Below are 57107 nucleotides of genomic sequence, written 5' to 3' on the forward strand. Positions count from 1 at the left end.
GGTACTTGCCCACTGCGTACGGAATACCGCCGGGGCTGGCTCCCTGGTGTACTATCTCGAAGTTGGCGGGCGAAGTCTTGGAGAAGAAGTCCTTCATCACAAATTCGGCCTGCGTGGCGCTGTAGCTTTGCCGGTCGCCGTCGATGCTGATTTCAACGGTAGGGCCGAAATACTGCGATAATTCACGGGAAGAGGAATTGCGTAGCGCATTGCTCACCGAGCTAAATGCGTCGCCCTGGGCCTGAGTTGCCGCTGCCGAAAATAGTAGCCACACAAATACGAAGGCCCGAAAAAGAATGCGTTTCATCTTAGAGTATAGATTGCTTCATGCAGCGAGCTAAAATTATGCCAACCATGCGTACGTAGCCGAAAGCCCCGAGGTTATTTTCAGCGCAGCCAGCCAAGATAAGAAAATGTGGTTGGTCCGGTGCTAGCCGCCTATCTTTGCAGCCATGAATAAGCAGGTACTGTTGGTGATTCTGGATGGCTGGGGACTAGCCAGAAACAAGGAAGTTTCAGCGGTTGACAAAGCGCAGACTCCTTTCGTTGATTCGTTGTTTCAGCGCTTTCCGCACAGCAAGCTCCAAGCTTCCGGCGAAGCAGTAGGCCTCCCCGACGGGCAAATGGGCAACTCCGAGGTAGGCCACATGAACATTGGGGCCGGCCGCGTGGTGTACCAAGAGTTGGTTCGCATCAACAAAGCCATCCGGGAACGGAAGCTAGGCTCTGTGCCAGCTCTGGAAAAAGCCTTCGAATACGCCCGCACCAGCGGCCGTAATGTGCATTTCATGGGCCTGCTTTCTGATGGCGGCGTGCATTCGCACATCGAGCACCTGAAAGCGCTGTGCACCCTAGCTCATGATGCCGACGTGCACAAAGTGTTCATTCATGCCTTCACCGATGGCCGCGACACCGACCCCAAGGGCGGCGTGGCGTACGTGAATGACTTAGAGCAGCACTTGCAGCGCGGCGCCAGCGGCAAAATTGCTTCCATTGTGGGCCGCTACTACGCCATGGACCGCGACAACCGCTGGGAACGGGTGAAAGTTGCGTATGACTTGCTGGTGAACGGCAAAGGCACGCCTTCGCAGAACCTCATCCAAAGCATGCAGGATTCCTACAAGGAGGGCGTGACGGATGAGTTCATGAAGCCCATTGTAAAAGTAGGCGCCGACGGTTTGCCGCTGGCTACCATTCAGGAGGGCGACGTGGTGCTGTGCTTCAACTTCCGCACCGACCGGGGCCGCGAAATCACGCAGGCCCTCACGCAGCAGGATTTCAACGCCTTCCAGATGCACCGGCTGAACCTGCACTACCTCACCATGACCAACTACGACGCCACGTTTGTGGGCGTCACCCCGATTTTCGAGAAAGACAACCTTGAAAATACCTTGGGTGCGGTGCTGGAAGCGAATCATAAAAAGCAGATTCGCATTGCCGAAACCGAGAAATATCCGCACGTAACGTTCTTCTTCTCGGGTGGCCGGGAGAAAGAGTTTGAGGGCGAAACCCGCCTGATGCGCCCGTCGCCGAAAGTAGCCACCTACGACCTGCAACCCGAAATGAGTGCCGCCGACCTGCGCGACGCCTTGGTACCGGAGCTGCAAGCCAAGTCGGCCGACTTTGTGGTGCTCAATTTCGCCAACCCCGACATGGTGGGCCACACCGGCGTGTTTGAGGCCGTAGTGAAAGCCGTGGAAACCGTGGATGCCTGCGCCAAAGCCGTAGTAGAAGCCGCCCTGGCCAGCAACTATGCCTGCATCATCATTGCCGACCACGGCAACGCCGAGTTCATGGTTAATCCGGATGGCTCGCCCAACACGGCACACACCACCAACCTGGTGCCCTGCATCTTGGCCGACAACGACTACCACGGTACCCTCACCGATGGCAAGCTCGGCGACATTGCCCCTACCGTACTGGCGCTGATGGGCCTGCCTCAACCCGCCGACATGACCGGCGTGAGCTTGCTGCAACCCGCCACTACCCCGAATGCGTAAGGGCTCCTGGCTGCTACCGGTGGCACTCCTACTTGCGGCCTGCGGCTCGGAAGATGCGTCGGTGCGCCCGGCGGCTAACCGCAAGCCCAACTACTTCGATGTAAAGGGCTTGCTGGACACGCAGATAGCAGAACTCAACCGCCGGCAGCCCGCAGTGGAAAAGCAAGTGCGACTACGCAACGGCAAGATAGAAACCACCCGCGTAGCTAAAACCGACTGGAACAAAGAGCTACAGGTTTTCTACCAGGCCGACATCAACAAGCCAGCTTTGCGCGGGGCGTATTCGGAAACAGATTCTGCCGCTGGCCAACCCGATGGCGTAAAGGTGTACAAGCTTGTGGCTCCTGACGCCAAAGCGCCGGTTGTTTCGTTGGCGGTGAATACACCTGGGGCCGTACCGAGCACCGCACAGGAGTTAACCGCCATTGTTCGGCAAGACAACGCCTTGTTCTACAGCGAAAAACGTTTGCGTCTGCGTACGCAAAGTGGTGCTCTAAAAGAATACGAAGTGCAGGGAGTTCAGAAGCTGATTATGTTCGATACGGTGTATTACACCGTCCGGACACGGGTGCTGGACTGAGACGACAATAGCTGTTTAGTCCCAATAGGGCTGCACGCGGGCTTGGCTGGGCTGCCCGGCCGTAAACGTGGCCGATATGGTATTGGCCCGCTCGGTGTCGCGGAGGCGGAGCTGGCCACAGGGCCCGCCACTTTGCCGCGCCGACTCATTAAGCGTGGCGCGCAGGCGCTGACCGTATGCTGGTTGGAAGTTGGTGATGACAGCTTGCCGAAGCAAATCCTTATCTGGAGTGCGGTAGAACTCGAAAGAGTTGCCTTGGTGGCTAACCATCAGAATGGTGTCCATCTGGTTGGCTTCGTGCAAGTTAGCAAAGGGCTTGCGGCTCAGCACTTTGGCCCCAGTACGCAGCAGCTCTTCCACTGTAGGTTCCGTCCCGAACGGCTGCCCGGCCAGCGTATCGTTGATGAGTGTGCAGGCAGCTTTAGGAGCTACGGGCTGAGGCGCGGCGGCCGGAGCCGGCTGCGGCTTAGCGGGCTTGGTTTGGGTGACAACGGGGGGCTGCCTGGCCTCGCAACTTGCTAAGCCTGATGCTCCGCATAGGTACAGTGCCAGCAGGAGCTTACGGGAAGATAACAAAGCCACTTCCATAGACCTAAAATATGAAGGTATGATCATCAGCCCTTCATACGGAAACCAAGAGCAGTTAGGCTTGGCAACCGGAAATTTATACCACCTAGCTAAAGAAATATTCCGGAGCCTATTCGGTGCCCATGAGCGTAGCCACCACCCAGCGGCGGCCACCGTCGTTGCGGTGCTCACCCAGGTAAATCCCCTGCCAGGTACCCAGCGCTAACTCGCCTTTGGTAATAGGCAAACTCACGGCGTGGCCCAGCATGGCGGCCTTTAAATGCGCAGGCATATCATCGGGGCCTTCCAAGGTGTGGCGGAAATACGGGGCGTTTTCGGGTACGGCCTGGTTGAAATAGCTCTCGAAATCGAGGCGCACGGTGGGGTCGGCGTTTTCGTTGACGCTCAGGCTGGCGGAAGTGTGCTGGATGAAAAAGTGCGCCGTGCCAATCCGAATCCGCTCTAGCTCCGGCAGCTCGGCCACCAGCAGGTCGGTAACGAGGTGGAAGCCCCGCCGCACGGCCGGCAGGCGCAAACGCTTCTGAAAGTATAGCATGGGCTTAAGGGTTTACCCGCTCATACGCACCCAAATCCGGCGCCGACGTGTTTCGCACTTTATATAGCAGGTCGCGCGGTACCTGGGCGTTGTAGAGGCCCTTGTTGCTGGCCGGGGAAAGCGTGTCGAGGCGGTAGTCGTACCGGTCGCCGAAGTTCTCGGGGGAGCGTTTGAACTTAGGGTTGACGTTGAGTTGGTTGCCGTTGTTGTTGAAACCGAGCTTACTACCGGCGTCGGTGGCGGCCTTGTAATCGTCGGTCCGCAGGATGCTGTTGCGGATAATCAGGTTGGGCCGGTACTGGTCGCCGTTCTTGAAAAACAACTCGTTGGCAATGGAGCCCCACACAATGGAATTGTTGATGGTGACGCGGGTAATGTTGGGCTGCGCTGCCTGCGCCGTAACGATTTCGTTGGTGAAGCTCAAAGCGGCCGACTTGCGCTGAAACTGCGGCGTGTAGTTGGCCACAGTGCAGTAGTTCAAATCATAGGTGCCGCCGTAGGCCGCTATAGCGTACTCGCCGCAGTTGGTAAACAGACAGTTACGCAAATCAAAGTCGCCGGAGAAACTCAGGACGCCGGCCCCATCAAACCCCTCTCCACCACTGGCGAAGGTGAGGGCCGCCCCGGAAATGTTGCGCAGAATGGTATGCTCGGCCGTGACCTTGGGGTGCGGACCATTGAGCGGGTTATAAATCAGTAAGCCAAAACCGGCATTCTTGATTTCGGTGAAGCGCACCACGTTGTTGGTACTGCTGCCGGCCGCAAACTGAATACCCCGCCACTGCCCCGGCGTATCGGCGTACGAGGCCTCCAGCCGGTCGCCCTGAAAGCGCACGAACGTGGCGGTATCGTTGGGTGTCAGCTCCGTGGCGGGATTAATGCCCTCGTTGATGCTGAGCCGCCCTTGCACCAGCATACCCGACCCCGCGTGCGAGTAGATGCGCGTGCCCGGCTGGATACGCAGCGTCACGCCAGGGTCCACGACCACAAAGCCGTAGATGACGTGGGGGCGGTTTTTCAGCCAGGTGGTATTGCGGGTGATATGCTCTTCAACGCCGTGGAAATAAGCGTTTTGCCCGTAGGCTACCAGCTTCACCTGCTGCTCGTTGCCATTGGTACGGAACCGCAATTCATCGTCTACCAGAAACGGCTTGTTCACGGTAGCACTCGGGCCCAGCACGGCTTTCACCAGAACCAACAGGCTGTCTTTCCCCCTGATTTCAAGGTTATTAGCGGCTTTCGTTTCGTCGCCGTTGATAATGAGCGAGTACGTGCCGGGGTTGTTGTCAGCCAGTTGAACCTGCTCTACCCGCACCGCGCGGTTGTTGCGGTTGTACACCCACAGGCGCTTGCTCACGGTACCCACCTGCGCGAAAACCGTGTCAAACAGCACGGTATCGGCTGAGAATTCCAGCTGGGCGCTACTATCGGTGGTGAGGATGTCTTCCTTCGGCTCGCAGCCCGGCAATAGGCACAGCAACGCCGAAAAAACCAGCAGCAACGGGAGTAGAAAGCGCATAATGACAATTAAACTGGTCTAACCAAATACCTCTACAATAGAACGGTCATGCTGAGCTTGTCGAAGCATCTCTACCGCGCTAGTATATGGTTTACTTTGGCGGCAGAGATGCTTCGACAAGCTCAGCATGACCATTTAATTGTCGTTATGATAAACGGATGTTGAGCTTCGTTATTACGATACGCCTTCCTTCAGACGCTCAGCGCTTTCGGCGAGGCGCAGCTGCTCCACAAAGTCGTCGATGTTGCCTTCCATCACGCTGGCCAGGTTGTACACCGTGAAGCCGATGCGGTGGTCGGTTACGCGGCCCTGGGGGTAGTTGTAGGTCCGGATTTTGTCGGACCGGTCGCCGCCGCCAATCATGCTCTTGCGAGCCGCACCTTCCACTTCGTTTTTCTTGGCCAGCTCAATTTCATAGAGGCGCGAGCGAAGCACTTGCAGGGCTTTGTCGAAATTTTTGAGCTGCGACTTCTGGTCCTGGCACTGCGCCACGAGGCCCGTAGGCAAGTGCGTGAGGCGCACCGCCGAGTACGTGGTGTTTACCGACTGCCCACCGGGACCCGACGACATGAACAGGTCCTTGCGCACGTCGTTCATGTCAATCTGCACGTCTAGTTCCTCGGCTTCCGGCATCACTACAATAGAAGCTACTGAGGTGTGAATACGGCCCTGGGTTTCGGTGGCCGGCACGCGCTGCACCCGGTGTACTCCCGACTCGAACTTGAGCTTGCCGTACACATCCTCGCCTTTCACGGCCAGGATAATTTCCTTGTAGCCGCCGGAAGTACCCTCGGTGGCGTCAATCAAGTCCATTTTCAGGCCGTGCCGCTCGGCGTAGCGCATGTACATCCGCTGCAGGTCGCCGGCGAAAATAGCGGCTTCGTCGCCGCCCGCGCCGGCCCGGATTTCCATAATGACGTCTTTCGAGTCGTTGGGGTCTTTGGGCAGCAGCAAATCTTTAATCAGCACTTCGAGGCGCTCCTGCTCGGGGTAGAGCGTTTCCAGCTCTTCCTTTGCCATTTGGCGGAAATCCTCGTCTTTCTCGTTGGCAATGACCTCTTTGGCGTTGTCTATGTTGGCCAGCACGTTCTGGTAGGCCTTGTACTCCACCACAATCTTGTTGAGGTCTTTATATTCTTTATTGAGCGTCTTGTAGCGTTTCATGTCGCTCATGGCGTCGGGCTGCGTGAGCTGCTCTGCCACGTCGTTGAACCGCTGTTGGATGGCCTCCAGTTTGTCTAGCATCTTGCCTTCAGAGAATTATAGTAGGAGTGCAAAGGTACTGAAAACAAACACGTCCTGTGCGTGGCGGGGTTCCGTGCACAAATGGTTTCAAGCCACTTACTAAGCCAGACTTGAGAAACTGTTTGAAAAAAGACAGGCGGATAAATAGCCGTACATTCCGATTATTCACTACTTTACGGCCAGAAGTACGCACGCATGACCTTTCCTTCGGTTCCATTATTCACTAATTCCGCTCCCACCGGCGTCTGTCTGACGACCGGCACTGGCATTATTACAGGTATTACAACCCGCTAGACGGGCTGCGCTACCTCTCTTTCTCTTGATGTTTCGCAGCCCGTCGCCGGCCGCTTCCTTACCCGAAGCCAAGCCGGAACCGACGGGTTTTTTTGTGTCCTTTCTTGTTCGTTTTTCGGTGTCCGTTTTTGGTTTTTCACTGCTTGTCGAAGACGAAAAGCTAAAAACGAACACCGAAAAACGAGATTCACATCTAAGCTTAAAAAATGCAGGTTCTGAAATTCGGTGGTTCGTCGGTGGCTACGGCGCCCAATCTCCAGCGCGTAGCCCGGCTCGTAGCAGCGGCTGCCCAGCAAGCGCCTACCGTGGTAATAGTATCAGCCCTCGGGGGCACTACTGATGCCCTGATTGAAGCGGGCCGGCTGGCCGCCACGGGTTCGGAAGACTACCGCACCACGCTTAAGCACCTGGAAGAGCGCCACCTGGAAGCGGTGCGGGGCCTGCTGCCTATTCCCGACCAAAGCGCGGTGCTGAGCTTGGTGAAAACCTATTGCAACGAGCTGGACAGCATCTGCGACGGGGTATTCTCGTTGGGTGAGCTGTCGAACCGGACGCTGGACCGGCTGGTGAGCTACGGGGAGATGCTGTCGTCGCGGCTGCTGGCGGCTTGTTTGAAAGCGCAGGGTACGGCGCACGTTTGGCAGGACAGCCGGCAACTAATCCGCACCAACTCCAACTACGGCTTTGCCGCCGTTGACACCGCCGTTACCAACCAGCAGATTCAGGAATTTGTAGCGGCGCAGCCCAGCGCGGTGTACGTGGTGCCCGGCTTTATCGGCAGTGATGCGCAGGGTGCTACCACCACCCTCGGCCGCGGCGGCTCCGACTACACAGCGGCCATCTTTGCGGGGGCCTTGGCAGCAACACAACTGGAAATCTGGACTGATGTGAGCGGCATGATGACGGCCGACCCGCGCCTCGTGACGCTGGCCCGCCCGATTCCGCGCATTTCCTACCAGGAAGCTATGGAACTGTCGCACTTCGGCGCGAAGGTGCTGTATCCGCCTACCATTCAGCCGGTCATGAGCCAGGGCATTCCGCTGTGGATCAAAAACACCTTCGCGCCGGAAGACGAAGGCACGCTGGTAGAAGTAAGCCCGCCCGCCAACCAGGACGTGGTACGGGGGCTGTCGAGTATCTCGCAGCTGGCCTTGCTGAACCTGGAAGGCAGCGGCATGGTGGGGATTCCGGGCTTCTCGCGGCGGCTGTTCGGGGCGCTGGCCCAGCAGCGCATCAACGTGATTCTCATCACCCAAAGCTCTTCGGAGCACTCCATCTGCGTGGCCGTGCGGGCTGCCGATGCGGCAGTGGCGCAAACGGTGGTCAACGAGGAATTCAGCACCGAAATAGCCGCCGGTAAAGTGGAGCCGCTGCGTTGCGAAACCGACTTGGCCATTGTGGCGCTGGTGGGCGAGCAAATGCGCAACCACCCCGGCATCAGCGGCCGGATGTTTGGGGCGCTGGGCCAGAACGGCGTGAATATCCGGGCCATTGCGCAGGGCTCGTCGGAGCGGAACATTTCGGCGGTTATCCGCACCGCCGATGTGCGCAAGGCCATCAACGTGCTGCACGAGGAGTTTTTCGAGGAGACTACCAAGCAAGTGAACCTGTTTGTGGCGGGCGTGGGCAATGTGGGCGGCAAGCTGCTCGAACAGCTAGCCCGCCAGCAACAATGGTTGCGCGAGAAGCTGCGCCTGAACCTACGAGTGGTGGGGCTGGCCAACAGCCGCCAGTTTGTGCTGGCCGAGGAAGGCAGCCTCGACCTGGGCAATTGGCAGGCGGCGCTGGAACAAGGCCAGCCGCTCGACCTCCAGGAAGTTGTGGCCCAGCTGCGCGCCCGCAACCTGCGCAACACAGTGTTCGTGGACGTAACGGCCAGCGCCGACGTGGCCACCATCTATGCGTCGTTGCTGGAGAAAAGCATGGCGGTAGTAGCTTGTAACAAGGTGGCCTGCTCGTCGGAATACGCGAATTATGCGCGGTTGAAATCCTTGATGCGCGAGTTCAACACCGAGTTCCTGTTTGAAACCAACGTGGGCGCTGGCCTGCCCGTTATCGGCTCGCTCAACGACCTGGTGCGCAGCGGCGACCAAGTGCACCGGATTGAAGCCGTATTGTCGGGCACGCTCAACTTCGTATTCAACCACTACGACGGCACCGTGCCGTTTGCCGAGGTGGTGCGCCAGGCTCAGGCCGAAGGCTACACCGAACCCGACCCGCGCCTCGACCTGAGCGGCACCGACGTAGCCCGTAAGATTCTGATTCTGGCCCGCGAAGCCGGTCAGGAAATGGAGCTGGCCGACATTCACAACGAGTCGTTCCTGCCGGCCTCCTGCCTGGAAGGCGACGTAGAGGCGTTTTACGGACAGCTGGCGGTGCACGAGGCCCACTTCCGCAGCCTGTACGATGCGGCGGCCACCCAAGGCAAGCGGCTGAAGTTTGTGGCGCGCTATGCTGATGGGCACGCCAGCGTGGGCCTGCAAAGCGTGGCACCGGGCCACGATTTTTACGTGCTGCAAGGCAAAGACAACGCCGTGCTCTTCTTCACCAACCGCTACCCCGAGCAGCCGCTGGTGGTGAAAGGTGCCGGCGCGGGTGCCGACGTGACGGCCTCCGGCGTTTTCGCCGACATCATCCGGGCCGCCCGGGCGTAGTGCCGCACGAAGCCTTCGCTTCTGCTGGCCTTTTACGGCATCATTATCTGTTCCGACACGCGAAGCAAAGGCTTCGCGCTACAGTTTTACCTTATGCCTGATTCCAATTTTCTGACGCTGTACTCGCCGGCTACCGTGGCCAACATGGTGTGCGGGTTCGATGTGCTGGGGTTTGCCCTGGAAGCGCCCTTCGATACTATGCACCTGCGCCTGACCGAGCAGCCCGGCGTAACCATCACCCACGAAGACGACTTCAACCTGCCCACCGAACCGGCGCGCAACGTGGCCGGGGCGGCGTTGCTGGCGCTGCTCCGCGCGGCTCCGGCGGGTACCGGCTTTGAGTTGCGCATCAATAAGGCTATTCTGCCGGGCAGCGGCATTGGCAGCAGCGCCGCTAGTGCCGCCGGGGCTGTGGTGGGTGCTAATCAGCTGCTGGGCAACATTTTCAGGAAGGAAGACCTGGTGCGCTTTGCCATGTTTGGCGAGGAAGTAGCCTCCGGTGCCCAACACGCCGACAACATTGCCCCGGCCATTTACGGCGGCGTTACGCTCATCCGCTCGGCCGAACCGCTGGACATCGTGCCTCTGCAAGCCCCACCGCTGCATGTTACGGTGGTGCACCCCCAGATTGAAGTACGCACCGCCGACGCCCGCCAGATTCTCAAGCAGCAAGTCCCGCTGAAAGCCGCCATTCGGCAGTGGGGCAACGTGGCGGGACTGGTGGCGGGGCTGTTGAAAGCAGACTACCAGCTGATTGGCCGCTCCCTGGAAGATGGTATTGTGGAGCCGGTGCGCAGCATCCTCATTCCGGGTTTTGCCGCCGTGAAGGCGCGCAGTCTGGAAGCGGGGGCTTTAGGGGGCGGTATTTCGGGCTCGGGGCCGTCCATTTTTATGCTCAGCGAAACCCAAGCCACCGCGCAAGCCGTGGCCAACGCCATGCGGGAAGTATACCAGCAGCTCGGCGTCGATTTTCACATCCACGTCAGCACCATCAACACCACTGGCGTCCGGTTTTCAGCCGCCAGCTGAACATTATTCAAGCAATGTAGAGACGCGACACTTCGCGTCTCGGCGTCCGCGCCGTCAGGCTTGGCAGGCTGACTAAACAACGTCAGCAACGATGAGACGCGAAGTGCCGCGTCTCTACACTTCACTCTCGTAGAACCCTCGCTTTATGCGCTACTACAGCCTCAACCAGCAAGCTCCTACCGTTGACTTCCGGGCCGCTACCATTGCCGGCCAGGCTCCTGATGGGGGCCTGTACTTTCCTGAGCACATTCCGCAATTCTCGCCTGAGCTACTCGCCAACCTGAAGAACATGACGCGGGCTGACCTGGCTTTCGAGGTAATTCAGCCCTACGTCGGCGACGCTATTCCGGCAGACGTGCTGCGGCGTATTTGCGCCGAAACCGTTGATTTCGAGTTTCCGCTGGTGCCGGTTACCGGGCAGATAAGCGCGCTGGAACTGTTCCACGGCCCGACGCTGGCGTTCAAGGACGTGGGCGCGCGGTTTATGAGCCGCTGCCTGGGCTACTTCTCGCAGCAGCAAACGGCTCCCGTCACGGTGCTGGTAGCCACCTCCGGCGACACCGGCGGCGCCGTAGCCGATGGGTTTCTGGGCGTACCCGGCGTGGAAGTAGTTATTCTGTACCCCTCGGGCAAGGTCAGCCCCTTGCAGGAATTGCAGCTGACTACGCTGGGCCAGAACATCACGGCCCTGGAAGTGCGCGGCAACTTCGACGACTGCCAGCGGCTGGTGAAGCAGGCTTTCCTCGACCCGCAAGTATTAGCGCATCGGCAGCTGACGTCGGCTAATTCCATCAACGTGGCCCGCTGGCTGCCGCAGCAGTTCTATTACTGCTACGCTTTGCAACAGTGGGCCCACGATACGGTGCCGGTGGTAGCCGTACCGAGTGGCAACTTCGGCAACATCTGCGCCGGGCTGATGGCCCACGCCTCGGGTTTGCCTATCGGGCACTTTGTGGCCGCCTGCAACGCCAACTCGGCGGTGGCCGACTACCTGCGCACGGGCACATTTGCGGCCCGACCGGCCGTGGTTACGCTTTCCAACGCCATGGACGTGGGCAACCCCAGCAACTTCGGGCGCATTCTGGAACTGTTCGAGCAGCAGCACGCGGCCGTAAGCCGGCTGGTCAGCGGTGCGGTGGTGTCGGACACCGAAACCACGGCCACCATTGGGCGCGTGCATCAGCAAACCGGCTACCTGCTGGACCCACACGGCGCCGTAGCGTTCCGGGCGCTGGAAGACTACCTGACCGAGCACCCCGAAGCGCACGGCATTTTCCTGGAAACCGCTCACCCGGTGAAATTTCCGGAGGTGGTGGAGCCGGTTATCGGGGCCGAAGTACCGGTGCCCGTGGCGGTGCGCGGCCTGTTGTCGCGCACCAAGCAAAGCGTACTATTGGAGCCGGAGTACGCTGCGTTGCAGGAGTTTTTGCTGCGCTAAAAACCGGCTGCTGGCTGTTGACGAAACCAGAACGGCCTTTGGCGGGTAGTTGGGGAAGTGCGGCCGTTGTTGTCTCTTTGCGGCACTGCTTTTCCCTCCTGCCATGTCCCCCGTTTTCCGCCGACTTACCGCCACTACGCTGCTACTCACCGGGCTGCTGAGCGCCTGTAGCTCCGACCAGATTGAGCACATCAAGAACGGCAAGAAGATAGCGCGCGACCTGGAAAACATGACGGTGAAGCGCATTCTCCCCGCCGATTTGCTCCGCGCCACCCGTTGGGCCGGCGACTCGCTTACTCGCCAAGCCGACCGGGAGCTGCGGCAGGTGCTCAATGAAAAGCTGCAAGCCGGTGGCGTGGCGGCGGCCCTGCCCTACTGCCGCCCCGAAACCTTTGCCTCCGTTGATTCACTGGCGCGGGTGTTGCAAGCCACTGCCCGCCGCCGTACCGTCCGTCCCCGCAACCCCGCCAACCAAGCCCCCCTCACGCCCACCGACCTCGCGCCGGACACCGCCCGCCAGGTGGCCCGCACCGGCGCCGACGTTTTCACGTACCAACGGCCCATTGTGCTGAATGATGCGCTGTGCCTGCGCTGCCACGGTGAAGTCGGGAAAGACATTGCGCCAGCCGATTACGCGCTTATCACCAAGCAGTTCCCGCAGGACAAAGCTACCGGCTACCGGTTAGGCCAGGCAATGGGCGTGTGGCAGGTTTCTATGCAGCGGACCGGCGTAGCAGAGTTCTATACGATGAAAACCCGCAAAATCATGAAGCCTCGCAAGAAGCTGTTTTAGTGTTTCTAGCTGTTAGCTGTTTATTCCTGTGCGCTATTCCCTCCCCTCTTATTGGTGTTTAATTAGCCTGCTGGTTGTGCTGTTTGGCAACGCCGCGCACGCACAAAACCGCGTTCAGCTGCCTGCATTCGCCAAGCTGGACGAGTGCTACCGCATAGTAGGTAAAGACAGCGTGGTGTTCTTTTACTCGCTTGAATACAAGCTTACGCCACCCGGCTGCGCGGCCATCCGCCGCCACGTTCGGCTTGATAGCGCCGGCCGGTTCTTCGGCTACGTGCGCGACTATCGCCTCAGCAACAACCAGTTGCTACTACAGGCCGCGTACCGGGAAGGCAAATTAGAAGGGCAGATGGAATTGTATCACCCTACCGGCGAGCTGGCGGCGCGGGGCCGCTACCTGCAAGGCCAGCAGGTCGGCGACTGGGGGTACTGGTACCCATCGGGGAGCCGCCGGCAGGTGCTGAGCTTCCGCAACGGTCAGTACCCGCTCGTTCAGCAGTTCTGGGACGAAACCGGCCAGCAAACCGTCACGAATGGCACCGGCACCTGGTACCGCGACGAAGATGGGATGCGGCTGCAAGGGGCCGTGGTGGGCGGCGTGCAGGACGGGAAATGGTTTTTGCGCCGCCAACAAGATGCAACGGTAGTAGCACGGGAAGTTTTTGTGAAAGGGCGCTTCCGCAACGGCTTCCTGACCGACCAGCTAGAAGCCTATCAGGACGAGCCGCGCCTATCCATCAACGACTGGCAGGCGTATCTCATGGCCAACGAATACAAGCTCAATCTGGCCTGCTCCGGCGCCAATTAGCCGCTTCCTTACCGGGCTACCCCAACCTTAGCGCCCATTTTTCAGTTTCGGGTTGATATATGAACGTTCCAGCTTCCGCACAACTCCCCGTCGTTATCATTGGGGCCGGTATGGCCGGCCTGACCTGCGCTAATTACTTGCACCGTGCGGGCGTACCCGTGGTGGTACTCGAAGCCACCGAGGCCGTGGGCGGCCGGGTCCGCACCGACGTTACGGCCGACGGTTTCCGGCTCGACCATGGCTTTCAGGTCCTGCTTACCAAGTACCCGGAAGTGCAGCGCATGATGGACTATGGCGCCCTCGACCTGAAGGCCTTCCGCTCGGGTGCCGTCATCCGCCTGCCCGACGGGCGCGAAACCACGCTGCAAAATCCGCTGCAAAACCCCTTGGCCGCCTTCCCGGCCCTGACGTCGCCCATCGGCACCCTGGCCGATAAGCTCCGGATTCTCAGCTTGGTGCAGCACGTGCGCAACCACAGCAGCGAGGAGCTGTTGGCCCACCCCGCCACCGATACGCTCACGTTTCTGCGGCGCTACGGCTGGAGCGAACAAATCATTGATACTTTCTTCCGGCCGTTTTTTGGCGGTGTGTTCCTCGACCGAAGCCTGACCACCGCCAGCAACTTCTTCGAGTTTGTATTTCAGCAGTTCGTAGAAGGCGAAGCCGCCGTGCCGGCCTTGGGAATCCAACAGATTCCGGAACAGTTAGCCAAGCGCCTCCCGGCAGGTTCTGTGCGCCTCAACTCGCCCGTGGAAACCGTGGAAGGCACCACCGTGCGCCTGCGCGGCGGCGAAACCCTGGCTGCCGCCGCCGTAGTAGTAGCCACCGACGGCGACACTACGGCCCGCCTGCTGCCGCACCTGCCGCAGTTACATGCTACGGCCTGGCGGCGCACCACTTGCACATACTTTGCGGCTCCCGCTTCTCCAGGCCGCCAGGATAAGCTGTTGCGCCTCAACGCGGCGCCGGGCCAGATGGCTCATAACGTCTGCTTTCCGTCTGATGTGGCGCCGGAGTACGCGCCACCCGGCCAAACACTTGTTTCAGTGAGCACGCACGGCGAGCATCATCTACCGGAAACCACCCTCGTAGCCATGCTGCACGCGGAACTGATGCTCTGGTTTGGCGACGAAGTAGCGCAATGGAAGCACTTGCGCACCTACCACATTCCGCACGCCTTGCCCGTGTACGCCAACGGCCCGGCCCAGCACCAGGAGCTACAGCTCAGCTCCACCCTCTACCGTTGCGGCGACTACACCGCCTACCCCTCACTAAACGCCGCAATGGCTTCGGGCCGGCAGGTAGCTGAGCGAATATTAGGTTCGTAATCGTTCGTTTTTCGGCCTTTATCTAAGCTCGAAAAACGGAAAACTAACAACGAAAAACTAAATTCTTAGATAGGCCGGGCAATGGTCGGAATGCACGACGTCGGGGAGTAGCCCGGCTTCTATGATGCGGGGCTCCAGCGCTTTATCCACCAGCAGGTGGTCGAGGCGCCAACCCACGTTACGCTTGCGCGAACCCGCCCGGTAGCTCCACCAGGAATAGTGCCCGGTAGCGTCGCCGTGGTGGTGGCGAAACGAATCGGTGAAGCCGTCGGCCAGTAAGTCCTTGAACCACTGGCGCTCCTCGGGGGTGTAGCCGGGGCTGTTTTGGTTGGCTTTGGGGTTGTGCAGGTCGATGGGCGTCTGGCAGCAGTTGAAGTCGCCGCCAACCACCAGCTGCCGGCCTTCGGCCCGTAGCTGGTGCACGTAGCGCCGGAAAAAATGCAGCCACTCCACCTTGAACGCCTGCCGTTCCGGCCCACTGGTGCCCGAGGGCATGTACACGTTCAACACCGAGAAACTATCGTAGTCGAGGCGTAGCACGCGGCCTTCCGCATCGTAGAGCGGCGTGCCACAACCCGTTTCCACGTGTATGGGATGGGTTTTGGTGAACGTGGCCACGCCGCTGTAGCCGGGCTTTTCGGCTGGGTGCAGGTAGGCATGATAGCCCAGTTCCGTGAAGCCCGATACATCCAGCGCCTCGCGTCCGGCCTTGATTTCCTGTACGCACAGCACATCGGGCTGCGCCTCGCGCACCCAATCCAGCAGCCCTTTGCTTAGCGCCGACCGTAAGCCATTCACGTTATAGCTGACGATGTTCATTGGTTGAATTGTTGCTTGTTAGATAGTTGATTGTTGCGTAGCTGGCTGACTGTCTGAGAGCAACTAAACAATCAGCCATCCAACGATTCAGCCATTACCTATTCTTCTGAGTCGAAATACTCCAGCATATGCCACTTGAGGAGCCGCTCCTGCTCTTTCAGGCTGGCGAAAGGCACCGGCTGCACGAGGCGGTAGTGCGGCCAGCCTTCCTCGTCCACGCGTTCCAGCTCGTAGTGGCCCGAAAAGCTGAACAGCTTGCAGGTGGCAATGTGCATCAGGTCCTGCTTCTGCTCCTTGGTGAACGGCCCGGCGCCTTGGCCCAGCTCCTGCACCCCAATGAGCAACAGCAGCGCGTTCAGGTCGGGCTTCTTGCCGAACCGCTCGCGCATGTCGTTCATCAATTGCCACCACCGCGCCTCAAACTCGGCTTCGGTTTCCTGCGGATCTAGGTAGCTCATGCGTCGTGGGCGTGCAGCGGCGCGGGCTCGGTGGCTTCTTCCTTCAGGATTTCCCAATACTCCACGGCCCGCCGGAAGTGCGGAATTACAATGCTGCCGCCAATGAGATTGGCAATAGCGAATACCTCGTAGATTTCTTCATCGGTCAGCTTTTCTTCGTAGCACTTACCCAAGTGGTATTTGATGCAGTCGTCGCAGCGCAGCACCATGCTGCACGCCAAGCCCAGCATTTCCTTGGTTTTCACGTCCAGCGCGCCGGCTTGGTACGTGTTGGTATCGAGGTTGAAAAAACGCTTGATGACCTTGTTATCAGCCGCCATGATTTTCTCGTTCATACGCTGGCGATACTCATTGAATTCGGTTACTTGCGACATAAGTGAAGTGTATTTTTAGTTGCCTGCACCGTGTACGTGCTGGCAACGGGTCTATCTTCCAGGAAAGCGCCCCAGGTATTGTCTTTGGCAGTACAAACTTAGTTAAGTTTAAGAGGCCATCTTTTACCGCCTGGCTGCTGCCTTAAACCACCGCAGCCTGTTATTCATTCGTTATTACATCGTGGCTATCAGTAATCGACTATGCCTCTTCCAGTTATCCTGGCCGATTTCGTTGGCCTGATATTTCCCAAAGTATGCCTGGCCTGCGCCGAGCCGCTAAGCCGCGGCGAAGACCACATCTGCACCAGCTGCCGGGCCCAACTTCCCTACACCGACTACCACCTGCTGCCCGCCGACGCTAATCCGCTGGCGCGCCGCTTCTGGGGCCGCGTGCCCGTGCGTCATGCGCTCAGCTATCTGCGCTTTCTGCGGCGGGGCCGGGTGCAGCACCTGCTGCACCAGCTCAAGTACCGCGGCCAGCGCGACGTAGGTCTGGTGCTGGGCCGCTGGTACGGCCACGACCTGAGCCGCCAAGGCTTCCAGTTCGACTTAGTAGTCCCTGTTCCGTTGCACCCGCGCAAGCTAGCTAAGCGCGGCTACAACCAATCCGACCCGTTTGCCGCCGGCCTCGCCGAAAGCCTGGGTATTCCCTGGCAACCCCATGCCTTGCGCCGCCTAGAGCATACTGATTCCCAAACCCGAAAAAACCGCCTCGAACGGTGGCAGAACGTAGCCGAAGTATTTGAAACCGCCGACTTGGCCGTAGTCCAGGGCAAGCATGTGCTGGTAGTTGACGACGTGCTGACGACCGGCGCTACCCTTGAAGCCTGCGCCGCTGCCCTACTAGCCGCCGGGGCCGCCGAAGTCAGCATTGCCACCATTGCCAGCGCGGACCGTTAAAAATCAAGGATTCTGGTGGCGCCAGTTGGCTTGATTGACATCAATGCCTGCTACTTGAAATCAATAAAATAGAAAAGGCTGCCTCTCACGAGGCAGCCTTTTCTGTTAATAGTGCACAGTGTTCGTGCGCTTTTGATCCCGTACTTTTTACTTGTTGGAACCAGCGTTGATCATCGCGCAGCGGAAACCGATAGTAGCCGTAGCCGAATCTTCGCCCATGAAGCGGCGGGTGCCGGGCGAGAGCCAGTAGGCTACGTCGCGCCACGAACCACCTTTGTACACGCGCACGTGGTCGTCGATGAGCGACTGGTAGCCTTTCTTGTCGTATTTCTCAGCGGGGTCGAGGAAGCCGTTGCGGCGGAAGGGGTTCAAATCTTCCACATCTTCAAACGACAGCGGGCGGTAGATATCCTGCACCCACTCGTTTACGTTGCCGGCCATGTTGTACAAGCCGTAGTCGTTTGGTGGGTAGGCGTACACGTACTCGGTAATCATGGCGCCGTCGTTCAGCGAGCCGGCAATACCGGCGTAGTCACCGCGGCCACGCTTGAAGTTAGCCAGGAACTGGCCCATCTTGCCGCCGTACGGGTTCCGCACCTGCCGGCCATCCCAGGGATAGATACGCTTGTTTTCCTGGTTTTCGTTGCCAGTTTCCTGCGTACCAACGAGAGCCTGCGCGGCGTATTCCCACTCTGCCTCGGTGGGCAGACGGTAGTTCGGCAAGGTGTTACCGTTTTCGATGGCAATTTTAGCACCGCCTTCCGAAGTACCTTCGGCCGCGTCACCGCCCTTATTCTTTTTCTTGAACAGCCCGCCGCCGCCACCGCCGTCAGCATTGGCCGCCAGCGTTTCGTTTACCTTCGACGTACGCCAAGTGCAATAGTCGTTGGCCTGCAACCAGCTTACACCCACTACCGGGAAGTAGCGGAAGCCGGGGTAACGCAGGTAATAGTCTACGTAGGGGTCGTTGAACGACAGCTCGCGGGCCCATACGGTAGTATCAGGCAGGGCCGACTGGTAGAATTCCTCGGAAGAGTCCTTCCGGATGAAGTGCAAATATTCCAGCCAGTGAATGTTGGCAACCTCGGCTTCGTCCATGTAGAAGGAAGCAATGGTAACGGTGCGCTCCACGTTGTCGTGGGTCATGGTTACGTCTTCTTCCTGGGAGCCCAGCACCGTGCGGCCACCTTCAATGAAAATCAGGCCGGGGCCTTCCGGAATGCCTTTATAGTCGGCTACCTTCATGCCCTCCTCGGTGTTGTACTCCATGCCCGTGGTGGAGCTGTACTTACCGGGCTTGGTAGCGGTGCCATGGCCGTCTTTGCTACAGGAAGCCAGGACGCAGGCCCCTAGAACCGCAAAATGCAGGTACTTGGAAAAATTCATGATTTAGTATTAAACTACCTGTTAGAAAAGACTTTAGAAGAGGCAAAGTGCTGCAATAATACAAAATTTCAAAAGGCCGGACAAGGTGGCGCCGGGTAATTCTGCCGTTTTAGTCGGCGCCAAGCGGCATCCAGCGAATCAAACGCGCGAAGTGACAAAGATATTTCGTGCGCCCCACCCAATTCAGCACTCAACGCGCTGAGGCCTATATCGTAAGCATATCCTACCCGAAAGGCACCGACGGTAAGACCGGCAATAGCCGTCAGGATTTGCTGGGGCTTCGGGGCGCCGGGCAGTGGCACTCCCCGATACACCAGCCCGAGCGTGAGCGGCGTAACCGTCCCGTACAACCCCAGTTCGGCTCGCTCGGAGCCGCCTTGGCGCACGTAATGCACAGTAGGCGTCAAGCTGATTTCACGATACTGCTGCTTTTCGGTGCGGCGCACGAAGTAATGCTTGTAGCCGGTGCTCAACTCATACCGCAACGGCAGACTGGCTTGGGTCTGGAAGCCGATATCGGGCTGGTTGAGGTGCTGTCCCGCCAACGACACCCAGAAGTTTTCAGAGTAAAGCAACATGCCTACGCCCACGCTGGCGTAGTTAACTGGCTTGAAATCAATCAACTCCCTGGTGGGCATACTGGTAGAGCCATCTTCGGAAAGCTGATCACCGAACACAAGGTTGCCGTAGCTGATGCGCTGGTTGCCGTAGCTGGCCCGCAGTCCGCCGCTGAGCGCCAGGGTTTTAGTGAGCCGGGTATGATACGCATAGATACCACCTACCTCGAACCGGGTGTAGCCAAGGCCGCCGGTCCGGTCGTGGTTGACGAGCAGGCCCACCGCATTGTGCTGATCCTCAAACCGATAATCGGCAGCCAGCTGGCTGGTTTGGAACGTGCCGGCCAGCGTGGGAAATTGGTTGCGGTAACTGAGCGTCACGCTGGCATCGTCGAGGAAGCCAGCAAAGGCGGGGTTCTGGTGCAGACGCGAAGCATATGGCTGGGCGAAATACAAATCCTGCGCGGCGGCCGGCAATGCCAGCGCCAACGCCCCGGCCAGCAACGGCTGCCGTAGCGTGCGAGTCCCCTTATTTCTGCGTCCAATCTGCCCCATTCTCAACGTAATAAACGAGCGACCAACGGCTCCTAGTGCCCGGTCGAGGTTCTTTGCCGAAACTAAATTGCTGAATTTCTTGCTCATTACTAGAATATCGGGGCCATAAATCGATGAGTGGCCTCGTTTTCTGGCCCAGCACCCTGAGCCCACAAGATAGCACTGCTATTTTTGCAGCATACCGAAACAGCACCCCTGTTGTGCGTATGCTGCGGCGGTAGGTCGGCACGCAAACGTTGCCTCGGCGATTCTCAGGGCCGGTTCATTGAAAGTGGTGCTTCTTTTGCTGATCGGGGAGACTCCACTTCTTAGCCTACTTTCAACCTCCTGGTTGAAGCAGAGCTTCACCTTTCAGCTATTGATAACCAAGTACTAAGCGAAAAAACTATATGCGTAAATTTTGGATTGGCCTACTGATGTTGATGGTAGTATTGGTGGCGGGCGTGGCCCTCACGCCTATTCTGTTCAAAGATAAAATCAAGCAGGCGCTTGATAAACAGCTGGCCGAGCGGGTGAATGCCAAGGTGCAGTACGACCCCAAGAATGTGAGCCTGAGCTTGTTCAGCAGCTTCCCTGACCTGGCGCTGGGCATTGACGAGCTGCGCGTGATTGGGCAAGACTCGTTTGCGCGCGACACGCTGGCCTACCTGCCTTCGTTTCGGGTGGGGCTGGATTTGATGAGCGTGGTAAGCGGCGACCAAATCAAGATCAACAGCGTGACGCTGGACCGGCCCGACATCAGCGTGAAGGTGCTAAAAAGTGGCCTGGCCAACTACGACATCATGGTTTCGGACTCGGCCGCCGCGGCCAAGGGGCAGGACACCAGTCAGGTAAGCCTCGCCATTAAAGGCTGGGAAGTGAAAAACGGACGACTGCGCTACGAGGACCGCACTATTCCGTTCGGGATGGAGCTGCGCGGCCTCAACCACACCGGCTCCGGCGACTTCGCCCGCAACGTGTTCGACATGGAAAGTGAAACCAGCGCCGAGCAGTTCTCGATGACCTACGACGGCACCGAGTACGTGAGCAAGAAGAAGCTGACCGCCGACGTGACGATGGCCATGGACCTAGACAAGATGCTGTTCACCTTCAAAGACAATAAGGTGCAACTCAACGACTTTCCGGCGCAGTTTGCGGGTTCCATTGGGCTGCCCAACGCTACCGACATCACCTACGACCTGACGTTTAAGGCGCTGGCTACCGACTTCAAGAACATTCTGAGCTTGGTGCCGGGCGTGTATACCGAGCAGTTCAAGGACGTGGAAGCCGGCGGCACGGTGGCGTTTGACGGCTACTTCAAAGGCGTGCAAAACGAGGTGAAAATGCCCGGCTACGGCGTGAACCTGCAAGTGAAAAACGGCACGTTCCACTACCCACAGCTCCCCCAGGCGGCCAAAAACATCAACGTGGATATGGTGATGGACAACCCTTCGGGCTTCACCAACAACGTGAAAGTGAACGTGAAGCAGTTTCACCTGGACCTAGGCGCCAACCCGATTGACGGCAACGTGGCCATTGATGGGCTGGAGCCGATGAAGGTAGACGGCCGCGTGAAAGCCAACGTGGACCTGGCCGAAATGATGAAGGTGTATCCCGTGCAGGACCTGGTGCTGCGCGGCAAGCTGTTCGTGGATGGCACGGCAAAAGGGACGTACTCTGACAAGCAGATGCCGGTGGTGCAGGCCAAAATGAACCTGACCAATGGCTACGTGAAAAGCAAGCAGTTCCCGGCCCCCATCCAGAACCTGGCCGTAACGGGCACCGTCCTCAACCCCACCGGCCAGCTCAACGATACCAAGGTAGATATCAGCAACTTCCGGATGCTGCTTGATGGGGAGCCGTTGGAAGGCCGGGTGGCTACCCAAGGCGTAGATAAGCTGCGCTTTGATGCCGACGTGAAAGGCGTGGTGGATTTAACCAAGCTCACCAAGATTTTCCCGCTGGAAGGCATGACCGTAACCGGCCGCCTCAACGGCAACATTGCCGCTAAGGGCAATATGGCCGACATTGAGGCTGGGCGCTACCAAACGGTGGTGGCTTCGGGCACCGTGAATGCCCAGAACGTAACCTATAAGAGCCCCGATTTGCCGCAGGGCATGAAGGTGACTAAGGCTACGGCGAGCTTCAACAACGACAAGATTGTGCTGCAAAACATGAGCGGCTTCGTGGGCTCGTCGGACATTGCGGCTTCGGGCACCATCAGCAACTACATGGGCTACTTGTTTACGCCCGGCCAGCCGCTGCGCGGCAACCTGAACGTGAACAGTTCGCGCTTCAACGTGAACGAGTGGATGGTAGACGAAGTGTCGGCTAAGCCAACGGCAGGGGCTACGGCGGCCACCAAAGCGCCGGCCGCCGCTACCAAGGCCGACGGCGTGTTGCAGATTCCGAAATACTTCGACTTGGTGCTGAACTCGACGGTAGGGCAAGTGGTGTACGACAACCTCAAGCTCGACAACGTGAAGGGCACCGTAACGGTGCGCGACGAAGCCGCCATTCTCAACGGCCTCACGTTCAATACGCTGGGCGGCGCGTTTGCCACCAACGGTTCCTACAGCAGTAAGAACCTGGCGCACCCGAAGTTTGATTTTGGGCTGAACATCAAGAACCTGAACTTCCAAAATGCCTTCAATGCCTTCAACTCGGTGAAGGCTATGGTGCCACTGGCCGACAATTTGGAAGGTATTTTCTCCACCAACTTCAGCGTGAGCGGCGAAATGGGCCCCGACATGATGCCCAACTACAGCACGCTCACCGGCAAAGGCCTGTTTGAAGTGGTGCGGGCGGCGGTTAGCGGCTCGCCGGTGCTTACCAAAATCAGCAGCCTCACGCAGCTTCAGGAGCTGAAGAACTTCGCGGTGAACAACAAAGACGTGGCCGCCGAAATCATCAACGGCAACTTCATTGTGAAGCCGTTTGACCTGACGGTGGGCCAGATTAAAATGACGGTGGGCGGCTCCAACAACATCAGCAACGGCGGCCTGGAGTACGTAACGGCCCTGAACGTGCCCACGGGCAAGCTCGGCAGCCAACTCACCGGCCAGCTTACGCGCCTCACCGGCGTCACCGATATTAAAGGCACCGAGCGCGTAACGCTGGGCCTCAACATTGGCGGCACCGTGAGCAGCCCCCAAGTGAAACTAACCACTGGCAGCGTAAAGGCCCAGGCCAAGGACATTGTAACGAGCGTGGTACAGGCCAAGGTAGACGATGCCAAGCTCAAGCTGCAAGCCCAGGCCAAAGTGGCCCAAGACAGCGTACAGCGCGAGTTGCAGCGCCGCCAGCAGGAGCTACAGGCCAAGGCTCAGCAGGAAGTGGAAAAGAAGCGCCTGGAGTTGGAATCGAAAGCCAAGCAGGGCCTCAACAACCTGCTGTTTGGTAAGCCGAAGAAAGCTACTCCCGCCCCTACTCCACAAGACCCACCGAAACCAACGGAGCCAGCCGCTAAGGATAGTACAAAAACCAGTCAATAGAATTTTTTTGTACTTTAGGAGCACGAGCCGGCATGCTTGTTGCCTCCAGCGAAGCAGCTTGGCGGTCAGATGACATGCCGAGCTGCTTCTTTTATTTTCTACATTTCTTGTTACCTCTCCATGAAATTACGCCGCCTTCTCCCGCTGGTTCTGCTAAGTGCCGCTGCTTTTGCTGGTTGCAGCAAAGACGAATCCAGTAACTCCAAGCTGGAAGTCCGGCTGATGGATGGGCCGGGTGATTTTCAGCGGGTGGTGCTGGATGTGCAGAAGCTGGAAGTGCACCTCAAGGAAGAAAACGACCCCGAAGGCTGGAAGCTCCTCCCCTTCCAGGCCCAAACCATCAACGTGCTGGAGTACGTGAATGGCCGCTCGGCCCTGCTGGTCAGTACCGACTTCGAGCCCGGCGACCTAAAGGAAATCCGGTTGCTACTGGGCCCAGACAGCTACGTTGTTGGGCGCGACGGCCAGCGCTACGACCTCAAAACGCCCAGCGGCCAGACTTCCGGTGTAAAACTCAAGCTAGATAAAGCGTCGTTGCAGGCCCGCCAAACGTTTCAGCTGCTGCTGGATTTCGACGTGGCCAAATCCGTAGTGGAGCGCGGCAACTGGCGCCCCGGCAACGACAAGAAAGAGCGGTACCTGTTGAAACCCGTTATTCGGGTGGTAGCGCAGGATTTGCGGGCTAGCCTGCGCGGCACGGTTACGCCGGTGGCAGCGCTGCCGCAAGTGCTGGCCATTCGCTCGTCCATTACCGTACCGGATACGTTTAGCACCTCCGCCGATGCGGCCGGCGCGTTCCAGTTGAGCGGCTTGCCAGCCGGCACCTACCGGGTAGAGCTATTCCCAACAACTACCGCGCCTACCGGCCAGCCAGCTTACCGTAACATCGTGCGCTCCAACGTTAGCATCGTAAACAACCAGACCACCGACCTGGGCCAGATTCAACTGAACTAAATTCACTGAGTCAGCTTGAAATAAGAAGCCGCTTTCTTGCATAAGGAAGCGGCTTTTTTATGTAGTCTGAATAACTTTTTGTCATTCTCAAAGGCATAATAGTAAATAAACATCTATTAGGTGCTGCCGCTGTACCTTTAGTCCTACCCTCCTCAATTTATATATATAGCACATGAAACTACCTTTTATCTTTTGCCTTTCCCTTCTATCATTAGGTGCCTGCCAGCAAGACTCCGAGGAAGAAGTGCAGCCTGAGTATGCTGATTGGTATGCACTACGGGCTCCTGACGACCGAGCCATTGAAGCCGTCCACGGTGACATCGACGGGACTTTGCTTATTACGACTGGCTTTAAGATTTACCAGACAACCGACCGGGGCCGGACGTGGCGCACCGCTGATTATCAGAACAATAGCGGCTTATTTGGCTTTCTACAACTACAGGACACACTATTCGTCCTCAATACGCAGCGTGGTTCAGCATTTGATAGCACTACCGCCTATGCCATTCATGCGTCTCATTTCAGCTTAGACCAGGGCATGACCTGGAAGCGGTACATGGACTGGAGACGCCATACCAATTCCGAACTCAGCGTAGCGCGTAACCGAGCTACCTCTTCTTCGGGCCTTGAGTATTCCATTGACTTTCTGCTGACCCCAACATCGCCGCAATCCAGTGGTTCGTATGTTGAAACGGTAGGCATCAAGACATCAACGGGCAAACTACTAAGCTTGCCCCAAGAGCATCAACTAAAGAGCGTTTATTTTGATGCTTCGTCTCGGTTGTATGTAACTGGTTCGGCGCCGTTGTGCGGTCGTGGCAAGGATTTTTCCTTTTGCGGCGAGCAGAACGGAATGCTTTATGTTTCCAAAAAGCCTCAGCCCTAAACAGCATTGTTTTTCAGCCAGAAGCCCCCTTTAGCCACATGGCCAAAGGGGGCTTCTGGTTTGGGGTCAATGCCGGTTATTCCAGCCCTTGCACCAGCGCCAGCAACTCCTGCTGGGTGGCTTGGGTTTTGTCTTGCGCGTACCAGGCATGGATTTTTTCGGCGTACTCTTCGTGGGTGGCACCTTGGGCTTTGAGGTCGAGGAGGAGTTGCTGGGCGGTGGCGGGGCGAGGGCCCCACTGGGCAACCTCCGTCAGCGTATCGGGCTTGAGCACAAGTAGTTTCGGGATGGAGCGGCTGCCGTTGGTGAGGTACCGGTCCATGAGGTCGAGGTGCTCATCGCGCAGCACGTAGCGCGTAGTGAAGTGGCCGCCCGAAGCTTGGGCAATGGCTTCCAGCACGGGCACAATCTGGGCCGCGTCGCCGCACCAGCCTTCGGTGATAATCAGCCAGATGTAGTTTTGGCGCAGGTTGGCTACCGCTGCGGCCAGTTCGGGCAGCACCCATGTGGTTTTATCCAGGCGCTGCATGCGCTGCACGTTGAGGCGAGTGTAGGCCGTCAGGGCTTCCGACTGTTCGGGGCCGGTGGTTTTGTTGTCGGCCAGCGCGGCATCAACCAGCTGGCGGTAAGCGGTATACGTGTAGGCAGAAGCTAGACGATCTGGGGTCAGGACGGGAGCAACCAACGAGTCGGGCATGGCAGAAGAGGATGAATCGGATATGGATGGCTTTATAACAGACAAAAGCCTGTTTCGGTGGCTGAAGCATCAACCGAAACAGGCTTTTTTATCTGCTTACACTACGCACTACAAACTCGGCACATCGGCCAGAGCCGCCTTGGCCGACAACTCGCGGCAGTACGTGATGAAGTCGGTGTTGATGGGTTCGAGGCCCGCCGCCCGCAGCTCCTTGGCCACTTGGGCGCGGTGGTAGTTGGCATGTACCGGCACGTGCGTGAAAATGTCGGATACCTGGCTGGTGTAGGTTTCGCCAATGGAATTGGTGTACGAAATCAAACGCTGCAACTCGGTGTCATCGGCGTTGTTGACGTACTGCTGAAACCGCTCGGAGGTTTGCTCGTGCCAGTGGTGCAAAGTAGCCAGATCATGCTCCTGCCACACTTTTACGGGGCTGGGCGTGGCGGTGAGGCGGCCCAGCCAGATGGCCTGGGCATTGAGCACGTGGCTGAACAGGCGCAAGGCACCCGACGGAAGCGTGGCGCCGCCGGCTACTAATTTATCGAGATGGTCGAGCAGGGTGGCGTTGGCCCACACGTTGTAGGCCCCCAGCTTTTCGTTGGTGTTGATCATGGCAGTGAAATAGGTATGGCTTCTGCAAGAGCAATGGCAGGGTAATTCCGGCCGAAGCCCTTAACCGCAGATGCGCAACAATGGTTTATGGGAATCGCACAGACATTGAAGCTGCGCTGCAATATTACCAAGCAGCCGGCAGTTTCGTTGCCAACTACACAACCCGCTTACCGAGAATCTTGCCACACCAGACGTTCTTCGGTGCGGCGTTTTGCGAAATACCGGCAGGCACTGTTGCCGTCGCCCTTGCCCGTAATCCCGCCTTCGGGGTGGCAAATCAGCTTGCCGTTCTGGTCGTAGAGGCTGGTGAATTGGTCGCAGCAACCTAGGGTTTCGTAGTACACCACCTGACCTTCAAAGCGGTAGCGCATAATTCGGGCCGCCGGGTTCTGCGGAGGCTCGGCCGTTATTTGCTGAATGCGCTTCTCCAGCCAGCCGGGCCGGGCCGTGGTATCATACTGGGCCACGCCGCCATCGGGCACGGGGGTGGTGGTGTTTTTGGCAACCGGCGCGGGAGTGGAAATGATGCCGGTAGTACCCGCCGAGGGCGTATCGGTAGGGGTGGTGACCACCACATTTTTCTGGCAAGCCGCACCAAGCAACAGCACAGCCACGGCGGGCAACGAGAGGAACGTAGAAGAGCGCATAAGGCGAAAGAAAGAGGCGCGAGAAGAAGGTGAGCCCGCCAAATAGCAAAGCCCAACGGTCAGCTTACGCCCCCCAAGGCGTAGGGTTCGGTTATTAGGGTAGGAGGGTGCGAGGGTAGGAGCGTGTAGTGAAGCCTCGTCTTTCTAACCCGTACCTCCTACCCTCGCACGCTCGCACCTTCCTACCTTCTTACCCTAATAAATTAACGCCCACACCCGCGGGCCGAATATCAGTAATCCTACTATAAGGGCCGCTACGGCTCCTATCAGTACGGCGCCAGCGGCTACGTCTTTGGCCCGGCCAGCCAGCGGGTGATACTCTGGCGACACCAAGTTCACGACGGCTTCAACAGCCGTATTTGCCAGTTCCAGCCCCCAGACCAGCCCCACGGCCAGCGCCACCAGCGCCCATTCCGTTGGGCTCAGGTGGAAGTAGAACCCCAGCCCCACCACCAATACCGTAGCCACCGCGTGAAACTGCAAGTGAATCTCTGAGCGCAACGCGGCCGCCACGCCCCGAAACGCGTAGCCGAAGCTGGCTGCCCGCTGGCGCAGCACCGCCGGAAACCGCCGCGGCTGGGGGCTAGGCGGATTCACGGGCATCGAATTCGTGAAAAGTACCTTGGCGCAGCACGTTCCATTCGGGCTTGATGACGCTGAAAATCACGGTGTCGCGGCGGCGGCCGTTTTGCGTGTACCGGTGGCTGCGCAACGTGCCTTCTTCCACGGCTCCCATCCGGCGCATGGCCTCCTTCGACTTCTGGTTGTGAGCATCGGTTTCCAACTCCACCCGCTCGCAGCCCAGCACCTCAAACGCGTACCGAAATAGCAAATACTTCACCGCCCGGTTCAGGCCGGTGCGCTGGAAGTCGGTACCCAACCAGGTATAGCCAATCGACAGCCGGGCATCCTCAGCGGCTATGTTGTAGTAGCTGGTGCTGCCCGCCACGCGGTTGGTTTCCTTGTCGATGATGGCAAACGGGTACCGGAAGTGGGCTTCCCGGCCCTGCACGGCCGCCGCAATGTAACCGGCCAGGCTAATCTTGTCGTCGGCACGGGTGAGGGTGAACTGCCACAGCTCGGGGTCGAAGGCTACAGCTTGCAGCGCCTCGAAATCGGTGGCCGCCAAAGGGCGCAGCAAGGCCCGGTTATTTTCGAGAATGATGTCCTGCGAGAAATCCATACGAAACAGTGCGTGAGGATGAACCACTAAAGATGCCCGAAAAAAAAGAAACACTACGTACTGCTTTTAAAGTAGCTGCTACTAGCAGCACCTTCGGCAAGCTTTAAAAATGCCCACTTGTTGGACTTTCAGAGTATCTTGACTACCACATTATACACTCCGGCATTTTCGCTCAGTTATATGCTCCGCTCTGGCTTTACATCTGCTACCAATAGTTTAGAACTGGAAATTCAGAAGGCGCTGCGAGAGCCCGACCCCGTGTTAGCTAACCTGCAAATCACTCGTTGCCATTACTTATTGGCTCAGGCGTTGCAGGGAGTACTAGGTGATGGTGCCGGCGCTAATTTTCATTCCTGGGCCGTATGGGGGTCGCGCAAAGCCGGAGTCACTATCAGGCAAGAGGACTTAGACCAAGCCCGCCGCGACGGAAGTGTGGTAGGCAGTAGTATAGGCGGGCTGGTTGGGCTAGGCAGTGGCTGGTTGCTGAACTGGCCGCACGCATGGCTGCCAGCGGCGGCGCTCATAGGGGTGGGGTGCGGCCTGGCCAGTGGGCGGCTTATTATCAGCCATAGCAGGCGGCGCTCTGCTAGTCTGATTCTGGCCGGAAACCGCACGGTGCTGGAAGACATCGGCATGCAGACAGTTCGGTTCGTGCGTTGGCTCACTGCATATCCACAGGGCACAACGCCTGCCTTGGCCGACTTTCTTGAGGGGTTAGGCCGCAGCACCTCATCAAAGCAAAATCTGCTTGAGCAGGCGTTTACGCAGTATTTTAGAGCCCACACAACCCGTACTATTTCTGAAAAGCAACAGGCTACTTACCTAGGCAATTGCTTTGCCGTTTGGCACGAGCATGTGCGCTTGGAGCCCTATATCCAGGGAGCCATGCCCCTGATTATCCGGCGCTGTGTTACGCAACGGCTGCTGCAATTCGACATTGGCCCACTTCGACTGGCCGTCGCGCAGGATGTACCGCATACGCTTCTTAGCACCAAACCAACTGGTGCATTATCCCTGGAATCGGAAAGTGCCATGCAATTGCTGCGTACTGTCAGTGGCACTACCGTAAGTAGTTCTACCTCATTCGTAGGCACTGCTGCTCACGACTGGACCAAGATTAAGGAACGAATGCGCTATGTCTTCGCTCTGTTTAAGGCTTTCCACGCAGAACCTCAAGTATGCTCTGCGCCCTACAGCTCCTTGCAACTCGATGCCATTGCAGCAGGTCAGCGGCCGGCCGGCACCTTGTGATTCACTATTTGCCAGCGTGTTTCCTCGAACGGTCATAGCCAGCTGCTACTCCTTGAAAACCGCAACGTGGCGCTGGCCAACCATCGTGTATATGGTTGACCAGCGCCACGCTGTACTGCCTTCAATTGGCCGCTTTGCTGGCGGTGGTTAGCTTACTTCTTGATTTCGCCTACCATGTCTTCGGGCTTCAGCCACTCGTTGAACTGCTCTTCGGTGAGGTAGCCGAGTTGCAGGGCGGTTTCCTTCAGCGTCGAACCGTTTTTGTGGGCGGTTTGGGCAATTTCGGCGGCTTTGTAGTACCCGATGTGGGGGTTGAGGGCCGTTACCAGCATCAACGACGAATCCACGTGCTTTTTGATGTTCTGCTCCAGCGGCTCGATGCCCACGGCGCACTTGTCGTTGAAGCTCACGCATACGTCGCCGATAAGGCGGGCTGAGTGCAGGAAGTTATAAATCATCACCGGCTTGAACACGTTCAGCTCGAAGTGGCCGTTCATGCCGCCAATGTTGATGGCTACGTCGTTGCCCATTACCTGCGCGGCTACCATAGTCATGGCTTCGCACTGGGTGGGGTTCACCTTGCCGGGCATGATGCTGGAGCCGGGCTCGTTATCCGGAATGTGCAGCTCACCAATGCCCGCGCGCGGGCCCGAAGCCAACAAGCGGATGTCGTTGCCGATTTTCATCAGTGAAGCCGCTACCGTTTTCAAAGCGCCGTGGGCTTCCACAATGGCATCGTGAGCGGCTAGTGCTTCAAACTTGTTTTCGGCCGTGATGAAGGGCAAACCGGTGAGGTCGGCAATGTGCTTGGCTACGTTTTCAGAATAGCCCTTGGGCGTATTGATGCCCGTGCCCACCGCAGTACCGCCCAACGCCAGCTCGCTGAGGTGAGCCAGCGTGTTTTTAATGGCGCGCAAGCCGTGGTCGAGCTGCGACACATAGCCCGAAAACTCCTGCCCTACCGTCAGTGGCGTGGCATCCATGAGGTGGGTACGCCCGATTTTGACGATGTGCATGAACTGCTCGCTCTTGCTTTTCAGCGTGTCGCGCAGCTTCTCGATGCCCGGAATCGTGGTTTCCACCAGAATCTTGTAGGCCGCAATGTGCATGGCCGTCGGGAAGGTGTCGTTGCTGCTCTGGCTCTTGTTCACGTCGTCGTTGGGGGCCAGCACCTTCTTCTCGTCGGAGAGGCTACCACCTTGCAGCACGTGGCCGCGGTAGGCTACCACCTCGTTCACGTTCATATTGCTTTGCGTGCCCGAGCCGGTTTGCCACACCACCAGCGGAAACTCCTTGTCGAGCTTGCCTTCCAGAATTTCGTCGCACACGCGGCCAATCAGCTCGGCTTTGTCGGCATCCAGTACCCCGGCGTCGCGGTTGGTGAGGGCTGCAGCCTTCTTGAGGTAAGCAAATGCGCGGATGATTTCCTTGGGCATCCGGTTGATGTCCTGCGCAATCTGGAAGTTGTCGATGGAGCGCTGGGTCTGGGCGCCGAAGTAGGCGTCGGCCGGCACCTGCACGGTGCCCATAGTGTCTTTCTCGGTACGAAACTGCATACAGGAAGGGGGGTTGCTGGTTGTTAGTTGCTGGTTGTTGGCGCCTGGGCGGAAGCAAGTTGTCCGCTCAGGTACCAGGCCTTATCCGCTGCGAAAGTACGGAAGGCACGCGGAAGGCCCCACGCTACTTCACTACTTCCACCCAGCCTTTCACGTAGGGCGTGCAAAACCGCTGATTTTCCAGCGTGTAATAGTACACCCCGGCGGGCTGACCGGGTCCCCAGTCGTTGCGGTAGTCATCGGTGGAGTACACCTGCCGGCCCCAGCGGTTGTAGAGGCGCAGGCGCGTACCGGGCTCCATGGCCGTGGCGTCGGAAGGCCGGAAGGTGTCGTTTTTGCCGTCGGCGTTGGGCGTGATGATGTTGGGCGGCGACACCGGCCGCAGCAGGGTTACGTTCACCGCTTTTTCCTCGACGCAACTGCCCTGCGTGATGCGTACCGTGTAGCGGCCAGACGTGGTAGCCACAATACTAGGCGTAGTTGCCTGCGTCGACCAGAGGTAGGTACTGCCCGGCTCGGCCGTGGTTTTCAGCACCACCCCGCCCGCAATGCACCCCGTGGTATCGGGGGTGATGGTGGGCGACGCCACCAGCCGGACGGTGGTACTGTCGCGGGTGAAGCAGCGGCCGTTGTCTACCGTTACCGAGTATTTGCCGGGCTGCGTTACCACAATGCTGGCCGTGGTAGCACCGGTACTCCAGCGGTAGGTAGTGCCAGGGTTGCCGGCATTCAGCGTGAGCGAGCCACCGGGGCAAATAGCGAGGTTGCGAGGCAAGGCCACCGTAGGCTTGGCTTTCACGCGCACCGTTACGTAAGTGGTATCGTTGCGGGAACAAGCCAGGCCAGTACCCAGCGCCACCAGCCGCACCCGGTAGGTGCCCGGGTTCTGGAACACGTGCACCGGGGCAATAGCGGTATCCTGAGCGGAGCCATCGGCAAAGTTCCAGCGGAAACGAGTGCTGCCCACGGTGCTGTTGATGAAGGCAACCCGCGAAGGAGCACACGCCGAATCGACGGGGGCCACAGCTGCCTGTACCGAGGTGCCAGCACCGGAATTTTGGTCGATTTTGAATACCAGCACATCAAGCCCGCCCGCCCGCGAAGTACGAGCATACGCGGTACTGGTGGTCGGAAAGACACCATTCGTGCAGTAGCTCTGGTAAAGCCGGCCTTGCTCATCAATCCGGTGCGAGTTGGTATGCACGTGCTGGCCAGTCGGACCAAAGTAAGAGCCAAATAGGCGGGTTGTGCAATCGGCGTCGAGCGTAGTGGTGTAAAAGGCCCCTGTAGTGCTATTGGGCAATGGGTTGACGATTGGCAAGCCAAAATCACTGCTGAGGCTCCCAATATGGACGTTACCGCAGTCATCAACTTTAAACGACTGAACTGTTAGAGTAGCACCGTTCAGGGGTTTGGCCAGAAACCGTTGTGTGGTAAGCGCGTTATTTAAGCTCGCTACAAAAATCCGCCCGTTTGGGCTTGTTAGTGCGCCGGGCGTAGCATTTAGCGTACCCAGAGCACTGCCGCATACCACTATATTTCCGGCCGCATCGGCATCTACGTGCGTTATGGCATCGGTCCCATTCACCGACCCGAAGAACGTAGAAGCAAGGAGCGCCCCGCCGTCGGCCCGCAAACGAGATACAAACGCGTCGCCGGGGCTGGCGTATACGGTGCGAAATGCACCGGGTGTTACCGGAAAGTCGGCAGCATTGGTGGTGCCCGTTACCAGCACGTTGCCATTCTGTTCCAACTCAACTGCCGTGCTGGTTTCAGTACCAGAAGCGCCCCCTAAAAAGGTACTCCACTGTAGCGTAGTCATGGAGGCGTTCAGGCTGAGCACAAACAGGTCGGTGCCGCCTATGGTACGGTCGTACGCGCCGGCGGTGGTGGGAAAGTTAGGCGACGAGGTGGTACCAACCACCACGGCCCCGGCATTGGTTACGGCCAACTCAACCGGTAAATCTGCGGCGGTACCGCCCACATAGGTTGAGCCTAACAGAGCGGTTCCGGTGGCGTTCAGGTGCGTGACGGCTAAGTCAGTTCCACCATTAGAAGAAGCATCGTAGCAGCCCGTAGTACGCGGAAAATCCACGGAAAAGGTATTGGTAAGCACGTACAGCTCGCCGGCGCTATTGGTACGCAACGCCCGGACCTCGTCTGAGTTGGTTCCGCCCAGATAGGTAGCGTACAACAGCTGAGAGCCGGTGGGATTGAGCTTGCTGATGGCCACATCGGTACTTCCCTGGTACGACACCTGGTAGGCGCCGGGCGTAGTCGGGTAGCCGCTGCTCTGCCCGAAACCAGCCGTATAGATATTACCCGCATTATCGTAGCCAGTGGCTGCGCCCCACACCCCTCCCGTACTGCCAGAGTAGGTGCAGGCTACCACCGCCGGGTCAATCACCAGGGGCTGCTGGTGGTCGTAGCCCTGCGGAAAATCATAGTGCAAGGTGTTGTTGCTGAGGCGGTAGCGGCAGGGCACTTGTCGGCGCTGCCCACTTACCAGCTGATACGCATACGGGCGTTGCTCCACTACGTCGGTTACGGAGGTGTGCACCAGCAGCGAACCATCGGCTTGCAGCTTTAGGCCGTCGGTACCGCGGTAGCGCAGGGCAATGGCGGCGGGCCGCCCGCCGGGCTGCACAATGAAGTCGTACTTGAGGCTGCCTTTTTCGGTGCCGTACACGCGTAAATCGGTACCGGGGTAGAGGCTGGCGTAGCGCACCTCCTCGAACAGCGCTACATGGCTGGCCCAGCGGCTAGGATCACTGCCGATAAAATAGTTGTGATACGCTGGCAGGGGCTGCTGCCCCACCGATTTTGCGGTGGCCGACGCACCCACAAAATCAACGAATACTGCGTGGCCGTGCACTGCCACATCAGCGGCGGGCTGGTGGGTTTGCGTGGCTTTTTCAGCGGCATCGTGGGCAAGTTGCAGGTCAGCGGCGCGGCGCCAATCGTACACCAGGCCGGTGGCAGTTAGAAATACGCTGCCCCCTGGCACCTCGGCCCGAAACTGCACCGGGGCGGCCCATTGACTTTTGTTTTCAACGAAGCGGGGGCCGGAAGCAGCCTGAGATTCTACGCTGCCAAGCACACACAGCATGCCCAACACCGGCCGTAGCCACCGGGTAGAAAAGTACATAAAAATCAACCTATAGAGTGGGAGTAAAAGAGGTGTAAAATACTTAAATCGGCAGCGCACCTGCTAGTACTTAACAGGCTTTTTGCTATACTTTTTGACAGCAAACCTTCGCTTTTTTCACTGGCTAGCCCTGATGGATTCACTATCCCATAATTCTGCGGGACGTTGGCATGGCTTTGCGCGGCGCGGCTGCGTACACATACACTCACGCGTAAAATCCCCCTATATGAAAACGACCTTCGAATCTGAGTCTGATGCCTTAGCCGTTCCCGGCAATACCCCTACCACCGCCCAAGCCCCGGCCACTACCTCACCCGACGGCAACAATGACGATACCGGTGAAGCCCCGGTACCCGTTGCTGGCAACGGCGCCCCCGATTACAGCCAGGTGGAAGTGAAAACCGAACCTGAACTTCCCACTCCCGATAAAGCCGGCGGCAGCGCCACCGAACCCGAAAGCGGCGGCGGTTACAGCGGTTAGAGAGTAACTGAGTAGCAGAGTGACTGAGTGGCTTTTACCCAAGCAACGGCGCTAGTAAGAGCGTTTAGCAGACAGCCTGTAGCAATGCAAAAAGCCCTTGACGTGTGCTTACGTCAAGGGCTTTTTGCATTGCTACAGGCTGCACCGTATAACACTTGATACTCAGGCACTCCGCTACTCAGTTACTCTAAACGGCACGCTGATTTCGACGGGGCGGGCTGTGCGGCGACCTTTGCTGATGGCCGGATACCACCGGGGGCCTTCCTTCAGCAGCCGAATGGCTTCCGCGTCGCACTCTTCGGATAGGCTGCTCACCACCTTGATATCCTGTACGCTGCCATCTACGGCCACGGTAAAGCGCAGCTTCACGGTGCCTTCTTTGTTGTCTTTCAGCGCCTTTTCGGGGTACTGCAGGTTTTTCTTCAGATACTCCCGAAAGGCTGCGTAGCCGCCGGCTGGCAGCGCGCCAACGGACATTGGCGCTGGAGGCCGCTCCCGCCGTACTACCACCACTTCGTTGAGCTGCTTGGTGTCGGGCGCTAGTGCCAATGCTACGGTGCTGTCAAGGGCTCCTATCTGCTGCTCCGACGAGGTGTAGCCGATACTGTTGAATGTCAGGGCTTTCACGGAATCCGGCACCAGCAGCGCAAACGAACCGTCGGCGGCCGTGCTGGCCCCGATGGCCGTGCCTTTGGCCAGCACCGTCACGCCCGGCAAACCAGCTCCGTTGGTTTGGTCTGTTACTTGGCCGCGCACCAAGCGCATACCGGCTGGCGTGGCCATGGCCGAAGTGACACTACCGACTAGAGCCTTGGTGCTAGGTGCCACCCGGCTACTGGCTGCCGCTGGGGCAGCAGCCACAGTCCTCTTCTTTGCAGCCTTGGGCGCCATAGGCTCCGCCTCCAATTTTCTGTTATTGTTCAGCGTGTAGGCATCTGACTCCGCTTGTTCAACTGTTCGGGCCACGCTGCCAGAATCCGTCACAACAAGCTCCTTGCTACCAGCATCATTGCCTAGAGCCGTGCCACTGTCCGCTACTCCAGCAATTTCACCATCCGTATCAGCTACAACAACGGCCGACTGCCGGCGTGCCGACCGCAAAGCCACGGGTGGTCTTGGCGACGGTCGGCGCAAGGCGGTTGGCTCGTCTGTTGGCACAGAAGCCGCTGCCACGGCACCAGCCGCTTCCGTTGCTGCCTCAGGAGCCGACGCGGCTGCCGGTGCCGGTGGCGGAACGGCGCTTGGTGTAGCGGCCGGTTGCTGCATAGCTATTCGGGGAGCTGAAGCCGGGCCTTCAGTGGTGCGGCGCACCCCCAACCACAAAGCCGCGGCCGCCAGCAGCACCAGCACAGCCGCCGCTATCTGCCGCAAAGGCCACAGCGGCGCTACTGGCGTAGCATCGGGCTTTTCTTCGGCCACACGGGCGCGCAGCCGGGCCTGCAAGTCGGTTAGGGCGCGGTCGGTGGTGGGCAGGTCGGTTTGCGCAAGGCCTTCCAGCACATCGGCGCACCGGGTGCAGGCCAGCGTGTGCGCTTCCACGCGATGCTGCTCGGCCGCTGGCAGCGTTCCGGCCACGTACTGCCGCAGCACCGCCAGGGGCAGGTGCTGCCCCGCCGGCAAGCCGGCAGACAGGGAAGAAGCTGGAGACTGATTATCGGGCCGCATCGGAAGTGAAAGACGTGGTGGGCGGAGCAGATTCGAGGTTGCGCCGGAGGTTGCGCTTGCCGTTTTGCAGATGACTTTTAACTGAGTTCAGGTCGAAACCGGTTTCCTGGCTGATGTCGCGGTAGCATTTCTTTTCCAGAAAAAACAGCTCCAGACATCGTCGTTGGCCGGGGGGCAGGGCAGCCAGCGCGTGTTCGAGGGCTTGCAGGCGGGCTTCGGTGAAGGTGGCTTCGTCGGGGTCATCAGGTTCCAGATGCTCGGCCACCACCGATTCCATACCGGCCGCATCAGGAAAATGCAGCACCAGTGCCCCGCCCCGGTCGGGCCCCGGCCGCTGGCGGGCCCGCAGCACCATCAGGCAATGGTTGCGGGCCGTGGCGTGCAGCCAGGCCGGAAAGTTGTCTACCTCATGCACCCGGAGCTTGTCAACCAGCTGCTCGAACAGCTGCATCACGGCGTCCTGGGCGTCGGCATCGCCGGGCCCCAGGTAGCGCCGGCAAACAGCAAACACTTCAGGCATGTGCCGCTCGTAGAGTACGCCCAAGTCGGCTACGTCGCCGTGCTGGCGGTAGCGCACCAGCAACTCCGCATCGGATAGCTCGGCTGGTAACTTCGGACGGCGTTTGAAAAACATGCGGCGCGACAAACTCGGGGCGGCGCCGCTCGTTCGGCCAGCCGCTGGCTGCCCCAAGATACGGCAGTTGGGGCGGTTGAACAGCCGGCTCCGTCAATTGCACAAAGATTGTATTCGATTGTGTGCTGGCACGAACCTGCTCGTTTATCGGGGCGGAAACCTAAAAACGGGGCTTGCTGCTAATCTTCAACCCGGAATTACACGTTATCTTGTTTGATATTCGTGCGGCCGTTGCCCGGCACATCCGTTGTTGTTTTTAATTTCTGGTGTCATGCCACAGCCACTTGCCGCTACGCTCACCCACTTGCGGGTGGGCAACCAGACGTTCCTCGTCAACTTCTACCAAGAGCACCGAGACACGTTTGCGGCCTGGGCGCGCCAGCAGCACCAGCTGGACCCGGCCGCCGCGCACGAGCTGCTCCGGTCGGTGTTGGTTGAGTTCTACGACCAGGTAGCCGACGGCCGCCTTACCAAGCTGCCGGCCGACGTACCAGCGCACATCTACGACATGGCCGCGCAGCAACTCAAAGCCACTTCGGCCGCGCTGCCAGTGGCCGAAGCCAGCCGCCGTAGCCGCCTGTTAGGGCAGTTTGGCCAGCTCAGTGCCGACTGCCAGCAGGTGCTGATGTTCTTCTATTTTCGGGGGTATAATTTCAAGAAGCTGGCCGGCAAAATGGGCTTTGCCAATGCCACCGTCGGGCGCCTACAAAAAGCCAGCTGCCTGCGCCGGCTGTATGATTTGCACCAGCGGGTTGAGTAAGAACTGAATAGCGTATTAGTTGATTGTTGGCGGGCTGCTTGTTGAACGACGGGCCTATTCTTCCCTAACAACAGTCAACAATTCAGCTATCAACAATTTAACTATTTAACAATCAACTAGTAAATGGACCTGCGCCCTTATCTGGATGAACTGGAACGATTCGCTGACGGGCAACTGTCGGAGGCGGAGCAGGACGCGTTTGAACAGCGGCTGGCGCAGGACGAGGAACTAAGCGCCGCTTATGCAGCCTACGAGCAGTTTACGGCCGACCTGCGCTGGGTGGCCGGCCACGAAACGCTACGCCTGCGCCTACGCAACCTGGATAAGCGCCTCGATGAGCGGCAAACGGCACTAACCAACCTTAAAACGCGCACCCAGGCCGCCCGCATGCGCTGGAGTTGGCTGGTGGCTGGCCTCGTGCTGGCGTTGGGCGTAGCAGCTTGGTTTCTGTTTCGGCCCCAGCCTCTTGATGCCGAACAGGCCTGGACCCATTATTACGTGCCCGACCCTGGCCTGAGCGAAACTGAAGCCCAGCGTACCAGCAACCCATTGCTGGTACAAGCCATGCGCCAATACCGTGACGGGCATTACTCGGCGGCGCTGCACTCCTTGCGCCGTATTCCGGCCTCCACCCTCGGCGACGATACGCTGCTGTATTACACGGGGGTTATGCTGCTGCGGCAGAACGAAGCTGGGGCGGCCCGCTCCTACCTGACCCGCGCCACCCAACAACCCGCTTCCGTACTGGCCAACAAAGCGCGCTACCATTTGGCTATGGCTCAGTTGCGTACCGGCGAGTGGCTCCAGGCTCGTGCTACTTTGCAAAGCATAGCCGCCAACACCCAGAACCCTTATTGGGTGGAAGCCCAGGCAGCTTTACAAGCGCCGGAGCTTTTCTCGCGCGACTAATACCACCCTTGGTCCGTAGCCGAACCGTAGCAACCGGAACCGCGCCATTTTCGTCTCGGGAAACATGCGTTCTGTTTCACAGCCTACAGATTCCAACTCGCCCGCCTCTATCAGCATCATTATTCCTACTTACAAGGAAGCCGGGCAGATCGGGAGCTTGCTACGCCACGTACGCGCCGCCGCCGGGCCCGATTCTCTTTTGGAAATAGTGGTAGTGGATGCCTACAGCCCCGATAGCACGGCCGCTGAGGCGCGCCAAGCAGGAGCCCGGGTGGTGCTGTGCCCCCGCAAAGGGCGCGCCGCACAGCTCAACTTCGGAGCTACGCAGGCCCGCGGCAGCATTCTGTATTTTTTGCATGCCGATACCTACCCGCCCGTAGGGTTCACCCACGACATCAGTGAGGCGGTGGCGCGGGGCGCAGGGGCCGGCTGCTACCGTTTGGCGTTCGATCATCCGAGCTGGTTTCTGAAAAGCAACGCCTGGTTTACCCGCTTCAGCCTCGAGGTATTCCGCTTCGGCGACCAAAGCCTGTTCGTACGCCATGAGGTATTTGCGCAGGCCGGAGGCTACCGCGAAGACATGGTGGTATTTGAGGACCAGGAAATTACGCGGCGCCTGAAGCGCCTAGCACCGTTTCGGGTGCTGCCCGGCCCCATCGTCACGTCGGCCCGCAAGTACCGCGACAATGGTGTCTGGCGGCTTCAAGGTATTTATTACCTCATCACGGCCATGTACCGGTTGGGCATGTCGCAGCAGAAAATGGTGAACGTGTACCGCAAGCTTATCCGGCAGGACAAAGTGTGAGGTGGTGAAGTGGTGAGGTGGTGAAGTGGTGAGTTTTATGTTCGGTTTGCGCCAACTGCGCGGTTAAAACATAAAACTCACCATCTCACCACCTCACCACCTCACCACTTCACCATCTCACCACCTCACCACTTCACCACCTCACCTCTTCCGCCGCAATGGGTTCTGAATTACCTCGTTGCCGATGAAGTTCTGCCCGTTGGTGGCTTGGTATTGCTGGTACCGTTCGGCTTCTATTTTGCGGCGGTCCACGAAGTACAGCCCACCCCGGAAACCCCGGCGCCGCACCCAAGTATTGATTAGAAACGCGTGCGTTTTTTCCAGCTTGTTGGCCCCGCGCGTCGCCACGCCGTACTCGCCCTGAAAATACTGGCCGGGCTCTACGGGTGGGCGCACAATGCTGGCCGTGTCGCCGCGGCGCAGGCGCTCCGTGTCGGCCACCCACTTGCCGTTGATGATGTTCACGGCCGGGTACGGCGAGGGGTTGCCCCACATCACCCGCCGCTGTGCGCCGTTCACGTTGGCAAACCACGGCAAGTGCGACATCACAAAGGCCGAAAAATAGGCGTACTCCACCGGGTTGTAGTTCCGCTCCCGAAATACCAGCGTCACCTCCCGGCGCTCCGTCCGGATGAGGCGGCGCAGTTCTTTGCGGAAGCGGGTATCGGCCAGGTATTCCAGCGCCTCCGCGAAGTTGTTGAACAGCAGCGTCAGGCCATTATAGTGCACTGCCCCGTGCAAGTAGTTGATGGCGTGCGGCATCCGGCGGCGCGTGCCGTGCGGTATTTCCGGCGTCGGCACCGATTTACCCACCATGGTAGCCAAAAACTTGCCCACTTTGCTGGCAATAACTTCGTCGGTTTCCGGCACGTAGCCTGCTACCGCCCACTCGGTACCCACGGCCGTCCGGAATACTACGTTACGCGGCCATACGGCCCCTTGCGCGTCCGGCATCTGGCCGGTAACCCACGGATGCTCCGCCGATAACAAGCCGGCCGGCATTTTGTGCAGTGTTAGCAGCCGCATGACGTTCAGAGCCCCGCCCGTATTATGAATAAGATTACCCCGCACAATATTCTGGAGCAGAAAAGCGCGCTCTTTCACCCAGGCCCGCTTCCGGAGCCGCACTGGGGTGGTAGCTACAGTGCGGGCATGAGGTGCCGGCAATTCGGGGGTGCCGTTGAACTGAAATTCGTTGGTTTGCGGGGTGTCCATATACAATAAGTGGGAAATAAGGATTGAAACAACTGGAGCCAATACCGAAGCCGGCTACCTGATTTGAGGCAGCTGTCTGCCAGCTCTTTAAGCTACACGAATAAGATAGCCACTTCCGTATGTGGCGGCCTGAACTTGCCGTAAAAAAAGCGCCACCCCAAAGGAGCGGCGCTTTTTCTTGCTACTAATTGGCGTTGGCCACAGAGAGTATTCTAGTTCTTGTAAATGATTGGATAGCTATAAGTCACCTTGGGTAAGCTTACTAAGCTTTTTACTGACGTACCACGCGCTGGCGCAATACAGTACCGTTGAGCTTAGCCGTCAGGAGGTAGTTGCCGGCCGGGCACTCCGGTGTCAGCTGGGTTTGGTTGAAACCGGCGGTTACCGCTTGGGTGTGCTGCCATACCACCCGGCCCAAAGCGTCGGTGAGGGTGAAGGCAGCCGGAGCAGCCGCAGCTGAGGTCAGCTCCACCGTTAGGTTTTCACTGAAGGCGGTGGGGTAAGCGGCAAACTGTGCGGCTAGAGCCTGGTCGAACGATACAGTAACCGGACCGAAATAAGTGGTGCGGCCGTCCCGGTCTTCCTGGCGCAGGCGGTAGTAGCGCACGCCTTTTTTGTTGTCTTCCTGATCAATGAACTGGTACGAACGAGTAGCCGTGGCAGAACCTTCCTGCGCCAGCACAAAGCCCAGCGGACGGAACTGCCGGCCATCGGTGCTTACTTCCACCCCAAAGCCCCGGTTGTTGGTTTCGGTGGCAGTGGTCCAGGTGATGAGGGCCTGCCGGTCGCGGCGCGCGGCGCGGAAGGCCGTGATGCCCACTGGCAACGGACGCTGCGCATCGCCGAGGGTCCAGCGCGAGAAGCCATCCACGTTGTTGAGCTGGGCATAGCCAGCTCCATTGCTGGTGATGCCGCGCGGCATCCAGTTCGCACCACCATCTATCGATTTGAAGAAGCGCAGGTTAGCCGGCGCAATACCGTTCAGTTCGTGGTCGAGGTACGAGAACTTCAAGCCCAGGTCCAGGCCGCTGGAGGTGGCGGCGTTAATGTCGTAATAACGCAGGATACCTTGGTTGCCGTTGGCCGCGATAGGCGCCGTGCCCGTTACGCGCAGCACGTCGGTAACGCCGGGCAGCACCGAATTGCTGTTAGGCGTCATTTCCAGGCCAAGCCCGCCGAAGCGCTGGGTAGTACCGGCTTGCACGTTGCGGGTGGCTAGTACCTTGCCCAGCACATAGCTGTTGTCGGTTTCGGTCATGCTGGCCTGCTCTAGCAGTTTCAGCGTGTAGGTGCCCGTAGCCAGTACCCCATTGTTGAGGGTCAGCTGGCTGATAATGTCGGCATCGGCGGTAACGGTTTTGGTACCGGCGCCATTCACTTCCAGGTTGAAATACACGCCACCGCTTACGGTTTGTGCGCCGTTGCCGGTGAGCTTTACCAGGCCCCCAACGCTGGTAAACAAGCCACCCTGGCTGGTCATGTTGCCCGTAATTTCGAGCGTGCCCTGGGTCTGGTTGTAGGTACCGGTATTGGTATTGATGAAGTCGCCGACTACTAACACGTTACCGGCGTTTTTCAGCAGGCCGTTGTTGCGGAGCGTGCCCGTTACGTTCAGGCGGCCACCGGCTTCTACGTTTACAATCTGGCCGCTGGCAACCGTGAAGCTGGTTACTTCGGTGGCCGCGCTGGAGTTGAGGCTCACTACCCCACCCTGGCCGCTGCTCACGTTGGTTACGCTGATATTGGCCACTGCCGTCTGGCCGCTTTCCAGGCTCATGGCCGTGAGCGGCTGGAAGGTATTGGTCATGCTTACGTTGCTCACCGAGTTGCCGGACAGTGTACTGCTAACCCCCATGCCACAGGTAACCACGATGCCCCGGAACGAGGCGCCATCGTTCAGCCAAGAGCCGCCGCCGCTCTGGGCATTGCGGCCGCCAATTTTGTTGCCGCTGATGGTGTTGTTGGTAGACGCAACACCCGGCTCGAAGTCAATAGCCGTTTGTGCGGTAGTCGGAACAGAGGCAGCATCGTAGTAGATGCTGTTGTTGGATACGTTCCAGTTCAGACCGTTACCACCCAGCACCTGCAAGCCGTTCCGCTCGAAATTCACCAACTCGTTGTCTATGATAGTAACTGCGTCGTTGGCAATGCCGTTGCGCAGGTTCAGAGCGTAGATGAGCGTGCTAGGCAGCAACGAGCCCGATGCGTTGGCAATCCGGTTGCCGCGTAGCGTGTTGTGGTCGTTGCCGGTGCCGCCGCTAGCTGCGTTACCGATAGTTACCACCCCGAAGCCTGGCTGCCGGCAGCTGCCCAGCAACTGGGCGTCCACTACGGCATTGTATTGCGCGTCGTTCTGGAACAGAACGGTCGTTACCAGGTCGTCGGTTTGCTTGAGGGTAAGTGCCCGGTTAATCGTACCGTTGTTGCCGCTTACGGTTACGTAGCGGCTACCCGTATCGAAGGTAAGCGTGCCTTCAATAACCGTAGTTACCCCAGCAGCCGGCCGGATGGTAATGGGGTTGATGGCCGTGCCAGCCTGCGTGATACGCACGTTTTCCGTGTAGCTGGCATCCAGCAGCTGAATGCTAACCGGGTCGATTGGGGCACCCGTGATGGAAGCCAAGGCCGCACTAATAGTGGGGTAGTTACCGCCTGCTCCTACCGTCTTCACAATAGGAGCCGCCCAAGCCGATGAGGCCAGTAATAGAAAAGAGCCAGCCAACAGACCACGCACCGCAGTGCGCTCTGTAACTGAAGAAAGAGTCGAACGAAGTAGTAGTGTTTTCATTCTGATTTGGTAGTGTACTTACAGTAAAAAAGCGAGCAATCTGTCGCCACAATCCAACAGCCTCCTGATTTGATTACAACACCTTCTGTAGTAGGTGTACCGGGTAGCGACATACTTTGGCCGTTACTCACCAACTTTAGGAGAAAACCCTAAAGTTCAATTTATAACCAGCCTAGTGATATTGCATATAATATCACTCATCAAATATAGCTGCTAATTTTAAATTGCAAGCAAATTTTGAATTTATTCATTCTCGTCTGTGCAAGCTTATTCGACAAACGGCAGCGAATAGGAGTTATAATCAACATTAATCCTTACAAAGCAGGTTCGTTCAGTATAATTCAGTTCTTATAAAACACCCGTTTATATAACTTTTATCAATCACAGACGGGCGTTATCCAAGCAGTTTATTGGCACTTTCAATATAATTTTATCAAGTAAACGCTTTTTGTTTTTTGCACTCCTTGTTACTTAAATAATATTAAATCAAATCTTATATCAGTTTCATCCTATTGCGCAAGGAAAACCCCACTCAACTATGCGCTAGGGCAAAGCCAAGTGGGGCAGTTGTAGGAAGCGGTGAGCTTAACGGCGCGCTATGGTGTAGGGCACTTCCTGGTTTCGGAGCAACGTTAGGTCGAAGGAGTCGAGGTTGAGGGCGGCCAGGTGCGCTAGTTCCGGGTTGTGCCGGTACACGCAGCCCGTATCGAGGCTGATGGCGCCGGCCTTCACGCGGACCTGGCGCTGCACTTCGGCGGTGGGTGTGGGTACGTGGCCGTGTAGCAGGCGGCGTCCTTGCAGGCGGGAGGCATCGTAAGTGAATTGCTTGATATTGAGCATGGTGTGCCAGTCGGTGCGCAACTGACTGGGGGGCAACCGGAAGTTGTAGCCTGCGTGCACCAGCGCAAAGCCTTCAGTATCAAGCTGGTACGGCAGTTGGTCCAGCCAGCGCAGGTACACATCCGGAATGTCCTCGGGGCGCGTTACGCCGAAACTTTCCAAAGTGAGGTGCCGGTCGGCGGCAGAGGCCCAGGTGAGGTGGTGCAGGCCTTTGGCGGCATCCAGTAGCTCCTGGTCGTGGTTGCCGCGCAGGCAGTGCACCCGAAACCCGCGTTGCGGCAACGCCATCAGGTAATCGAGCACGCCGCGGCTGTCGGGGCCTTTGTTTACGTAGTCGCCCAGCACGAATAGCTCGTCTTCGGGTGTCAGGTGCAACTCGTGTTCCAGCAAGTGCCGGAAAGTTTGCAGGCAGCCGTGCAAATCAGTGGTGACGTAGCGGGCCATAGGTTGGGAAGCAGGAACAGGTGAAACAGGTAGACGACGAGCAGACGGAGGATACGCGCCTTATTTAGTTAGGCTTGGCGCAGTACAAATACAGAAAAAGAAAAAAGCACCTGCCTGTTGCGGCAAGTGCTTTTCGTTGGTCGGTGCTTCTTAATTATAAGCGGGCTTATCAAGGTCCGGCTTATCGAGGTTGCGGTTGGGGTGACGTATACCGGCGTCATCGGCCTCCTGCTGTAGCCGCTCTTCGGTCTGCTCGTCCAGGTCGTTTACGGGTAGGTTGCCGGCCCCTTTGGGCTGCTCACTCTGCGTAGGACTGCCGTGGTTTTCCTTGGACTGCTGGTTGGAATTATTGCTCTGGTCAGACATGTCGATAGAAGTTAAAAGATGAGAGTTATTGACTGGCAGTTGTTGATTGCCAGTATCAATAAACTGACAATCAATACCTGGCAACTAGTAGCTGGCTACTGGTCGATGGCCGTATCGGTGGCATCGGGGTCGGTGAGGTCGGCGTTGGTGCCTTGGCGGGCGAGGTCGGCGTTGGTGGGCTGGCGCTGCTCCATCTGGCCCATACCGATGCCGGAGTCGGGGTCTTCCATTTCATCGGGGCCAGAACGGGCATCGTCGGCGTCCAGCTCGTCTACCGGGCGGCGCGCTTCCATTGGGGTATCGTCGTCGTTGACGAGGTCGGGGTTGGGAATGTCTTCGTTGGGCTGCACCGGGCGGCCTTCGTCGTCGGAGCGCATATTGTCGGCGGGGTGTTCGGTTTGGTCGGCGTCTTCGTTCACCGAAACCGCCGTTATACCAGAGCCGCTGTCGGTGCCGTAGCCCTCTTTGCCTTCCCGGTTGCCAAAGCCCCCGCGGGCCGCTTCGTTCTTGGGTGGGTCGCCGCCGGGCGTGATGTGGCCGGCAGCCATTTCTTGCTCGGAGGTATCGTCGTTGAGGATGCGGACGGGGCGGTCTTTCGGGTCAATAGCCATAGCAGCAGTCGGTTCGTGGAGGGGAACAAGGAAAGATAAGTGTACTGTGGTTTGCAGCTTTGGGTTTAGGTTGCGAGGGGTTGTTTCAGATTTCAAGCAGTAGCCGCTGCCCTGTACGGGCCTGACTATCTTGCCGGTGGGTTTTCTTATTCTGCTTTGTTTGTTACGACTATGCTTGCTCCTATCCGCTCCGTTGCCGACCTGCTTCAGCACCTCAATGCCAGTCAGCCAGTGAAGTATCTGTTCTTTTGGGGGCACACTCGCCCGCCAGGGGCGGCGGTAGGCAAAGAGTGTTTTAGCCAGTGGTATCCGGCGCCGTTTATTATTGACAACGACACCTACGCCACGGCCGAGCACTACATGATGGCCGAAAAAGCCCGCCTGTTCGGCGACGAAGCCACCCGCACGGCCATCCTGCAAGCCACCCACCCCGACCAAGCCAAGAAGCTAGGCCGCCGGGTGCAGCATTTCGATGAAACGCGCTGGAATGCGGCGCGCTTCGAGGTGGTGGTGCGGGGCAACGCGGCCAAGTTCAGCCAGCACCCCGAGCTGCGGCAGTACCTGCTGCAAACCGCGCCGCGCGTCCTCGTAGAAGCCAGCCCCGTAGACGCCATCTGGGGGATTGGACTGGCGCAGGATAGTCCGCACGCCACCAACCCCGCGGAGTGGCGCGGCCTCAACCTGCTGGGCTTTGCGTTGATGGAAGTGCGGCAGGAGCTAGGAGCTAGAAGCTAGTAGGTGGCAGCTTTTCATCTCTCCAGCTTTAAAATTCCACCTTCTAACTCCTTACTTCTAGCTCCTCCAGATGTGGACTGAACACGACAACGCCCTGACCTGCACCTTCCGCTTCGCTGATTTCAAAGCGGCCTTTGCCTTCATGACCGACGTGGCCGCCGCGGCCGAGCAGCTCGACCATCATCCGTGGTGGGCCAACGAGTATAGCACCGTAGAGTTCCGGCTGCGTACCCACGACGCCGGCAACACCGTCACGCGGCGCGACCATCGGCTGGCCGAAGCCATCAGCAAGCTAGCCGAACAGCACGGGGCAGTGGTGAAATAGTGAGATGGTGAGATGGTGAGTTTTATGTTCTCGACTGCGCTACTGGCGCTAACGGAACATAAAACTCACCACCTCACCATCTCACTATTTCGCCTTGCCTACCTTTGTGCCCATGTCAGAAACCACCCCGACGCTGCTTTACCTCGTGCCCACGCCCATCGGCAACCTGGAGGACATCACCCTGCGGGCCATCCGGATTCTGAGCGAGGTGGATACCGTGCTGGCCGAAGATACCCGCACCAGCGGCCGCCTGATGCAGCACCTCGGGTTGAAGAAGCCCATGCTCAGCTACCACCTGCACAACGAGCACCAGCAAGTGCAGCGCCTGCTGGAGCGCCTGGAAAAAGGCGAAACCATGGCGCTGGTGTCGGATGCGGGCACGCCCGGCATTTCCGACCCGGGCTTTCTGTTGGTGCGGGAGTGTTTGGCGCGGGGCCTGAAGGTGGAATGTTTGCCGGGCGCCACGGCTTTCGTGCCAGCCTTGCTGAAGTCGGGATTTGGGGCCGAGCGGTTCACGTTCGAGGGGTTTCTGCCGGTGAAGAAAGGCCGCCAGACCCGGTTGAAAGAGCTGGCCCAGGAGCACCGCACCATGATTTTCTATGAGTCGCCGCACCGGATTGTGAAGACGCTGGAGCAGCTGGCCGAGGTACTGGGTGCCGACCGGCCCGCCTCCGTAAGCCGGGAACTAACCAAACTGTTTGAAGAAACCGTGACGGCCCCGCTCTCCGAACTAGCCGCCAACTTTGCAGCCCGCGCGGCCATCAAAGGCGAAATTGTGCTGGTGGTGCAGGGCCGCAAAGAAGAGCGCATCAAAGAAGACCGTTATTCTATTGAAGCTGAAGACGAAGACGACCGTGCTAACTAAATCAACTCCCGAAACGCTAGCCCCCGCCGCTCCGGCTACGGGCCTGGCGTATTGGCTGCCCAGTTTGCTAGCCCTGCTAGGAGCGGCCTTGTTGTGGCTGGGGTGGCCGGTGCATCCGGCCCCGCTGGCAGCATTGCTGCTGGTGGCGTGGGTGCCGTACCTGCGCATGGAGCAGCTGTTGGTGCAGCGCGGCGCCAGCGGCTGGAAGGTGTTTCGCTACACCTATTTGCTACTGGTGCTCTGGAATGCCTTCACTACCTGGTGGGTGAGTTTCAGCACCTTGGGCGGCGGTATTGCGGCCGTGGTCCTGAATGCCCTGCTGATGTGCCTGCCCACCATGGCCTTCTACCACACCAAGCGGCTGGCGGGCCCGCGGCTGGGCTACATTTCGTTGCCCATCTACTGGATTGCCTTCGAGCAGCTGCACCTGCACTGGGACCTGACCTGGCCCTGGCTCACGCTCGGCAACGGCTTCGCACAGGCCAACCAGTGGGTGCAGTGGTACGAGTACACCGGCTTTCTGGGTGGCTCGCTCTGGATGTGGGCGGCCAACATTCTGGTGTTCTTGTCAATTAAGAATTATAAATTAAAAATTAAAAATTATGGCGCAGCAGATTTGGTTAGCCAGCCAACTGCCAGCAACCGAAATTTTTTAATTTTTAATTCTTCATTTTTAATTGCCGCAGGCCTAGCCATCCTGCTCCCGGCTGCGCTGTCGTATTGGATTGGGGCTACCTATCAGGAGAAGGGTAAAACCGCTGAGGTAGTGGTGGTGCAGCCCAACGTAGACCCGTTTTTAGAGAAGTTCAGCAGCAACCCCAACTTCATTCCCTACGACCAGCAGCTTAGCCGCCTCATCACTCTCACCGAGCAGCAGCTCACGCCCCAAACCAAGCTGGTACTCTGGCCCGAAACGGCGCTGGAAGAAGTGTACTCTGAAGCTACCTTCGAGATGAACCCCAAGGTGATGCGCCTGCGCCAGTGGCTGACCGCGCACCCCGGCGTGGAGCTGATTACCGGCATCACCAGCATCCGGATGTACGGCCCGACTAAGGAGACGGCCACGCCCACCGCCCGCTTCCGCGACGACCTGGGCTATTATGACATCTTCAATACGGCCGTGCATTTTCCGGGGACTACCGGAACTGCCACGTTCTACCATAAGTCACGGCTGGTGCCGGGCGTGGAAAAGGTGCCGGTGGTATTGACCAAGCTGATTGCCAACATTGATTTGGGCGGCGTGGTAGGCTCCTACGGCAGCCAGGAAGAGCGCACCGTGTTCCACACCACCGACCCCAGCCTGCGCCTCGGCCCCAGCATCTGCTACGAGTCGGTGTACGGCGACTTTATGGCCCAGTACGTGAAGAACGGCGCCACACTCCTCGGCATTATCACCAACGACGGCTGGTGGAGCGACTCGCCGGGCCACTTGCAGCACCTCCAGTACGCCACCCTGCGCTCCATTGAAACCCGCCGCGACATTGCCCGCTCGGCCAACACCGGCATTTCGGGCTTCATCAACCAGAAAGGCGAAATCACGCAGCAAACCAACTGGTGGGTGCAAGCCGCCCAGCGCGCCACCGTGCACCTGAACGACGAGAAAACCTTCTATGTGCAGCATGGTGACCTAATCGGCCCCACCGCGCAAGTGCTGGCGGTGCTGTTGCTGGGCTTTGTGGTGGTGCGGGCTTTTACCAACAGGAAAACCCTTCTGTCATCCTGAGCTTGCGAAGGACCTTATCAAATAAGAATGGTAGCTGAGTCATAACAACGACTCGTTCCCGCATGATAAGGTCCTTCGCAAGCTCAGGATGACAGAAGGATGACACGATTTCAACTTCTTAAGCTTACTAATGGATTTCAACCAACTCAGCCACCAAGTGGCCGACATTGCCCGCCACGCTGGCCAGTTCATCCGGCAGGAAGCCCAGAACTTCGACCGGGGGCGCGTCGAGAACAAGGGCCTGCACGATATGGTATCGTACGTGGACCAGCAGAGCGAGCGGCAACTGGTAGCCGAACTGAGCGCCCTGTTGCCCGAAGCCGGCTTCATCACCGAAGAAGGCACCACCACCGTGGGCCGGGCCGAGGAGTTCAACTGGATTATCGACCCGCTCGATGGCACCACCAACTTCATCCACGGCCAGCCGGCTTACTGCGTGAGCGTGGCCCTGCTGCACCGCCAGGAGCTGGTAGTAGGCGTGGTGTATGAAATCAACCAGGACGAATGCTTCCGGGCGGCGCTGGGTGGCGGCGCCTTCTGCAACGAGCGGCCCCTGCGCGTATCCACCGCCGACGACCTGCACGACACGCTACTGGCCACCGGCTTCCCCTACTACAAATTCGACCGGCTCGACCAGTACCTGGCTATCCTGAGCTACTTCATGCAGAACACCCACGGCCTGCGCCGCGTGGGCTCGGCCGCGCTGGATTTGGCCTACGTAGCCGCCGGCCGCTTCGACGCCTACTTCGAGTTCAACATCAACTCCTACGATGTAGCCGCCGGTATTCTGCTGGTGCGCGAAGCCGGGGGCCGGGTCACGCAGTTCACCGAAGACGGCGACCCTATTTTCGGCCGCGAAGTGGTAGCCAGCAACGGCCGCATCCACGAGAAAATGCAGGAAACCATCCGGCAGCATTGGAAGTAACCGCTTGAAAGTCCACGAATGCAAAAGGGGCCGACTCTATGTAGAGTTGGCCCCTTTTGCATGAAAAATCTTTGTTATTCCGACGCAGGAGGAATCTGGGTTATCCTTCTTGGACGATTACGCTCAGATTCCTCCTGCGTCGGAATGACAATACTTATCCAGAGCTTCTACTTCAGGCTGTATTTGCTCTTGAACTTGCGGTTCAGGTAGAGCTGCTTGTTTTCGGAGCTGAACGCGCGGCCGTCGATGTAGGCGTGGGTGATGTTGTTGGTGCGCATGTCGAGCAGGTCGCCGCTGCTTACCACTAGGGTGGCGCTTTTACCGGTTTCCAGGCTGCCATAGTCTTTGTCGATGCCCAGGATGCGGGCGGGGCTGAGCGTAACGGCGGTGAGGGCCTGCTCTTTGGTGAGGCCGTAACCGGCGGAAGTGCCGGCAATGAAGGCGAGGTTGCGGGAGCCGGCCGTTTCCATGCTGCCTTCATAATCAAGGCAGTAGCGGATACCGGCTTGCTGCAGGATGTTGGGCAGCTTGTAGGGCAGGTCGTAGTCGTCGCCGGGGCGGCGGGGCAGGGCGTGCGTGCGCGACAGCACCACGGCTATGTCGTGCTGCTTGAGGAAATCCAGCATCATCCAGGCGTCGCGGGCGCCTACCACGGCTACTTTCTGCACGCCCAGGCGCTTGGCAAAGCTCACGGCTTCTACTATTTCCTTGCCGTAGTCAGCGTGAATAAACAGGGTTTTCGAGCCATTGAACAAACCGCTTAGCGAAGACAACAGCAGGTTTTCGCGGTGGCCGGCGGGGAGCTGTTTGTAGGCGGCGGCTTCCGTGAGCATGGCGTCCAGGTCGCGCAGCTGGGTTTGACGGTCCTTGTTACGGCGCTCCAGGGCTTTTTCGTCTTCGGCAGGACTGAGTTTAAGCACCATAGCCGGCCAGTTCAGGTGCAGGCCGTCGTCGGGGCGCACGGCGGCATCCTGCCAGTTCCAGGCATCGAGCTGCACAATGCTACTTTGGCCGGAAAGCAGGCCGCCGCGGGGCGTAATCTGAGCCAGCAGCACGCCATTGGTGCGCACCGTCGGGATGATGTCGGAGTCGGTGTTGTAGGCAATCAGGGACCGAACGTGGGGGTTCATCATGCCTACTTCCTGCTCGTCAACCGTGGCCCGGATGGATTCCACTTCGGTCAGGCCCAGCGTGGTGTTGGGCAGAATCAGGCCCGGATACACCTCCTGCCCTTTCACGTCAATCACCTCGTAGCCAGTGCGCTGCGTGAAGCCGCCCTGAGCTCCGGCATACGTAATACGGCCTTTATCGAACGCCACGGCGGCATCGGGCACCACGGTGCCGTTGCCCACGTGCAGGTTGCCGCCCAACAGCAGGATGGGCTTGCTTTGCGCGGGCGCCGGCATAGGCACCTGCGCCGCCGCCGTGAAAGCCGCCAGCAAAGGCAAAGAGAGAAGAAACTGTTTCATAGTTGAATTCATAAGAAGGATGGTTCCCCTCCTTGTTGAAAGGAGGGGTGCCCGAAGGGTGGGGTGGTTTACTCGTTGGTTACGTCTGCCGAGTATTGGTGCTGAGTTTAGCAACGTCAGCAACGAGGCCAACCACCCCAGCGTCGCCTGCGGCGCCGCGTCCCCTCCTCGGCTGAGGAGGGGAGTTGGTCGTTCTTTACTACTGGTCTAGTTCTTTGCCCTCGCCCTCGGTGTCACAGTGGAAGTGGCCGGTGGGTTTGGCTGTGGGCGTTTGGGTGGGCGCACCGCCTTTCTTGGCGGCCAGCATTTTCTGCACAATCCGCAGCCGCTCCCGCTCCATTTCCTGGCGCAGCACTTGGTCGGATTCCAGGTCGAAAAACTGCCGGCCGTCCACGAAGGTGCGCTCGGCGCGCGAGTACACGCTCAGCGGGTGGCCGCTCCACACCACCACATCGGCATCTTTGCCTTCCTTGAGGCTGCCCATGCGGTTATCCACGTGCAGCATCTTGGCCGGGTTGATGGTGACCAGCTTCAGGGCTTCCTCCTCCGACAAGCCGCCGTACTTGATGGTTTTGGCGGCTTCCTGGTTGAGGCGGCGGCTCATTTCGGCATCATCGGAGTTGATGGCCACGTTCAGGCCGGCATCGTGCATGATGGCAGCGTTGTAGGGAATGGCGTCGCGCACCTCGTTTTTATAGCCCCACCAGTCGGCGAAGGTGCTGGCGGCCACGCCGTGGGCTTTCATTTTGTCGGCTACTTTGTAGCCTTCCAGAATGTGGGTGAGGGTGTTCACCTTGAAGTTCATCCGGTCGGCCACGCTCAGCAGCATGTTGATTTCGCTCTGCACATAGCTGTGGCAGGTGATGAAGCGCTTGTTGTTGAGGATTTCCACCAGCGCCTCCAGCTCCAGGTCGCGCCGCGGGGCATCGGTTTTCTTCTGCTTGCCTTTGCCTAGCTTGTTGTAGGTGGCCCATTCCTTTTCGTACTCCCGGGCCCGCGTGAAAGCATCCACAAACACCTGCTCCACCCCCATCCGTGACTGGGGAAAGCGCAGCACGTTGGCCTCCCCGGCATTCGACTGCTTCACGTTTTCGCCCAGCGCAAACTTGATGAACGGGTCGGCCCCTGCTACTTTCAGGTCTTCGGGCGCGGCACCCCAACGCATCTTAATCAGCTGCGACTGGCCCCCGATGGGGTTTGCCGAGCCGTGCAGCAGCTGCGCCGCCGTTACGCCGCCGGCCAGGTCGCGGTACAAATCCACGTCCTCGGGGTCGAGCACGTCGCCGATGCGCACTTCTGAGGTAACCGCCTGGGTGCCTTCGTTCACGCCGCCAATAATGCCGATATGGGAGTGCTCATCAATAATGCCGGGCGTTACGTGTTTGCCGGTACCGTCCACTACGCGGGCACCCTTGGCGGTCAGGCTCTTCCCGATTTTAAAGATTTTGCCGCCTACCAGCAGCACGTCGGTATTTTCCAGCTTACCGGCGGCTTCACTGGTCCAGACGGTGGCATTGCGGATGAGCACGGTTTCCTGCGGCGGGATGGCGTTGCGGCCGTACGCCGCAAACGGGTAGAGCACCGCCCCAACCTGCACCGGCTCAGGCGCCTTGGCGGAGTCGCGCCGGGCGGCTAAGCTGGCGGCTTCCTGGCGCTGGGCGCTCCATTTGATGAGGGTGGCGCTAGGTAGTTGGCCATCCCCCTGAAACTGGCGGGTTTCGGGGGTGTAGTAGCCGGTGAGGCGTATCAGCTCGGCCTTTTTATCCTTGCTGGCAGGAAAAACGATGGTAGCCAGCTCCCCATTCACGCTGACGTTGCCTTTGATAGTGTCGCCGGGCGCTAGTGCTATTTTCAATTGGGGAGCTTCCGGCTTGCCACTCATGGTCATAGCCATATCCATCCCAATCTTGAACCGCTCATCTTTCACCTTTTCAGTGGTAATCAGCTTGAGCGTGTACACGCCGCGGTAATCGGCGGGTAAGGTGCTGAGCTGGTACCGTTCGCCCTGTATCCAGTTGTCGAGCAGCACGTTATCTTCGGCAAACAGCCGGTTGGAACACACCAGGAAGTTGGCGGTCAGGCCGGGCCGGAGGCTGCCTACTTTGTCCTGGGCTTTGAGTAGCTCGGCGGGCGTGGCGGTGAGGGCGCGTAGGGCCTGCTCCTCGGTGAGGCCGTACTGAATGGCCTTGCGCACGTTGGGCAGAAACTTCTTCTTGTCTTTGAGGTCGGCAGCCGACAGCGCAATCGTCACCCCGGCTTTGGAGAGCAGGGCCGCGTTGGCGGGCGCCATTTCCCAGTGCTTCAGCTCTTCCAGCGAAATGCGCGAGGCGTCGTACACGTCGTCCACGTTGTAGGCATCGGGGAAGTTGAGGCTGATAATGAACGGCGCGCCGGTAGCCTTGATGTCTGTTACGCGCTGGTATTCGTCGCCGCGGCTTTTGATGATGTACTGGGTCTTGAACTCGTCGCCGAGCTTATCGGCCCGTAGTGCATTCAGCTTGTCACTCACCTCAAAGATTTGCGGCAAGCTGCGCTGCTCCTGCCAGGCCTTCAGCGACAAATTCTGCTCTTTGCCGGGGCTGCGCTGGTTCCAGTCGGCATCCAGAAACGTTTGGCGCAGCAGCGCAATGCTGCCCATCAAGGAGCCAGGGTAGTTCTGGGTGCTGGTGCCTTTGTCGAAAGAGAAACCGGCGGCGGCCCGCTCCACTAGCAGCACCTCGTTTTCGCGGTGCCCAACTGTGGCCAGCGTAACCAGCGCCGCGGTGCCGCGGGCAATGCCGTCGGGCTGCTGGGTGAGCACCGCCCCGAAGCCCAGGCGGCGGTACACGTCGGCCTGCTCGTCGTTCACTTTGAACTCGTTGGCGGCCTGCGTTTCCGGGTGGATGGCCTGGTTCCAGTCGTAGGCGCCGGCCTTCTTGCTCTCGAACTGCGGCGGGGGGCGGCGGCCGGTCCGCTCGGGCGCTTTCACCTCCGGCAAGCCGTAGTTGGCGGCCAGATCCACGAAGCCGGGGTAGATGTACTTGCCTTTCAAATCCTGCACCACGGCCCCGGCCGGAATTTTCAGGTTGGGGCCCACGGCTTCCACTTTGCCGTCGCGCACCAGCAGCGTGGCGTCGGTCAGCCGGGTTTTGTAGTCGGTGAAGATGGTAGCGTGGGTGAAGGCGTACAGGCCGGGTCGCTTATCGTAGACGCCGTTGCGCGGGTACGTGCTGGGCTGCGCATAGGCCCCCACGGCCAGCAGCAGCAGCCCGCCGGCCAGCCTGGCGCGGAGAGTAAAAGTTTGCATTCAGATGGTAGTTATTGGAAGCAAAACACGCCGGCTAACCTGCAGGCATGTTGTCAAATGTAGAACATCGAGCGTAGGCTTACCCACAATCACCTGCCAAATTTTCAACTAAAAGCCTAAATATTACAAGTTGCTTAATACGGGAGGTGTCTGATTGAAATTTCAGCTTTCACTTGTTACTCTCCCTGAAAGCGGACCGTCATGCAGAGGCCTAGCCGAAGTATCTCGCGTGCTGACGTTGGGTTACTTAGGCAACGTCAGCACGCGAGATGCTTCGACTGCGCTCAGCATGACGGTCTGTTTGGGGTGCTGCTCACATAGTTCAGACGATAGGCCAGCGCAACAAAAAATCAAATCCGGGCAACCAAAACCGAAACCTGGTAGTTTTGCAGGCATCATGTGGATTCAGACACTCATCATCGTACTGCTGTTCGCCGGGGCCTCGTTCTATGTGGGCCGCATTTTCTGGCGGGCATTTTTCGACAAATCCTCGGCGGGCTGTGCCAAAGGCTGCGGCGGCGCGTGCGGCACCCTCGACGTAAACCGGCTGCAACGCACCATTGAGGCCGCCGCCCCGCGCACTGCGAAGTAGCACGGCATTCAGCTTTTCCTATTTTCGGCAACCTGCCCCCGTACCGGCTCCGTATAGCTGGCACGGGGGTTTTGTTTTAACCCGTTTTTAACGATTCCGCTTTCCTTTCCATACCGAACTCCTACCATCATGCAAGACAAAGAAGAAGAACGCTCGCTCGTAAAAGTGGAGCAGAAGCTCAGCAAAGACGGTTTCACGGCTGATTTCCGCGTGGCAGAAGGTCGGTTGCACACCATCAGCAATGAGCGGAGCAAGAGTTACGCTGCCAGCGAGGTATCCATCGTAGACTTCTACCGCTTCGAAGGCGAAAGTGACCCGGATGATATGTCGATCCTGTATGCTATTGAAACCAACGACGGCGTAAAAGGCACCATCTCCTCGGCCTACGGCGTATACGCCGACACCGACACCGACGACTTCCTCAAGCAAGTAGAAGACCTGGGCAAAAACCTCACAAAGGGACACCAGTAGGTGAAATAGTGAGGTGGTGAAATGGTGAGTTTAACGTTTTACTGGCGCCAGTTGCGCGGTTAGAACGTCAAACTCACCATTTCACTATCTCACCAACTCACTTATCCCCACACTTTGGTGCCTTCGGTGCAGTTGCGGCACATTTCTATCTGGTCGCGGCCTTTGAGCAGGGAGGCGCGGAAGCTGCGGTACTTGGGGCCGTGCCAGAGCTGGCGGAAGGTTTGGGTTTGCAGGTCGCCGAGGCGGTATTCGGCGTCTTTGTCGAAGCAGCAGGGCACTACCAGGCCGTCCCAGGTGATAACGCAGCTGTGCCACATCTTCCAGCAGTGGTTGAGCAGCCGGTTCTTGATTTGCCAAGTGCCGTTACCGGTATTCTCGTAGCGCGAGTAATAGTCGATGGTCGGGATGAGCGGGGAGCCGTTTTGGTAGTCGTAGATCTGAGCGGTTTTAAACCACACGTCATCCACGCCCATTTCCTTGGCCAGCTGCCGGGCCTCATCCATCTGGTGCTCGTTGGGCCGCACCACCAGAAACTGAAACACCACCCGCGGCGTACTCGATTTCAACTCTTTACGCCACTTCAGCAAATTGCGGGTGCCTTCCAGCACCTTGTCAATCTTGCCACCCACGCGGTATTGCTGGTACACTTCTTGGGTGGTACCGTCCAGCGAAATAATCAGCCGGTCCAGCCCGCTCTCTACGGTGCGGCGGGCATTTTTGTCGTTGAGGTAGTGGGCGTTGGTGCTGGTGGCCGTGTAGATGCCCTTGTCGGCGGCGTACTTCACCAAGTCCAGGAAATTAGGATGCAAGTACGGCTCGCCCTGAAAATAGAAAATCAGGTACCACAGCCGGGACGCCACCTCATCTATCGTCTTCCGAAACAGGTCGTCGGGGAGCATGCCGGTGGGGCGCGTGAAGGAGCGTAGGCCGC

At 58.6% G+C, this 57107-nt stretch carries 51 protein-coding genes (2 of these 51 running past the window's edge); 24 read left to right on the forward strand and 27 right to left on the reverse strand.

The window, feature by feature from the left end; all coding sequences use genetic code 11:
- On the reverse strand, positions 1–307 hold the 5' portion of the coding sequence (locus J0X19_RS20415; protein WP_206986285.1) for a DUF4783 domain-containing protein. 92 nt of this gene lie to the left of the window's left edge; only the first 307 of its 399 coding nucleotides appear in the window; it begins with the start codon at positions 305–307; the stop codon falls past the left edge of the window.
- Between the two features lie 145 nt (positions 308–452).
- Between J0X19_RS20415 and gpmI the strand changes: the two genes are divergently transcribed.
- Positions 453–2000: a 2,3-bisphosphoglycerate-independent phosphoglycerate mutase gene (gpmI, locus tag J0X19_RS20420; protein ID WP_206986286.1), complete on the forward strand. Its 1548-nt coding sequence runs from the start codon at positions 453–455 to the stop codon at positions 1998–2000.
- Positions 1993–2580 (forward strand): hypothetical protein, encoded by a 588-nt coding sequence (locus J0X19_RS20425; RefSeq protein ID WP_206986287.1) that lies wholly within the window; start codon positions 1993–1995, stop codon positions 2578–2580. The genes gpmI and J0X19_RS20425 overlap by 8 nt, the downstream gene beginning before the upstream one ends.
- A 15-nt stretch (positions 2581–2595) precedes the next feature.
- On the opposite strand, the gene J0X19_RS20430 is transcribed toward J0X19_RS20425, so the two are convergent.
- The 4 genes from J0X19_RS20430 to prfA all read right to left on the reverse strand — a co-directional run bounded on the left by J0X19_RS20430 (position 2596) and on the right by prfA (position 6467).
- On the reverse strand, positions 2596–3162 hold the full coding sequence (locus J0X19_RS20430) for a hypothetical protein (protein ID WP_206986288.1): 567 nt from the start codon (positions 3160–3162) through the stop codon (positions 2596–2598).
- A gap of 115 nt (positions 3163–3277) precedes the next feature.
- Positions 3278–3703, reverse strand: coding sequence for a secondary thiamine-phosphate synthase enzyme YjbQ (locus J0X19_RS20435; RefSeq protein WP_206986289.1), 426 nt, complete (start codon positions 3701–3703; stop codon positions 3278–3280).
- A gap of 4 nt (positions 3704–3707) precedes the next feature.
- Positions 3708–5222, reverse strand: coding sequence for a hypothetical protein (locus J0X19_RS20440; protein WP_206986290.1), 1515 nt, complete (start codon positions 5220–5222; stop codon positions 3708–3710).
- A 174-nt stretch (positions 5223–5396) separates the two neighbouring features.
- Positions 5397–6467 (reverse strand): peptide chain release factor 1, encoded by a 1071-nt coding sequence (prfA, locus tag J0X19_RS20445; protein WP_206986291.1) that lies wholly within the window; start codon positions 6465–6467, stop codon positions 5397–5399.
- Between the two features lie 500 nt (positions 6468–6967).
- Between prfA and thrA the strand changes: the two genes are divergently transcribed.
- The 6 genes from thrA to J0X19_RS20475 all read left to right on the forward strand — a co-directional run bounded on the left by thrA (position 6968) and on the right by J0X19_RS20475 (position 14811).
- Positions 6968–9415 (forward strand): bifunctional aspartate kinase/homoserine dehydrogenase I, encoded by a 2448-nt coding sequence (gene thrA, locus J0X19_RS20450; protein WP_206986292.1) that lies wholly within the window; start codon positions 6968–6970, stop codon positions 9413–9415.
- 93 nt (positions 9416–9508) lie between these two features.
- Positions 9509–10444 (forward strand): homoserine kinase, encoded by a 936-nt coding sequence (locus J0X19_RS20455; RefSeq protein ID WP_206986293.1) that lies wholly within the window; start codon positions 9509–9511, stop codon positions 10442–10444.
- A gap of 145 nt (positions 10445–10589) precedes the next feature.
- Positions 10590–11882 carry a threonine synthase gene (gene thrC, locus J0X19_RS20460; protein WP_206986294.1) on the forward strand — a complete coding sequence of 431 codons (1293 nt, stop codon included), beginning with the start codon at positions 10590–10592 and terminating at the stop codon, positions 11880–11882.
- A gap of 103 nt (positions 11883–11985) precedes the next feature.
- On the forward strand, positions 11986–12675 hold the full coding sequence (locus J0X19_RS20465; protein ID WP_206986295.1) for a c-type heme family protein: 690 nt from the start codon (positions 11986–11988) through the stop codon (positions 12673–12675).
- A gap of 28 nt (positions 12676–12703) precedes the next feature.
- Positions 12704–13483 carry a toxin-antitoxin system YwqK family antitoxin gene (locus tag J0X19_RS20470; protein WP_206986296.1) on the forward strand — a complete coding sequence of 260 codons (780 nt, stop codon included), beginning with the start codon at positions 12704–12706 and terminating at the stop codon, positions 13481–13483.
- Between the two features lie 59 nt (positions 13484–13542).
- A complete protein-coding gene (locus J0X19_RS20475) occupies positions 13543–14811 on the forward strand; it encodes a protoporphyrinogen/coproporphyrinogen oxidase (protein WP_206986297.1) in 1269 nt (422 codons plus the stop codon).
- A gap of 57 nt (positions 14812–14868) precedes the next feature.
- Here the strand turns inward: J0X19_RS20475 and J0X19_RS20480 are convergent, their stop codons facing one another.
- The 3 genes from J0X19_RS20480 to J0X19_RS20490 all read right to left on the reverse strand — a co-directional run bounded on the left by J0X19_RS20480 (position 14869) and on the right by J0X19_RS20490 (position 16462).
- Positions 14869–15630, reverse strand: coding sequence for an exodeoxyribonuclease III (locus J0X19_RS20480; protein ID WP_206986298.1), 762 nt, complete (start codon positions 15628–15630; stop codon positions 14869–14871).
- Between the two features lie 98 nt (positions 15631–15728).
- Positions 15729–16088, reverse strand: a complete 360-nt coding sequence (locus tag J0X19_RS20485; RefSeq protein ID WP_242583088.1) for a hypothetical protein — start codon at positions 16086–16088, stop codon at positions 15729–15731.
- Positions 16085–16462, reverse strand: a complete 378-nt coding sequence (locus J0X19_RS20490) for a carboxymuconolactone decarboxylase family protein (protein ID WP_206986299.1) — start codon at positions 16460–16462, stop codon at positions 16085–16087. The genes J0X19_RS20485 and J0X19_RS20490 overlap by 4 nt, the downstream gene beginning before the upstream one ends.
- Positions 16463–16663: 201 nt before the next feature.
- Here J0X19_RS20490 and J0X19_RS20495 point away from each other — a divergent pair, with 201 nt between their 5' ends.
- The gene (locus J0X19_RS20495) at positions 16664–17362 is read left to right on the forward strand and encodes a ComF family protein (RefSeq protein ID WP_206986300.1); all 699 of its coding nucleotides are present in this window, start codon (positions 16664–16666) and stop codon (positions 17360–17362) included.
- Between the two features lie 147 nt (positions 17363–17509).
- Here the strand turns inward: J0X19_RS20495 and gldJ are convergent, their stop codons facing one another.
- Together gldJ and J0X19_RS20505 are read right to left on the reverse strand one after the other, a co-directional pair.
- Positions 17510–18748: a gliding motility lipoprotein GldJ gene (gene gldJ, locus J0X19_RS20500; RefSeq protein ID WP_206986301.1), complete on the reverse strand. Its 1239-nt coding sequence runs from the start codon at positions 18746–18748 to the stop codon at positions 17510–17512.
- 68 nt (positions 18749–18816) lie between these two features.
- Positions 18817–19947, reverse strand: coding sequence for a PorP/SprF family type IX secretion system membrane protein (locus J0X19_RS20505; RefSeq protein WP_206986302.1), 1131 nt, complete (start codon positions 19945–19947; stop codon positions 18817–18819).
- A 302-nt stretch (positions 19948–20249) separates the two neighbouring features.
- Here J0X19_RS20505 and J0X19_RS20510 point away from each other — a divergent pair, with 302 nt between their 5' ends.
- The 3 genes from J0X19_RS20510 (at position 20250) to J0X19_RS20520 (ending at position 25173) form a co-directional block, all read left to right on the forward strand.
- Positions 20250–23333, forward strand: coding sequence for an AsmA-like C-terminal region-containing protein (locus J0X19_RS20510; RefSeq protein ID WP_206986303.1), 3084 nt, complete (start codon positions 20250–20252; stop codon positions 23331–23333).
- Positions 23334–23453: 120 nt separating this feature from the next.
- Entirely contained in the window at positions 23454–24287 is an 834-nt protein-coding gene (locus J0X19_RS20515; protein ID WP_206986304.1) for a DUF4382 domain-containing protein, read from the forward strand.
- 172 nt (positions 24288–24459) lie between these two features.
- A complete protein-coding gene (locus J0X19_RS20520) occupies positions 24460–25173 on the forward strand; it encodes a hypothetical protein (RefSeq protein WP_206986305.1) in 714 nt (237 codons plus the stop codon).
- Positions 25174–25249: 76 nt separating this feature from the next.
- On the opposite strand, the gene J0X19_RS20525 is transcribed toward J0X19_RS20520, so the two are convergent.
- The 5 genes from J0X19_RS20525 to J0X19_RS20545 form a co-directional block, all read right to left on the reverse strand.
- Positions 25250–25870, reverse strand: a complete 621-nt coding sequence (locus J0X19_RS20525; RefSeq protein ID WP_206986306.1) for a thioredoxin family protein — start codon at positions 25868–25870, stop codon at positions 25250–25252.
- Positions 25871–25978: 108 nt separating this feature from the next.
- A complete protein-coding gene (locus J0X19_RS20530; RefSeq protein WP_206986307.1) occupies positions 25979–26482 on the reverse strand; it encodes a DinB family protein in 504 nt (167 codons plus the stop codon).
- Positions 26483–26649: 167 nt separating this feature from the next.
- On the reverse strand, positions 26650–27129 hold the full coding sequence (locus J0X19_RS20535) for a DUF6970 domain-containing protein (protein WP_206986308.1): 480 nt from the start codon (positions 27127–27129) through the stop codon (positions 26650–26652).
- A 195-nt stretch (positions 27130–27324) separates the two neighbouring features.
- A complete protein-coding gene (locus tag J0X19_RS20540) occupies positions 27325–27726 on the reverse strand; it encodes a diacylglycerol kinase family protein (protein WP_317194801.1) in 402 nt (133 codons plus the stop codon).
- A complete protein-coding gene (locus J0X19_RS20545) occupies positions 27713–28312 on the reverse strand; it encodes a GNAT family N-acetyltransferase (protein WP_206986310.1) in 600 nt (199 codons plus the stop codon). Before J0X19_RS20545 ends, J0X19_RS20540 begins: the two co-directional genes overlap by 14 nt.
- Before the next feature lie 180 nt (positions 28313–28492).
- Between J0X19_RS20545 and J0X19_RS20550 the strand changes: the two genes are divergently transcribed.
- Complete coding sequence (locus J0X19_RS20550; RefSeq protein ID WP_206986311.1) at positions 28493–29563, forward strand: hypothetical protein; 1071 nt, start codon at positions 28493–28495, stop codon at positions 29561–29563.
- Positions 29564–29715: 152 nt separating this feature from the next.
- Here the strand turns inward: J0X19_RS20550 and fumC are convergent, their stop codons facing one another.
- The gene (fumC, locus tag J0X19_RS20555; RefSeq protein WP_206986312.1) at positions 29716–31119 is read right to left on the reverse strand and encodes a class II fumarate hydratase; all 1404 of its coding nucleotides are present in this window, start codon (positions 31117–31119) and stop codon (positions 29716–29718) included.
- A gap of 124 nt (positions 31120–31243) precedes the next feature.
- A complete protein-coding gene (locus tag J0X19_RS20560; RefSeq protein WP_206986313.1) occupies positions 31244–34267 on the reverse strand; it encodes a DUF7948 domain-containing protein in 3024 nt (1007 codons plus the stop codon).
- Between the two features lie 226 nt (positions 34268–34493).
- Here J0X19_RS20560 and J0X19_RS20565 point away from each other — a divergent pair, with 226 nt between their 5' ends.
- Positions 34494–34748, forward strand: coding sequence for a hypothetical protein (locus J0X19_RS20565; protein ID WP_206986314.1), 255 nt, complete (start codon positions 34494–34496; stop codon positions 34746–34748).
- Positions 34749–34922: 174 nt separating this feature from the next.
- Here the strand turns inward: J0X19_RS20565 and J0X19_RS20570 are convergent, their stop codons facing one another.
- Positions 34923–36413 (reverse strand): TonB family protein, encoded by a 1491-nt coding sequence (locus J0X19_RS20570; protein WP_206986315.1) that lies wholly within the window; start codon positions 36411–36413, stop codon positions 34923–34925.
- Complete coding sequence (locus J0X19_RS20575; protein WP_206986316.1) at positions 36400–37047, reverse strand: RNA polymerase sigma factor; 648 nt, start codon at positions 37045–37047, stop codon at positions 36400–36402. The genes J0X19_RS20570 and J0X19_RS20575 overlap by 14 nt, the downstream gene beginning before the upstream one ends.
- A gap of 271 nt (positions 37048–37318) precedes the next feature.
- Here J0X19_RS20575 and J0X19_RS20580 point away from each other — a divergent pair, with 271 nt between their 5' ends.
- From J0X19_RS20580 to J0X19_RS20590, 3 genes are all read left to right on the forward strand, one after another.
- The gene (locus J0X19_RS20580) at positions 37319–37807 is read left to right on the forward strand and encodes an RNA polymerase sigma factor (RefSeq protein WP_206986317.1); all 489 of its coding nucleotides are present in this window, start codon (positions 37319–37321) and stop codon (positions 37805–37807) included.
- Between the two features lie 123 nt (positions 37808–37930).
- Positions 37931–38716, forward strand: a complete 786-nt coding sequence (locus J0X19_RS20585; protein WP_206986318.1) for a tetratricopeptide repeat protein — start codon at positions 37931–37933, stop codon at positions 38714–38716.
- A gap of 64 nt (positions 38717–38780) precedes the next feature.
- A complete protein-coding gene (locus tag J0X19_RS20590; protein ID WP_206986319.1) occupies positions 38781–39521 on the forward strand; it encodes a TIGR04283 family arsenosugar biosynthesis glycosyltransferase in 741 nt (246 codons plus the stop codon).
- 141 nt (positions 39522–39662) lie between these two features.
- Here the strand turns inward: J0X19_RS20590 and J0X19_RS20595 are convergent, their stop codons facing one another.
- From J0X19_RS20595 to J0X19_RS20615, 5 genes are all read right to left on the reverse strand, one after another.
- Positions 39663–40736: a hypothetical protein gene (locus J0X19_RS20595; RefSeq protein ID WP_206986320.1), complete on the reverse strand. Its 1074-nt coding sequence runs from the start codon at positions 40734–40736 to the stop codon at positions 39663–39665.
- Positions 40737–41007: 271 nt separating this feature from the next.
- Entirely contained in the window at positions 41008–43524 is a 2517-nt protein-coding gene (locus tag J0X19_RS20600) for a T9SS type A sorting domain-containing protein (protein ID WP_206986321.1), read from the reverse strand.
- Between the two features lie 585 nt (positions 43525–44109).
- Positions 44110–44808: a metallophosphoesterase family protein gene (locus J0X19_RS20605; RefSeq protein ID WP_206986322.1), complete on the reverse strand. Its 699-nt coding sequence runs from the start codon at positions 44806–44808 to the stop codon at positions 44110–44112.
- Positions 44809–44958: 150 nt separating this feature from the next.
- Complete coding sequence (locus J0X19_RS20610) at positions 44959–45174, reverse strand: hypothetical protein (protein WP_206986323.1); 216 nt, start codon at positions 45172–45174, stop codon at positions 44959–44961.
- A gap of 95 nt (positions 45175–45269) precedes the next feature.
- The gene (locus tag J0X19_RS20615; RefSeq protein ID WP_206986324.1) at positions 45270–45785 is read right to left on the reverse strand and encodes a hypothetical protein; all 516 of its coding nucleotides are present in this window, start codon (positions 45783–45785) and stop codon (positions 45270–45272) included.
- Positions 45786–45956: 171 nt separating this feature from the next.
- Here J0X19_RS20615 and J0X19_RS20620 point away from each other — a divergent pair, with 171 nt between their 5' ends.
- From J0X19_RS20620 to J0X19_RS20640, 5 genes are all read left to right on the forward strand, one after another.
- Positions 45957–46520, forward strand: coding sequence for an NADAR family protein (locus tag J0X19_RS20620; RefSeq protein ID WP_206986325.1), 564 nt, complete (start codon positions 45957–45959; stop codon positions 46518–46520).
- Positions 46521–46590: 70 nt separating this feature from the next.
- Positions 46591–46845 carry a 4a-hydroxytetrahydrobiopterin dehydratase gene (locus tag J0X19_RS20625; protein WP_206986326.1) on the forward strand — a complete coding sequence of 85 codons (255 nt, stop codon included), beginning with the start codon at positions 46591–46593 and terminating at the stop codon, positions 46843–46845.
- 112 nt (positions 46846–46957) lie between these two features.
- A complete protein-coding gene (gene rsmI, locus J0X19_RS20630) occupies positions 46958–47710 on the forward strand; it encodes a 16S rRNA (cytidine(1402)-2'-O)-methyltransferase (protein ID WP_206986327.1) in 753 nt (250 codons plus the stop codon).
- Complete coding sequence (gene lnt / locus J0X19_RS20635; protein ID WP_242583090.1) at positions 47676–49433, forward strand: apolipoprotein N-acyltransferase; 1758 nt, start codon at positions 47676–47678, stop codon at positions 49431–49433. Before rsmI ends, lnt begins: the two co-directional genes overlap by 35 nt.
- Positions 49434–49563: 130 nt before the next feature.
- A complete protein-coding gene (locus tag J0X19_RS20640; RefSeq protein WP_206986328.1) occupies positions 49564–50358 on the forward strand; it encodes an inositol monophosphatase family protein in 795 nt (264 codons plus the stop codon).
- Positions 50359–50525: 167 nt separating this feature from the next.
- Here the strand turns inward: J0X19_RS20640 and J0X19_RS20645 are convergent, their stop codons facing one another.
- A complete protein-coding gene (locus tag J0X19_RS20645) occupies positions 50526–51827 on the reverse strand; it encodes an amidohydrolase family protein (protein WP_242583092.1) in 1302 nt (433 codons plus the stop codon).
- A 199-nt stretch (positions 51828–52026) separates the two neighbouring features.
- Positions 52027–55113, reverse strand: a complete 3087-nt coding sequence (locus J0X19_RS20650; RefSeq protein ID WP_206986330.1) for an amidohydrolase family protein — start codon at positions 55111–55113, stop codon at positions 52027–52029.
- 397 nt (positions 55114–55510) lie between these two features.
- Here J0X19_RS20650 and J0X19_RS20655 point away from each other — a divergent pair, with 397 nt between their 5' ends.
- On the forward strand, positions 55511–55705 hold the full coding sequence (locus tag J0X19_RS20655; protein ID WP_206986331.1) for a FeoB-associated Cys-rich membrane protein: 195 nt from the start codon (positions 55511–55513) through the stop codon (positions 55703–55705).
- Positions 55706–55834: 129 nt separating this feature from the next.
- Positions 55835–56176: a hypothetical protein gene (locus J0X19_RS20660; protein ID WP_206986332.1), complete on the forward strand. Its 342-nt coding sequence runs from the start codon at positions 55835–55837 to the stop codon at positions 56174–56176.
- Between the two features lie 101 nt (positions 56177–56277).
- On the opposite strand, the gene J0X19_RS20665 is transcribed toward J0X19_RS20660, so the two are convergent.
- Positions 56278–57107 carry the 3' portion of an SPASM domain-containing protein gene (locus tag J0X19_RS20665; RefSeq protein ID WP_206986333.1) on the reverse strand. The gene runs 193 nt beyond the window's last position, so only the last 830 of its 1023 coding nucleotides appear in the window; its start codon lies off the right edge, out of view; the stop codon is at positions 56278–56280.

It is taken from the genome of Hymenobacter telluris, assembly GCF_017313265.1.
GTDB lineage: Bacteria > Bacteroidota > Bacteroidia > Cytophagales > Hymenobacteraceae > Hymenobacter > Hymenobacter telluris.

Coding starts and splice junctions, on each gene's coding strand:
- gpmI (WP_206986286.1), top strand. CDS start 453: ATGAATAAGCAGGTACTGTTGGTGATTCTGGATGGCTGGGGACTAGCC.
- J0X19_RS20425 (WP_206986287.1), top strand. CDS start 1,993: ATGCGTAAGGGCTCCTGGCTGCTACCGGTGGCACTCCTACTTGCGGCC.
- J0X19_RS20435 (WP_206986289.1), bottom strand. CDS start 3,703: ATGCTATACTTTCAGAAGCGTTTGCGCCTGCCGGCCGTGCGGCGGGGC.
- J0X19_RS20440 (WP_206986290.1), bottom strand. CDS start 5,222: ATGCGCTTTCTACTCCCGTTGCTGCTGGTTTTTTCGGCGTTGCTGTGC.
- prfA (WP_206986291.1), bottom strand. CDS start 6,467: ATGCTAGACAAACTGGAGGCCATCCAACAGCGGTTCAACGACGTGGCA.
- thrA (WP_206986292.1), top strand. CDS start 6,968: ATGCAGGTTCTGAAATTCGGTGGTTCGTCGGTGGCTACGGCGCCCAAT.
- J0X19_RS20455 (WP_206986293.1), top strand. CDS start 9,509: ATGCCTGATTCCAATTTTCTGACGCTGTACTCGCCGGCTACCGTGGCC.
- thrC (WP_206986294.1), top strand. CDS start 10,590: ATGCGCTACTACAGCCTCAACCAGCAAGCTCCTACCGTTGACTTCCGG.
- J0X19_RS20465 (WP_206986295.1), top strand. CDS start 11,986: ATGTCCCCCGTTTTCCGCCGACTTACCGCCACTACGCTGCTACTCACC.
- J0X19_RS20475 (WP_206986297.1), top strand. CDS start 13,543: ATGAACGTTCCAGCTTCCGCACAACTCCCCGTCGTTATCATTGGGGCC.
- J0X19_RS20480 (WP_206986298.1), bottom strand. CDS start 15,630: ATGAACATCGTCAGCTATAACGTGAATGGCTTACGGTCGGCGCTAAGC.
- J0X19_RS20485 (WP_242583088.1), bottom strand. CDS start 16,088: ATGAGCTACCTAGATCCGCAGGAAACCGAAGCCGAGTTTGAGGCGCGG.
- J0X19_RS20490 (WP_206986299.1), bottom strand. CDS start 16,462: ATGTCGCAAGTAACCGAATTCAATGAGTATCGCCAGCGTATGAACGAG.
- J0X19_RS20495 (WP_206986300.1), top strand. CDS start 16,664: ATGCCTCTTCCAGTTATCCTGGCCGATTTCGTTGGCCTGATATTTCCC.
- gldJ (WP_206986301.1), bottom strand. CDS start 18,748: ATGAATTTTTCCAAGTACCTGCATTTTGCGGTTCTAGGGGCCTGCGTC.
- J0X19_RS20505 (WP_206986302.1), bottom strand. CDS start 19,947: ATGAGCAAGAAATTCAGCAATTTAGTTTCGGCAAAGAACCTCGACCGG.
- J0X19_RS20510 (WP_206986303.1), top strand. CDS start 20,250: ATGCGTAAATTTTGGATTGGCCTACTGATGTTGATGGTAGTATTGGTG.
- J0X19_RS20515 (WP_206986304.1), top strand. CDS start 23,454: ATGAAATTACGCCGCCTTCTCCCGCTGGTTCTGCTAAGTGCCGCTGCT.
- J0X19_RS20520 (WP_206986305.1), top strand. CDS start 24,460: ATGAAACTACCTTTTATCTTTTGCCTTTCCCTTCTATCATTAGGTGCC.
- J0X19_RS20525 (WP_206986306.1), bottom strand. CDS start 25,870: ATGCCCGACTCGTTGGTTGCTCCCGTCCTGACCCCAGATCGTCTAGCT.
- J0X19_RS20530 (WP_206986307.1), bottom strand. CDS start 26,482: ATGATCAACACCAACGAAAAGCTGGGGGCCTACAACGTGTGGGCCAAC.
- J0X19_RS20535 (WP_206986308.1), bottom strand. CDS start 27,129: ATGCGCTCTTCTACGTTCCTCTCGTTGCCCGCCGTGGCTGTGCTGTTG.
- J0X19_RS20545 (WP_206986310.1), bottom strand. CDS start 28,312: ATGGATTTCTCGCAGGACATCATTCTCGAAAATAACCGGGCCTTGCTG.
- J0X19_RS20550 (WP_206986311.1), top strand. CDS start 28,493: ATGCTCCGCTCTGGCTTTACATCTGCTACCAATAGTTTAGAACTGGAA.
- fumC (WP_206986312.1), bottom strand. CDS start 31,119: ATGCAGTTTCGTACCGAGAAAGACACTATGGGCACCGTGCAGGTGCCG.
- J0X19_RS20560 (WP_206986313.1), bottom strand. CDS start 34,267: ATGTACTTTTCTACCCGGTGGCTACGGCCGGTGTTGGGCATGCTGTGT.
- J0X19_RS20565 (WP_206986314.1), top strand. CDS start 34,494: ATGAAAACGACCTTCGAATCTGAGTCTGATGCCTTAGCCGTTCCCGGC.
- J0X19_RS20570 (WP_206986315.1), bottom strand. CDS start 36,413: ATGCGGCCCGATAATCAGTCTCCAGCTTCTTCCCTGTCTGCCGGCTTG.
- J0X19_RS20575 (WP_206986316.1), bottom strand. CDS start 37,047: ATGTTTTTCAAACGCCGTCCGAAGTTACCAGCCGAGCTATCCGATGCG.
- J0X19_RS20580 (WP_206986317.1), top strand. CDS start 37,319: ATGCCACAGCCACTTGCCGCTACGCTCACCCACTTGCGGGTGGGCAAC.
- J0X19_RS20585 (WP_206986318.1), top strand. CDS start 37,931: ATGGACCTGCGCCCTTATCTGGATGAACTGGAACGATTCGCTGACGGG.
- J0X19_RS20590 (WP_206986319.1), top strand. CDS start 38,781: ATGCGTTCTGTTTCACAGCCTACAGATTCCAACTCGCCCGCCTCTATC.
- J0X19_RS20595 (WP_206986320.1), bottom strand. CDS start 40,736: ATGGACACCCCGCAAACCAACGAATTTCAGTTCAACGGCACCCCCGAA.
- J0X19_RS20600 (WP_206986321.1), bottom strand. CDS start 43,524: ATGAAAACACTACTACTTCGTTCGACTCTTTCTTCAGTTACAGAGCGC.
- J0X19_RS20605 (WP_206986322.1), bottom strand. CDS start 44,808: ATGGCCCGCTACGTCACCACTGATTTGCACGGCTGCCTGCAAACTTTC.
- J0X19_RS20610 (WP_206986323.1), bottom strand. CDS start 45,174: ATGTCTGACCAGAGCAATAATTCCAACCAGCAGTCCAAGGAAAACCAC.
- J0X19_RS20615 (WP_206986324.1), bottom strand. CDS start 45,785: ATGGCTATTGACCCGAAAGACCGCCCCGTCCGCATCCTCAACGACGAT.
- J0X19_RS20620 (WP_206986325.1), top strand. CDS start 45,957: ATGCTTGCTCCTATCCGCTCCGTTGCCGACCTGCTTCAGCACCTCAAT.
- J0X19_RS20625 (WP_206986326.1), top strand. CDS start 46,591: ATGTGGACTGAACACGACAACGCCCTGACCTGCACCTTCCGCTTCGCT.
- rsmI (WP_206986327.1), top strand. CDS start 46,958: ATGTCAGAAACCACCCCGACGCTGCTTTACCTCGTGCCCACGCCCATC.
- J0X19_RS20640 (WP_206986328.1), top strand. CDS start 49,564: ATGGATTTCAACCAACTCAGCCACCAAGTGGCCGACATTGCCCGCCAC.
- J0X19_RS20645 (WP_242583092.1), bottom strand. CDS start 51,827: ATGAAACAGTTTCTTCTCTCTTTGCCTTTGCTGGCGGCTTTCACGGCG.
- J0X19_RS20650 (WP_206986330.1), bottom strand. CDS start 55,113: ATGCAAACTTTTACTCTCCGCGCCAGGCTGGCCGGCGGGCTGCTGCTG.
- J0X19_RS20655 (WP_206986331.1), top strand. CDS start 55,511: ATGTGGATTCAGACACTCATCATCGTACTGCTGTTCGCCGGGGCCTCG.
- J0X19_RS20660 (WP_206986332.1), top strand. CDS start 55,835: ATGCAAGACAAAGAAGAAGAACGCTCGCTCGTAAAAGTGGAGCAGAAG.